Annotated in this window: 65 protein-coding genes and 2 tRNA genes; 37 read left to right on the top strand and 30 right to left on the bottom strand. The window is 53.0% G+C overall.

The window, feature by feature from the left end:
• Together VMW85_03175 and VMW85_03180 are read left to right on the top strand one after the other, a co-directional pair.
• A partial coding sequence (locus tag VMW85_03175; GenBank protein HUT27036.1) for a PKD domain-containing protein occupies positions 1-2,863 on the top strand: 2,863 nt, incomplete at its 5' end.
• Positions 2,864-2,969: 106 nt separating this feature from the next.
• Positions 2,970-3,638, top strand: coding sequence for a lipoate--protein ligase family protein (locus VMW85_03180; protein HUT27037.1), 669 nt, complete (start codon positions 2,970-2,972; stop codon positions 3,636-3,638).
• Here the strand turns inward: VMW85_03180 and VMW85_03185 are convergent, their stop codons facing one another.
• Genes VMW85_03185 through prf1 form a run of 3 tightly spaced genes read right to left on the bottom strand, consistent with a single transcriptional unit; the run spans position 3,639 to position 7,090 of the window.
• On the bottom strand, positions 3,639-4,130 hold the full coding sequence (locus VMW85_03185) for a GNAT family N-acetyltransferase (protein HUT27038.1): 492 nt from the start codon (positions 4,128-4,130) through the stop codon (positions 3,639-3,641). It lies immediately after the preceding gene.
• The gene (argS, locus tag VMW85_03190) at positions 4,130-5,842 is read right to left on the bottom strand and encodes an arginine--tRNA ligase (protein HUT27039.1); all 1,713 of its coding nucleotides are present in this window, start codon (positions 5,840-5,842) and stop codon (positions 4,130-4,132) included. Before argS ends, VMW85_03185 begins: the two co-directional genes overlap by 1 nt.
• A complete protein-coding gene (prf1, locus tag VMW85_03195) occupies positions 5,843-7,090 on the bottom strand; it encodes a peptide chain release factor aRF-1 (GenBank protein ID HUT27040.1) in 1,248 nt (415 codons plus the stop codon). It abuts the gene before it with no gap.
• Between the two features lie 63 nt (positions 7,091-7,153).
• On the opposite strand from prf1, the gene pyrH reads away from it, so the two are divergent.
• Both pyrH and VMW85_03205 read left to right on the top strand, forming a co-directional pair.
• Complete coding sequence (pyrH, locus tag VMW85_03200; protein ID HUT27041.1) at positions 7,154-7,837, top strand: UMP kinase; 684 nt, start codon at positions 7,154-7,156, stop codon at positions 7,835-7,837.
• Positions 7,764-8,612: a zinc ribbon domain-containing protein gene (locus VMW85_03205; GenBank protein ID HUT27042.1), complete on the top strand. Its 849-nt coding sequence runs from the start codon at positions 7,764-7,766 to the stop codon at positions 8,610-8,612. Before pyrH ends, VMW85_03205 begins: the two co-directional genes overlap by 74 nt.
• Here the strand turns inward: VMW85_03205 and VMW85_03210 are convergent.
• Entirely contained in the window at positions 8,603-9,439 is an 837-nt protein-coding gene (locus VMW85_03210; GenBank protein HUT27043.1) for a D-aminoacyl-tRNA deacylase, read from the bottom strand. The genes VMW85_03205 and VMW85_03210 overlap by 10 nt on opposite strands.
• A gap of 147 nt (positions 9,440-9,586) precedes the next feature.
• On the opposite strand from VMW85_03210, the gene VMW85_03215 reads away from it, so the two are divergent.
• Entirely contained in the window at positions 9,587-10,858 is a 1,272-nt protein-coding gene (locus VMW85_03215; GenBank protein HUT27044.1) for a hypothetical protein, read from the top strand.
• Here VMW85_03215 and VMW85_03220 read toward each other — a convergent pair.
• Genes VMW85_03220 through VMW85_03240 form a run of 5 tightly spaced genes read right to left on the bottom strand, consistent with a single transcriptional unit; the run spans position 10,836 to position 14,952 of the window.
• Positions 10,836-12,356: a phenylalanine--tRNA ligase subunit alpha gene (locus tag VMW85_03220; protein ID HUT27045.1), complete on the bottom strand. Its 1,521-nt coding sequence runs from the start codon at positions 12,354-12,356 to the stop codon at positions 10,836-10,838. The two genes, VMW85_03215 and VMW85_03220, sit on opposite strands and share 23 nt — an antisense overlap.
• 29 nt (positions 12,357-12,385) lie before the next feature.
• On the bottom strand, positions 12,386-12,772 hold the full coding sequence (tsaA, locus tag VMW85_03225; protein ID HUT27046.1) for a tRNA (N6-threonylcarbamoyladenosine(37)-N6)-methyltransferase TrmO: 387 nt from the start codon (positions 12,770-12,772) through the stop codon (positions 12,386-12,388).
• Between the two features lie 23 nt (positions 12,773-12,795).
• Positions 12,796-13,917: a tryptophan--tRNA ligase gene (locus VMW85_03230; protein ID HUT27047.1), complete on the bottom strand. Its 1,122-nt coding sequence runs from the start codon at positions 13,915-13,917 to the stop codon at positions 12,796-12,798.
• Positions 13,918-13,958: 41 nt separating this feature from the next.
• On the bottom strand, positions 13,959-14,642 hold the full coding sequence (locus VMW85_03235) for a DUF1638 domain-containing protein (GenBank protein HUT27048.1): 684 nt from the start codon (positions 14,640-14,642) through the stop codon (positions 13,959-13,961).
• The gene (locus tag VMW85_03240) at positions 14,632-14,952 is read right to left on the bottom strand and encodes a hypothetical protein (protein ID HUT27049.1); all 321 of its coding nucleotides are present in this window, start codon (positions 14,950-14,952) and stop codon (positions 14,632-14,634) included. The genes VMW85_03235 and VMW85_03240 overlap by 11 nt, the downstream gene beginning before the upstream one ends.
• 155 nt (positions 14,953-15,107) lie before the next feature.
• On the opposite strand from VMW85_03240, the gene VMW85_03245 reads away from it, so the two are divergent.
• The 8 genes from VMW85_03245 to VMW85_03280 all read left to right on the top strand — a co-directional run bounded on the left by VMW85_03245 (position 15,108) and on the right by VMW85_03280 (position 21,198).
• Positions 15,108-15,494, top strand: a complete 387-nt coding sequence (locus tag VMW85_03245) for a transcriptional repressor (protein HUT27050.1) — start codon at positions 15,108-15,110, stop codon at positions 15,492-15,494.
• A complete protein-coding gene (locus tag VMW85_03250; protein ID HUT27051.1) occupies positions 15,485-16,147 on the top strand; it encodes an energy-coupling factor ABC transporter permease in 663 nt (220 codons plus the stop codon). Before VMW85_03245 ends, VMW85_03250 begins: the two co-directional genes overlap by 10 nt.
• Positions 16,137-16,430 (top strand): energy-coupling factor ABC transporter substrate-binding protein, encoded by a 294-nt coding sequence (locus VMW85_03255; GenBank protein ID HUT27052.1) that lies wholly within the window; start codon positions 16,137-16,139, stop codon positions 16,428-16,430. The genes VMW85_03250 and VMW85_03255 overlap by 11 nt, the downstream gene beginning before the upstream one ends.
• A 1-nt stretch (position 16,431) precedes the next feature.
• Positions 16,432-17,217: a cobalt ECF transporter T component CbiQ gene (gene cbiQ, locus VMW85_03260; protein ID HUT27053.1), complete on the top strand. Its 786-nt coding sequence runs from the start codon at positions 16,432-16,434 to the stop codon at positions 17,215-17,217.
• A 4-nt stretch (positions 17,218-17,221) separates the two neighbouring features.
• The gene (locus tag VMW85_03265; protein ID HUT27054.1) at positions 17,222-18,364 is read left to right on the top strand and encodes an ABC transporter ATP-binding protein; all 1,143 of its coding nucleotides are present in this window, start codon (positions 17,222-17,224) and stop codon (positions 18,362-18,364) included.
• Between the two features lie 107 nt (positions 18,365-18,471).
• Positions 18,472-20,493 carry a hydantoinase/oxoprolinase family protein gene (locus VMW85_03270; protein HUT27055.1) on the top strand — a complete coding sequence of 674 codons (2,022 nt, stop codon included), beginning with the start codon at positions 18,472-18,474 and terminating at the stop codon, positions 20,491-20,493.
• Positions 20,477-20,824, top strand: coding sequence for a putative zinc-binding protein (locus tag VMW85_03275; protein ID HUT27056.1), 348 nt, complete (start codon positions 20,477-20,479; stop codon positions 20,822-20,824). The genes VMW85_03270 and VMW85_03275 overlap by 17 nt, the downstream gene beginning before the upstream one ends.
• Entirely contained in the window at positions 20,821-21,198 is a 378-nt protein-coding gene (locus VMW85_03280) for a hypothetical protein (GenBank protein HUT27057.1), read from the top strand. The genes VMW85_03275 and VMW85_03280 overlap by 4 nt, the downstream gene beginning before the upstream one ends.
• Here VMW85_03280 and VMW85_03285 read toward each other — a convergent pair whose 3' ends face one another.
• From VMW85_03285 to VMW85_03310, 6 genes are all read right to left on the bottom strand, one after another.
• A complete protein-coding gene (locus VMW85_03285) occupies positions 21,199-21,510 on the bottom strand; it encodes a hypothetical protein (GenBank protein ID HUT27058.1) in 312 nt (103 codons plus the stop codon).
• 2 nt (positions 21,511-21,512) lie between these two features.
• Positions 21,513-21,986 (bottom strand): hypothetical protein, encoded by a 474-nt coding sequence (locus tag VMW85_03290; GenBank protein HUT27059.1) that lies wholly within the window; start codon positions 21,984-21,986, stop codon positions 21,513-21,515.
• Positions 21,986-22,657 (bottom strand): GTP-binding protein, encoded by a 672-nt coding sequence (locus tag VMW85_03295; protein HUT27060.1) that lies wholly within the window; start codon positions 22,655-22,657, stop codon positions 21,986-21,988. The genes VMW85_03290 and VMW85_03295 overlap by 1 nt, the downstream gene beginning before the upstream one ends.
• Before the next feature lie 100 nt (positions 22,658-22,757).
• Positions 22,758-23,858, bottom strand: coding sequence for a uroporphyrinogen decarboxylase family protein (locus VMW85_03300; GenBank protein HUT27061.1), 1,101 nt, complete (start codon positions 23,856-23,858; stop codon positions 22,758-22,760).
• The gene (locus VMW85_03305; GenBank protein HUT27062.1) at positions 23,859-24,497 is read right to left on the bottom strand and encodes a cobalamin-dependent protein; all 639 of its coding nucleotides are present in this window, start codon (positions 24,495-24,497) and stop codon (positions 23,859-23,861) included.
• A gap of 338 nt (positions 24,498-24,835) precedes the next feature.
• On the bottom strand, positions 24,836-25,087 hold the full coding sequence (locus VMW85_03310) for a rhodanese-like domain-containing protein (protein HUT27063.1): 252 nt from the start codon (positions 25,085-25,087) through the stop codon (positions 24,836-24,838).
• Between the two features lie 148 nt (positions 25,088-25,235).
• Here VMW85_03310 and VMW85_03315 point away from each other — a divergent pair, with 148 nt between their 5' ends.
• Positions 25,236-26,684 (top strand): FAD-binding oxidoreductase, encoded by a 1,449-nt coding sequence (locus VMW85_03315; GenBank protein ID HUT27064.1) that lies wholly within the window; start codon positions 25,236-25,238, stop codon positions 26,682-26,684.
• Here the strand turns inward: VMW85_03315 and VMW85_03320 are convergent.
• Positions 26,674-27,333, bottom strand: a complete 660-nt coding sequence (locus tag VMW85_03320) for a hypothetical protein (protein ID HUT27065.1) — start codon at positions 27,331-27,333, stop codon at positions 26,674-26,676. The genes VMW85_03315 and VMW85_03320 overlap by 11 nt on opposite strands.
• A gap of 100 nt (positions 27,334-27,433) precedes the next feature.
• On the opposite strand from VMW85_03320, the gene VMW85_03325 reads away from it, so the two are divergent.
• The 3 genes from VMW85_03325 to VMW85_03335 all read left to right on the top strand — a co-directional run bounded on the left by VMW85_03325 (position 27,434) and on the right by VMW85_03335 (position 31,180).
• Positions 27,434-29,353 carry a phosphoadenosine phosphosulfate reductase family protein gene (locus VMW85_03325; protein ID HUT27066.1) on the top strand — a complete coding sequence of 640 codons (1,920 nt, stop codon included), beginning with the start codon at positions 27,434-27,436 and terminating at the stop codon, positions 29,351-29,353.
• Positions 29,354-29,378: 25 nt separating this feature from the next.
• Complete coding sequence (locus VMW85_03330; protein HUT27067.1) at positions 29,379-30,074, top strand: hypothetical protein; 696 nt, start codon at positions 29,379-29,381, stop codon at positions 30,072-30,074.
• Positions 30,075-30,253: 179 nt separating this feature from the next.
• Entirely contained in the window at positions 30,254-31,180 is a 927-nt protein-coding gene (locus tag VMW85_03335) for a transglutaminase domain-containing protein (GenBank protein ID HUT27068.1), read from the top strand.
• On the opposite strand, the gene VMW85_03340 is transcribed toward VMW85_03335, so the two are convergent.
• The 5 genes from VMW85_03340 to VMW85_03360 are packed head-to-tail and all read right to left on the bottom strand — an operon-like array spanning position 31,177 to position 34,365.
• Positions 31,177-31,584 (bottom strand): hypothetical protein, encoded by a 408-nt coding sequence (locus VMW85_03340; protein HUT27069.1) that lies wholly within the window; start codon positions 31,582-31,584, stop codon positions 31,177-31,179. The genes VMW85_03335 and VMW85_03340 overlap by 4 nt on opposite strands.
• Positions 31,584-32,054: a pyruvoyl-dependent arginine decarboxylase gene (locus tag VMW85_03345; GenBank protein HUT27070.1), complete on the bottom strand. Its 471-nt coding sequence runs from the start codon at positions 32,052-32,054 to the stop codon at positions 31,584-31,586. The genes VMW85_03340 and VMW85_03345 overlap by 1 nt, the downstream gene beginning before the upstream one ends.
• A gap of 41 nt (positions 32,055-32,095) precedes the next feature.
• A complete protein-coding gene (locus VMW85_03350; GenBank protein HUT27071.1) occupies positions 32,096-33,049 on the bottom strand; it encodes a DUF835 domain-containing protein in 954 nt (317 codons plus the stop codon).
• Position 33,050: 1 nt separating this feature from the next.
• The gene (locus VMW85_03355) at positions 33,051-33,557 is read right to left on the bottom strand and encodes a Rab family GTPase (protein ID HUT27072.1); all 507 of its coding nucleotides are present in this window, start codon (positions 33,555-33,557) and stop codon (positions 33,051-33,053) included.
• Positions 33,558-33,603: 46 nt separating this feature from the next.
• Positions 33,604-34,365: a PAC2 family protein gene (locus VMW85_03360; protein ID HUT27073.1), complete on the bottom strand. Its 762-nt coding sequence runs from the start codon at positions 34,363-34,365 to the stop codon at positions 33,604-33,606.
• Between the two features lie 143 nt (positions 34,366-34,508).
• Between VMW85_03360 and VMW85_03365 the strand changes: the two genes are divergently transcribed.
• Positions 34,509-35,738, top strand: a complete 1,230-nt coding sequence (locus VMW85_03365) for a pitrilysin family protein (protein HUT27074.1) — start codon at positions 34,509-34,511, stop codon at positions 35,736-35,738.
• Here the strand turns inward: VMW85_03365 and VMW85_03370 are convergent, their stop codons facing one another.
• Positions 35,739-36,203: a hydrogenase maturation protease gene (locus tag VMW85_03370; GenBank protein HUT27075.1), complete on the bottom strand. Its 465-nt coding sequence runs from the start codon at positions 36,201-36,203 to the stop codon at positions 35,739-35,741.
• 117 nt (positions 36,204-36,320) lie between these two features.
• Between VMW85_03370 and VMW85_03375 the strand changes: the two genes are divergently transcribed.
• The 8 genes from VMW85_03375 (at position 36,321) to VMW85_03410 (ending at position 41,399) form a co-directional block, all read left to right on the top strand.
• Positions 36,321-37,103, top strand: a complete 783-nt coding sequence (locus tag VMW85_03375; GenBank protein ID HUT27076.1) for a LysR family transcriptional regulator — start codon at positions 36,321-36,323, stop codon at positions 37,101-37,103.
• A gap of 86 nt (positions 37,104-37,189) precedes the next feature.
• Positions 37,190-37,699: a CoB--CoM heterodisulfide reductase subunit C gene (gene hdrC, locus VMW85_03380; protein HUT27077.1), complete on the top strand. Its 510-nt coding sequence runs from the start codon at positions 37,190-37,192 to the stop codon at positions 37,697-37,699.
• Positions 37,700-38,554: a CoB--CoM heterodisulfide reductase subunit B gene (hdrB, locus tag VMW85_03385; protein ID HUT27078.1), complete on the top strand. Its 855-nt coding sequence runs from the start codon at positions 37,700-37,702 to the stop codon at positions 38,552-38,554.
• Positions 38,555-38,563: 9 nt separating this feature from the next.
• Positions 38,564-38,848 carry a DUF749 family protein gene (locus VMW85_03390; GenBank protein ID HUT27079.1) on the top strand — a complete coding sequence of 95 codons (285 nt, stop codon included), beginning with the start codon at positions 38,564-38,566 and terminating at the stop codon, positions 38,846-38,848.
• A gap of 117 nt (positions 38,849-38,965) precedes the next feature.
• Positions 38,966-39,706 carry a 30S ribosomal protein S3ae gene (locus VMW85_03395; GenBank protein ID HUT27080.1) on the top strand — a complete coding sequence of 247 codons (741 nt, stop codon included), beginning with the start codon at positions 38,966-38,968 and terminating at the stop codon, positions 39,704-39,706.
• Between the two features lie 15 nt (positions 39,707-39,721).
• Positions 39,722-39,830 (top strand) — tRNA-Met (locus VMW85_03400).
• 66 nt (positions 39,831-39,896) lie between these two features.
• Entirely contained in the window at positions 39,897-41,078 is a 1,182-nt protein-coding gene (locus VMW85_03405) for an ArsA family ATPase (GenBank protein ID HUT27081.1), read from the top strand.
• A 12-nt stretch (positions 41,079-41,090) separates the two neighbouring features.
• Entirely contained in the window at positions 41,091-41,399 is a 309-nt protein-coding gene (locus tag VMW85_03410) for a hypothetical protein (GenBank protein HUT27082.1), read from the top strand.
• Position 41,400: 1 nt separating this feature from the next.
• On the opposite strand, the gene VMW85_03415 is transcribed toward VMW85_03410, so the two are convergent.
• Entirely contained in the window at positions 41,401-41,964 is a 564-nt protein-coding gene (locus VMW85_03415) for a CBS domain-containing protein (protein ID HUT27083.1), read from the bottom strand.
• Positions 41,965-42,090: 126 nt separating this feature from the next.
• On the opposite strand from VMW85_03415, the gene VMW85_03420 reads away from it, so the two are divergent.
• The 8 genes from VMW85_03420 (at position 42,091) to VMW85_03455 (ending at position 47,582) form a co-directional block, all read left to right on the top strand.
• Positions 42,091-42,684, top strand: coding sequence for a TIGR00296 family protein (locus VMW85_03420; GenBank protein ID HUT27084.1), 594 nt, complete (start codon positions 42,091-42,093; stop codon positions 42,682-42,684).
• Positions 42,685-42,688: 4 nt separating this feature from the next.
• The gene (gene pyrC, locus VMW85_03425) at positions 42,689-43,939 is read left to right on the top strand and encodes a dihydroorotase (GenBank protein ID HUT27085.1); all 1,251 of its coding nucleotides are present in this window, start codon (positions 42,689-42,691) and stop codon (positions 43,937-43,939) included.
• On the top strand, positions 43,932-45,062 hold the full coding sequence (locus tag VMW85_03430; protein ID HUT27086.1) for a YkgJ family cysteine cluster protein: 1,131 nt from the start codon (positions 43,932-43,934) through the stop codon (positions 45,060-45,062). Before pyrC ends, VMW85_03430 begins: the two co-directional genes overlap by 8 nt.
• An 80-nt stretch (positions 45,063-45,142) precedes the next feature.
• Positions 45,143-45,358, top strand: a complete 216-nt coding sequence (locus VMW85_03435; protein ID HUT27087.1) for an LSM domain-containing protein — start codon at positions 45,143-45,145, stop codon at positions 45,356-45,358.
• A 9-nt stretch (positions 45,359-45,367) separates the two neighbouring features.
• A complete protein-coding gene (locus tag VMW85_03440; GenBank protein ID HUT27088.1) occupies positions 45,368-45,535 on the top strand; it encodes a 50S ribosomal protein L37e in 168 nt (55 codons plus the stop codon).
• 16 nt (positions 45,536-45,551) lie between these two features.
• On the top strand, positions 45,552-46,961 hold the full coding sequence (gene purF / locus VMW85_03445) for an amidophosphoribosyltransferase (GenBank protein HUT27089.1): 1,410 nt from the start codon (positions 45,552-45,554) through the stop codon (positions 46,959-46,961).
• Between the two features lie 72 nt (positions 46,962-47,033).
• A complete protein-coding gene (locus VMW85_03450; GenBank protein HUT27090.1) occupies positions 47,034-47,417 on the top strand; it encodes a hypothetical protein in 384 nt (127 codons plus the stop codon).
• Between the two features lie 92 nt (positions 47,418-47,509).
• Positions 47,510-47,582: transfer RNA gene (locus VMW85_03455), tRNA-Ala, on the top strand.
• Between the two features lie 235 nt (positions 47,583-47,817).
• Here VMW85_03455 and VMW85_03460 read toward each other — a convergent pair.
• Both VMW85_03460 and VMW85_03465 read right to left on the bottom strand, forming a co-directional pair.
• The gene (locus VMW85_03460; GenBank protein HUT27091.1) at positions 47,818-48,075 is read right to left on the bottom strand and encodes a tautomerase family protein; all 258 of its coding nucleotides are present in this window, start codon (positions 48,073-48,075) and stop codon (positions 47,818-47,820) included.
• A gap of 220 nt (positions 48,076-48,295) precedes the next feature.
• Complete coding sequence (locus VMW85_03465; GenBank protein HUT27092.1) at positions 48,296-48,754, bottom strand: hypothetical protein; 459 nt, start codon at positions 48,752-48,754, stop codon at positions 48,296-48,298.
• 191 nt (positions 48,755-48,945) lie between these two features.
• Here VMW85_03465 and VMW85_03470 point away from each other — a divergent pair, with 191 nt between their 5' ends.
• On the top strand, positions 48,946-49,173 hold the full coding sequence (locus tag VMW85_03470; protein HUT27093.1) for a hypothetical protein: 228 nt from the start codon (positions 48,946-48,948) through the stop codon (positions 49,171-49,173).
• 158 nt (positions 49,174-49,331) lie between these two features.
• Here VMW85_03470 and VMW85_03475 read toward each other — a convergent pair whose 3' ends face one another.
• The 4 genes from VMW85_03475 to VMW85_03490 form a co-directional block, all read right to left on the bottom strand.
• On the bottom strand, positions 49,332-50,414 hold the full coding sequence (locus tag VMW85_03475) for a Fic family protein (protein HUT27094.1): 1,083 nt from the start codon (positions 50,412-50,414) through the stop codon (positions 49,332-49,334).
• Between the two features lie 585 nt (positions 50,415-50,999).
• Positions 51,000-51,914: a cysteine synthase family protein gene (locus tag VMW85_03480; protein ID HUT27095.1), complete on the bottom strand. Its 915-nt coding sequence runs from the start codon at positions 51,912-51,914 to the stop codon at positions 51,000-51,002.
• Positions 51,915-52,293: 379 nt separating this feature from the next.
• A complete protein-coding gene (locus VMW85_03485) occupies positions 52,294-52,665 on the bottom strand; it encodes a dual specificity protein phosphatase (protein ID HUT27096.1) in 372 nt (123 codons plus the stop codon).
• Between the two features lie 207 nt (positions 52,666-52,872).
• On the bottom strand, positions 52,873-53,196 hold the full coding sequence (locus VMW85_03490) for a Rieske 2Fe-2S domain-containing protein (protein ID HUT27097.1): 324 nt from the start codon (positions 53,194-53,196) through the stop codon (positions 52,873-52,875).
• Positions 53,197-53,259: 63 nt separating this feature from the next.
• On the opposite strand from VMW85_03490, the gene VMW85_03495 reads away from it, so the two are divergent.
• Positions 53,260-54,174 (top strand): amidohydrolase family protein, encoded by a 915-nt coding sequence (locus tag VMW85_03495; protein ID HUT27098.1) that lies wholly within the window; start codon positions 53,260-53,262, stop codon positions 54,172-54,174.
• Between the two features lie 70 nt (positions 54,175-54,244).
• Entirely contained in the window at positions 54,245-55,135 is an 891-nt protein-coding gene (locus VMW85_03500; GenBank protein HUT27099.1) for an amidohydrolase family protein, read from the top strand.
• On the opposite strand, the gene VMW85_03505 is transcribed toward VMW85_03500, so the two are convergent.
• Positions 55,136-55,702 carry a nitroreductase family protein gene (locus tag VMW85_03505; protein HUT27100.1) on the bottom strand — a complete coding sequence of 189 codons (567 nt, stop codon included), beginning with the start codon at positions 55,700-55,702 and terminating at the stop codon, positions 55,136-55,138.
• Between the last annotated feature and the right edge of the window lie 38 nt (positions 55,703-55,740).

Here is a 55,740-nt window from a genome sequence, read left to right on the forward strand (position 1 = left end):
CTGGAAGCTAGCGACCGGATTAATGGTCCTGATACTCTTGGCCTCACCCCTATTGGTGATGTTGGCCCCGGGCGTCAGCGCCGCTACCGGGAACAAATTATCGATCAACGTGTTTGATGATGACGGCCCAATAAATGGAGCCACCGCCTCCCTTACGGAAGTGCACAAGCAGGTCACCCCATACTCTGACAGCTCCGACAGCGCCGGTCTGCTCGAGTTCACCCCTGCTCCTGGATACTACAGGCTCAGGATATCCGCCACCGATCATTACGATTACATCTATAGCGAGATCATCCGCTTCGACGGGCTCACCAACGTGAACCTGGGCATAGCGAACATGGACTCCATGGCGACCGCCGATAAAACCGTGCAGTTCAACGTGACCGCCGCGGCGACCGCGGTCGTCGGAGCATCCGTCACCGTGAAGGAGACCAACACAGGGGTCACCCAGGTCGTTGCCTCCGGTAGCACAGATGTCTCTGGTCTGCTGAACGTGACCCTGCACTCCGGTACCTACACTGTCGTGGTCAAGAAAGCCTACTTCGTCACTGAGGTAGTAGCCTTGACCGTTGCAGGTAACATGGTGCAGAACGTGACCCTGGACGCATCAGTGTCCTACAGCGGGACCGTCACCGTGGCCGGTTCTCCAGCCACCAGTGTGATCGCTTATTTGGTGGACAATGACGACCCTCTATCCGCTCCGGACGTGAAGGTCATCACTGCCACCGTCAACTCCAACTACTTCCGCTTTGACGCCTACCCCGGGGACTTTACCCTACTGGTAGACGCCAGCGGAGCCCTGACGAAAATAACCGATGTCACCATCAGCGGCAACAGCATGGTATCGGTCGTCCTCAACGCGCAGAATCTGCAGAGCGTGGAGAACGCCTTCGCCTTCGCCGCCGACGATTGGAACTCAGCGGTAATGACCAAGACCATGAACGTTGACTATGACTACACCATACCCGGTCTGGACTACGCCTATCTACCCTCCGCAAGGATGCAGATCGACCTGGCCCTCGGTGACGGTGACGGCATGGTAAATGCCACTGAACTAGCAGCGTTCGAAGCCGAGATGACCACCTATGGCCCTGTGGATGTTACCACTGAGGGCATGATGACGGTGTCCGCCAAGGTATTCGTATCCGAGGACGCGGTCATCATTGACACAACCGATCTATCCGGCCCGATCAACAGTACCTCCAGCTTCCAAATGAAGATGGTGGCCAATTACGCTGCGACCGGCATAACCAATGCTCTGAGCAGCTACGAGGCCAAGATATTCACCAGCGCGAACACCGCCTCGATGGGATACAGCTACAAGCTGGCCTTCCCCAGCGGCACTGACAAGTACGAGATGGTGAAGAACGTCACCAGCCCGACCAGCATCAGTGTCTCCGGATATACTGAGGTCACCGCTCTGGCGGCCTCTATTTCCGGCTACGCCACTTTGACGGTCCAGAAGTCTGTGGCCCCGACGGCCAATGCCGCCGTGGTCACCGGCGTGGACGCATATAAGGTGATGAACGGGTCCGCACTGCTGCACTACGTCGTGGCCGCGAACGTCAATGTCACCTTCACCGCTACCGGCTCCAATGACCCCAACGGCAACCCGTTGAGCTACACCTGGAACTTCGGCGACGGCAACAGCACCACCGTGACCACCGTCACTGCGGTTCACGTCTACACCAACGCCGAGCAGTATGCCGTCAACCTGACCGTGACCGACAAGTCCGGCCTGAACGCCTACAAGGAGTTCACGGTCAAGGTCGATGGCGTCGCACCCGTGGTCATGACGACCGAGAACGGTACTGCGGTCGGCAACGCTCTGACCGTAGACCAGAACAAGGCCGTTAAGCTCACCAGTGTGGATTCCTACGATCGCTTGAACTCCTCCACCGAGGCCGGTCTTATAGCCAGCTACAAGTGGGCGTTCGGCGACGGCAACAGCACCACCGTATTGATGGGCGAGAACCAGACCGTCAGTCACATCTGGACCCAGTCTGGAACCTACAGCATGTATCTGAACGTGACCGACGTGACCAACCACACCTCCAGCAAGATGGTCACCGTCACCGTGAACGACTCTGTAGCTCCTACCGTCAAGTTCTCCGTGAAGCTGAACGACACCGTGGTCACCAGTGCCAAGGAGAACCAGACCCTGGTCTTCGATTCCTCGGCATCCTCTGACCACAGCGGGATAGCCAGCTATCTGTGGGACTTCGGCGACGGAACCACCAGCAACCTGTCAACCCCGAGTCACTCCTTCAGCAGCATCAAGACCTTCGCGGTCAAGTTGACGCTGATCGACAACGCCGGGAACCAGGCCAACACGACCTTCAACCTGAAGATCGAGTCTTCAGCCCGCCCGGACCTCCGGGTAGGCTCTGTGACCTTCGATCCCACGACCTTCACCGAGGGTGAGGCTGGCTTCATATACATCAACGTAACCAACGTTGGTACCGCCAGGGCCGAGGGATTGTTCGCCGAGCTGTGGAAGATCAACCTGGACGGCAGCAGGACCGGGCTCAGCGATATCGGTGTGCTTCTGGTGAATGACACCGAGGTCACCTATCTCGAGCCAGGCGAAAGCGGTGTCATCCGCATGCAGGTCAGCCTCGGGTCAAAGGGTGACTACACCCTGCAGGTGAACGTCACTGCCAACAACGAGGTCGCCTCCAAGTTGAGCGACAACTCCGCCACTGTCTCCCTGACGGTCAACGAGGCCGGATGGAAGGCGTGGTTGTTGTATGGTGGGATATTCGCCGTGGTCATCGTGGTCATTGTTCTCTTCTTCTTCCGGAAGAAGCTGCCCATGATGCCCGGTAAGAAGCCTACTACCCCGCCGGCCAAGAAGAAATAAGCCGCAAACCCTTTAACCATCTTCTTTCTTTTTTTATTCAATGCTCAGGCTCATTGACTCCGGCACCTGTCATCCACTTTATTCTGTCGCATTGGAGGAAGCTATAATGGAATCGTGTGCCAAGGGGCTCATGCCTCCCACGCTGCACTTTTATGTAAGAGATCGACCGACCGTCTCCCTGGGCTACTTCGAAAGGGTGGCAGAGACAGTGGACATGGACGTGCTTTTACAGGAGGACATCTTTTTGGTCAGACGAATGTCTGGGGGGAGCACCATATTCACCGATCAGGGACAGTTGATATTCTCCCTTACGGTTGATCAGAGTTCGCTTCCTCGCCCGGACCAGGCCTATGCCCTCGCCTGCTCCGTTCTAGTGTCCGCCTTGAAAAGTTTAGGCGTAGAGGCGGAGCACAAACCACCAAATGACGTCCTTATTCAAGGAAGGAAGGTATCGGGCAGTGCCCAGACCCGAAAGCATGGCATGCTCCTGATACACGGCACGATGCTGGTGGATACGGATTTGGGCCTCATGCTCAAGGTCCTTCGTCCCCACGGGGATAAGGGGTCAAAGACCCGCTACGAGGTGACCTGTCTGTCCAAGGAGATGGGACGACCTGTGGGGATGGATGAGGTCAAGCAAGCCCTTATACAGGCCTTTGCAAACGGTATCGATCAAAGGATCGTCCCGATCCCGGTCAACGAGCGTGAGAACGGGCGGGTCAAGGATCTGATCGAAGAAAAATATGGAAAGGAGGAGTTCATCCTCCAGTTCTAACTACTGGAAGTTTTCCAGGTCCAGGAAGGCGAACTTCCTGCCGTCCATGAAAAAGCCCACCTTCTTGTGCAGCATCACGGCGTTCTTGCTGTCAGGCATAATAACGCTCTGAACGGCCTTCGCGCCTTTCTTTTTGGAGTCCAACGCCGCTTTCCGCAGCAGTTTCAGCCCGACCCCCTTGCGCCGGTGGTCCGGGTGTACGCCCACGTTCTCGATCCAAAGCACCTTCTCTATGTTGTTGACGTATTGGATCATCTGTGAGAAGAGGAATCCGATCACTTGCCCCTTCTCCATGGCCACGTAGCTCATGCCGCTTTCCCTGTAGAACTCGAAAGAATCTTTGGCCGAGGCACCCAGTTGTTCCATCAGTTCTGATGGTAGATCATCCCAACTCTTCTGCAAGGAGCTCTCCATGTAATCCCTGATACAGAACAGTTCTAAGGTCCTCACGTGCGACCTGTCCTCTTCCTTGATCTTCCTTATCTCTGCCATTACATCTCCTCCGGAGCAGCTATCCCCATGGTGATCAGGGCATTATGCAAAGCCCAGCGCGTTGCCTCTACCAAGCAGAGCCGGGCATCCTGATGTTCGGACCTCAACACCTGCACCGCCCCGTAGAACTGGTTAAGGGCCGAGGCTAGCTCATGACCATAGGTCGGGAGCATATTGATGCGTCGCTTCTCCCCTGCCTGCATGACCACTTCCGGGAACTGTGCCAGTGTCCATATGAGCTTACGCTCGAATGGGTCCGATAGTACCGAAAGGTCGGCCTGTTTATTATATTCTCCTATCTTCCTTAGAATGCTGCAGCAACGGGCATGGGCGTACTGCACGAAGGGAGCACTGTTGCCCTCAAAGTTCAACGCCTCCTCCCATTTGAATATGAGCTGCTTCTCTGCCTGAACTCGGATTATGTTGAAGCGGACCGCGCTCACACCGATGTCCTTGGCGATCTGCTTCTTCTTATCGTCGTCCAGGTCCGGGCGCCTGCTGCATACTTCATTATAGGCACGCTCCACCGCCTCGTCCAGCAGGTCATCCAGGTAGACCACCAGACCTTTCCTGGTGGACATTCGCCCCTCTGGAAGGGAGACGAAGGAATAGTATATGCATTCCGGTGCTCGCTCCGAGCCAAGTATCTGCAATGCCGAGGCAAGCTGTTTCTGGCCCAGCTTCTGATCCTCACCGAGTATGTTCAGCAACTGATCCGCTCGGTTGAACTTGTCCAAATGGTATGCCAAGTCTCTGGTGGTGTACAGTGTTGTCCCGTCCTTGCGGGTGAAGAAGAAGCGTGTATCGCGTCCATGCACCCCGAAGTCCTCCAGATTGAGGTAGTCGGCACCATCCTCGACCATGGCGTAATCCGAGGCCTTCAACCTCTCCACCACATCCCGGGCGCTACCATCTAGGATGTACTGTGATTCGTAAGTGTAATGGTCCAGAGTGACGTTGACGCTGCTCAGGCTCTCCCGGATGCCGTCAAGCATCTGGTCCACGGTTCGCCGTACGTTCATGATGGTATCTGGATCACCAGCCTCAAAGCGCTGGGTCATCTGTGATATCTCCGTCGCCACCTCGGACGACGATTCCATGAGCTTGTTTGCGACCTGGTAATAGCCCACTAACTTGTAGTCCATCTTCTCCCGGTCAGCCGGTGGCACGTCCTTCTCTGTGAGATGCGCCAAGGCCCATGTCAGCAACACCACCTGCTTCCCCACATCGTTCACGTAGTACTCGGTGGTGACATGATGTCCGCACATGCGGAGGCATCTCGCCAAGGTGTCTCCGATCAGGGGATTGCGCGCCCTGCCGACGTGAATGGGGCCAGTTGGATTCACTGAGGTGTGCTCCAGCAATATCTGTCCAGGACGAGGATCGCTCCGTCCGAAATTCTCTCGATGGTCCAACGCTTCATGGATCACTAAATGGCCAAGCAATGACTCGTTCACCCGGAAGTTCAGGTATCCTCGGTCCTCCCACACCTTGCCGATGTGTTCGTCTGGCGATAATGATGCGCAGAGATCCTTGGCAATGACCTGGGGCGCCTTGCGCAATGACTTGGCGAACTGGAAGCACGGTAGGGCGAGATCGGCCATCTCAGGGTCCGGTCGTTCCAACGTGAAATCCTCGGTGAACCCCAACGATGCCAGTTCTTTAGACAGACGTTCCTTGATACACGATTCGAAATGACCTAGGGCATCCATTTAAGCACCTATGCTAAATCTTAGGAGTCCGACGATGCCACCGAATGCCTTCAAGAGCATATCCCCTTCTTCGGATTCGGGGGAGATCAGTTCCACCTTGGTGCCCATAAGGCCCGCATTGTCGAACATGTCATCGACCAGATCAATATCCTTGACCACATTGCCCACGCCATCGCACTTGGGACAGGGCACGCTGCTACCTTCCGGGCTCTTATCGAAGCTCTTCTCCACAGTACCGCAGGCGGGGCATTCGATGGTGATGCGTCTCTTTCTCAGTCCCTCGGACAATAACAGTGTGTCCACCGCCCCGATCATTATGGCGTTGCGCACATGGTCCTCACCATAGACCGCCAGGCTATCATCGGTCTTGCGGACTTCTTCCAGAAACTTATGGAAGAAACGCTTCTCCCGCATGAGATCAAGGTCGTAAAGCTTGTCCTTGGCCTTGTCTACCAGCTCTTTCAAGCCGTATTCGTCAGTGTAACCGATATCGAACGAATCGATCACTTTTTTAGCGAGCTCATGGTGCAGATACCCTTCCTTGACGAAGAACTCCTTACTGGGGCCAGGTCCTCCGACCAGGATCCCCTCCAGTCCCTCAAGGTTCAGCATGGAGTCGGCCATGATGTCGGCGACCTTCTTGTAATACTCATTGGCCGCGATCTCGATGAGCCTTTCGAAACGCTGGGCCGACTGACCTCCCATCCGATGCTTGCTGGGTACCAAGGAGGGTAGGTTGCGGATGACGGTGATGGTCCTCCCCCTCAGCAAGCCCACAGTGGCTTCGCTACGGTCTATCACCACAAGGCCGTACACCTTCTTTTCCAGAAGCATGTCCTTCAGTGGTTCTAGATGAAAGTCGGAATCACATCGGTAGAGGAAGGTGGTGATCGGTTCTGGCGGTTCAAGCACGTACTGGACCATCTTTGTTTGATCACCCGAGGCGGAGATCTCCCCTACGAAGAAAATAACGCCGTTGGCCGGGGGATGCTTGAAGTATTTCAGTCTAGCCAATATGGATTGGATAGCTCCCTGCACGTTCTTGCGCGTGCTCGCCGACTTAATGTTGGATGACTGAGAGAACTCCTCGCGGAGATAAGCTGCAACGTCAAAGATCTGTTTGCCGGGCGGCACATAGACTGAAATGAGCTCTGTACCCCGTCCTTTCAGGTCCATGATCTCTTCCAGAGCCCTCTTGAAATCGTATTTTTGTCGATCCGAGAGGATCTCGCCCGTTATTCCTTCCATTAACTGAAACCTATCCTTTTTTTAGGTGAAAACGATTCCTGACTTATATCTGTTGGTATACTAATGGACAAGGTAGTGGTCTCCCTCGGCGGCTCCGTGATCGTGCCAGATGATAAGGACGACGTCTTTTTGAAGCGCTTAGCGAAGATGGTGAGCGATCTATGCGATAACTATCAAATTTACCTGGTCTGCGGAGGCGGCAAGGTCGCTCGATACTACATCCGCCTAGGACGCTCCCTTGATCTTTCCGAGGATCAACTGGACGATATGGGTATAATGACCACTCGTTTGAACGCCAAGTTGGTGTCCTTCGCATTGGGAGAGATGGCGGTCATCAAGATCCCCGAGGACATCATCGAAGCCCATAATCTGGAACGCAAAGGAAAGGTCGTGGTCATGGGAGGCACCGTCCCCGGACACACCACAGACGCTGTCTCATCAATGCTGGCTAAGGAGGTGGGAGCGGTACGGATCATTAACGGGACCTCGGTCGACGCCGCATACACCGCCGATCCAAAGAAGGACCCCAATGCTGAACGCCTCTCGTCGATAACCCATCAACATCTGTACGAACTGGTCAATATGGGGCTGCACGGTGCCGGCCCATCCAACGTCTTTGATAAGCTGGGCGCGCAGATCGCCCGGGACAATCACATTGATATCTATATTGTCAATGGACGCGATATGGAAGAGATGCGATCGGCCATCGAGGGAAAGTCCATCAAAGGGACGGTGGTTTCAGATTAGCATCTTTGGAAAGAAGCAGCCGGACAAGAAGAAACAGCAGGCCAAAAAAAAGAAGCAGCCGGTTTCTAAAAAAGAGTTGGTCAAGGCGGCAGATATCTCTCCCAAGAAGGTCCAGTCGAAACCATCTTCAAAGCTTACCCAGGTGCAGCATGACGCCCTATTTACCGGAGGCGCCTTCACCATATTAGGTGGTCTTTTGATCGCATTGTCCGCCATGCTTCCATGGATCGATATGCAGGGCAGCCCCGTGTTCATGCTGGATCTACTGGATATCGATATCCTTTACATCACCGCTCTATGCGTCCCGGTCCTGGGAGCACTGTTAATGGTTTTTTCCATCATCTCCTTGATCTACTTCTACCGGCCATCCAAAGGGAGGAGCAAGGTCCTCTTGATGCAAGTGATGGCGGCCGTCGCCGTATCCTTGTTGATAATCCTTGTGATATTGCTATTGCAGAAGGAATACCAAGGACAGGATGTAAAATACGGTACCGGGGCTTTCCTGAACGTCATCGGGGCTATATTGGTCATGTCAGGATCTGTGATCAGCACGACGGTATCCCAAAAAACGGTAAAGCCAGCATCAGGATTCCAGGGGCTGACCCAACGCAGCATGCGTCCCATCGGTCAAAAGGAGTGGAAACCACCGGAGACATCCGTCAAGCTGCCTCGATGTCCATCCTGCAATGAGGAGATGCAGCCCGGGTGGAAGGCTTGCCCATCGTGCGGTTATGCCCTGATTTCCGAGAACGGGAACGAGTGGGATCAACTTTGAACGTCCTCCAGATTCTCGCTCTCCAGCACTCTGAAGCCCGCTCCCTCGATCAGGTCCTTGATGCGACGAGCCTCCGGTCGAGAGAACGATTTCTTGTGCACATAGGCGATGTCAGTTCCGCTGGCCTTCATTGCCAAGGCGATAGAGGACAAGATGTGTTCGTCACCCCCTGCTTCCAGGACGTGCTTTGCCACCATGTGCCCGAAGTTCAACTTCTTCGTTAGTGTGACCTCGGTGAACCTGGGGGCGTAATGCCCTCCGCCGACCCCGATGACAACAGGGCCATCGATCGCCCGCCAGTTCAAAATAGCTTCCGCCAGAGCCGTGGCGGCGCCCAGATGCCCCCATTTGCTCTCATCGCTGCCTATCTCGACATAGGTAGTAGGGACCTCGAGATATGGTCCGTGGTGGGTGACCTCATAGGATATCTGGAAAGGGAGTTCCTTTCCCCTGATGGCCAGTTCTCGGAGTATTCCGCTGAGGAACGCCGGGGACGACGGCACCAGGGTCCTCTCCCTCCCCCCATGGTCCGCCTTTCCGAAGTTGCCTATGGGGTGCATGGTCAATGTAGGCGTTCCCGAAGCGGCGCGATGCTTTGATAGGAAGACCACCTCGTTCACGGTCACCCCGGTCGCTTCATTCACCAGCCGATCGACATGATCCAGATCAAGGTGCAGGGTATCGCTTGTCACTAGGTACAGATCATTCAGCAGATAGCAGGGCCGTCCTTGGAACCGACCCTCCTCCTTCCAATCAGCGATCTCCAGCAAACGGTCGCGCAGATTAACGCTGGCAACATCGGGCGTTGAGCACACTAGAAGTCGCATGACCGGCCAATTCCCTCGGAGCATATTACCGTTATGGAAGTTAATCCCATCATTTCAGGGTGTTCAGCGTATTTTTATGATTATCAATTATGCTACATGTAACCGCATTGGGTATAAGGCGACCGGTCATTGAACGATTGGATTGAAATGGCGACGCCAATCACGGTCGGGGAAAGGATAGTGCTTCATCTAGCTCAATATTCTAAGAATCAGAACGATTTCGATGTACCGTTCGAGGTGAGTCAAGATGGCATCGGTGAGGCCTTACGGATATCCAGGGCGCACGCCGCCATAGAGCTGAAGAAGCTGAAGGAGGCGGAAACCGTGGCGGAGAGAATATCCCACATCAAGGCCGGAACGGTCAAGCGCAAGGTGTACTTCCTCACCCAATCAGGTGAGGATAGGGCTAGGAACCTCAAGGATTTCGCCACTCGCCAGGGAATAGAGATCATGCCCTTGCTAGATCTCAAGAAATGCAAGGGGGAAGAGCTCTGGACCCAGCTCAATCCTGAACTGAAAGCATTAATGGCTAAATCGGTGGTCTTTCGCAAACCGTTCAAACGCTCGGCCTTACCGGCGGCCAATATAAGCCTGCTGCCCGAGAATAAGGAGGGTATGGTGGACATCCCGGCGTCACTGCGAAGTTCCATACCAGCTTTGTTGGATAAGACATCATTACGGGCGGCGCACAGTTTTGCTGCCGATTATTGGTTATCGGAGGAAGATTTCATAGAGCGATTGCATCACCTTCTGGAGGCGAGCCGGTGCATGGAGGCGCAAATGCTACTGGCAAACAGGGGATGGCAAATGGCCCGCTCTGCTGGACCGGAGCTGCTGGAATCGCTCAAAAGTATGGACGATATCCTACCCAGATACGCTCGTGAGGTACGCCGCATAAGGGGTGAATCGGCCAGAAGGAACCAGGACCTGACCTACGGCCATATGGTGGCTGAGGAAATGTTCCTGACCGGTGATCCAGAGGAGATCCATAACGCCTTGGTGTTAAAAGGCAGATTGCTTTTGGCCGAAGGAAAGGCTCAGGAGGCATTGGAGATCCTGAAGCAGGCCGGAGAACAAACACCGTCACCATTGGTTGATTGCGATATCGCTATCTGCCTGGGGAAACTAGGACAGAATGGTGAGGCCCTACGTCTGCTGGAATCGGTGAATCGGCGAGGAGGGGTCAACGATCCCGACCTGCTGGAGGAGGTATACACCCGCAAGGGCGAGGCACTGGTTTTCCTCGATCGCAAGGAGGAAGCATTGGCCAACTACAGCAAGGCACTAGGTCTTGCAAGGTCCGGCGACAAGCGGAACATCTACAAGGCCATGGCGGCCTGCTATGACGCTTTGGAAATGAGGGAAAAGGCCCGGGAGTACTCTAAAAAGGCCTCCATTAAAAGATCGGGCTCTGTCTGAGGAGGTCCAGGTCGGTCACGTACAGCTCCCGGATGTCCTTGAGGTTCCATTTCAACATAGCTAGTCTTTCGAATCCCAAACCCCATGCCAGTACGGGATGTTTTATCCCCAGGGGACCGGTGACCTCTGGTCTGAAAACGCCCGCACCTCCCAGTTCCATCCAGGAGCCATTGAAGTAAATGTCCACCTCCAATGACGGCTCGGTATATGGAAACGGTCCTGGCCGCACTCTGACCTTGTCGAAGCCCATGCGGTGGTAGAATTCCTTGAGCATGCTGACCAGCATATCGAAGCTGGCACCTTCTTCCATGATGATGCCTTCGATCTGCACGAACTCCGGCAGATGGGTCATATCAATGCTCTCATTACGGAATATGCGAGATATGGAGAAGACCTTCAACGGGGGATCGGGGTTCTTGGAAAGGTAGCGGATCGTGTTGACGGTGGTGTGCGTTCTGAGCAGGGCCCTTTCGGCCTCCTCTCTGGACCAGGCGTAACGCCATCCCATTGATCCAGTATCGCCGCCATTCTCGTGCACCGCCTTGACCTTCCGTACAATCTCCTCGTCCTCCAAAGGAAGTCGGCAGGGGTTCTTCAGGTAGAAGGTGTCCTGCAGGTCGCGGGCCGGATGGTCCTGGGGGGTGAATAGCGCGTCCATGTTCCAGAACGCCGGCTGAACGTACTCGTCATCGATCTCGGTGAATCCCATCTGAATGAATATACGGCGCACCTCATCGGCCACTCTGGTAAGGGGATGCTTCTTGGCTGGATATTGGCTAGGGGCGAACGTCCTGATATCATAGTGGCGGAAATCCACATCCTTCCATTTTCCGGTCTGAAGCAGCTCAGGGGTGAGCTGGGCAACTTCCTCGGTCAGCTGTACTCCCAATGACAATATCTCGGTACCGAGCTTGCTTAGACGCAGAGTGCGGGACACTAACAGCTTCTCCTGTAGTACGCCCTTGCGCGCCTTGAGGAGGTCCAGCGCCTTCGGGTCCACCTCTCCTTCATCGAGATCCCTGACGCCCAACTGCCGAAGCAGTGATTCGTCCAACATCTCTTTGTCCTGAAAGCCCTCCCCTTCTGGGGTAAGGTGCAACATCGGCTCCGGACCCGATTTATCCAATCTGGCGAGCTTTTTCTTCATAAGCCAGCCGATGGCCATGGAAGATTCGACCTTCCCCATGACGGATTCGAGCTCCTTTACTCCCATGCTCCCTTTATTTTGAGAGATGGCGATCAATGCCCTCCTTTCAGGCACGCCCTTCTCCACCAAGGAGCGGTCCTTCAGGCAATAGGTCTTGCGGGCGCTCTCCTCGATCTCCAGGGCGCCCTTTGATTGCAACCAGGAGGCGGCGTTCATGACCTCCACCAGCTGCTGGAACCCTCCCTCCTCGAAGACCTTGTCCGGTGGTGCCCTGCCATTAAGTCTCTGCAGGGTCACCAGCACGTTCTTCTCGGAATAGCTGAGACCTTCCAACACATCGGTGGCCTTCATGTTCTGGGGGATTTTGTCCTCGATATAAGTCATTTATGTACTCGGTGCACGAACTGTCGCTTCACGGTTTTCCGGCATTCAGCAGGGTCCCAGGAAAATCCCTTGCTCATCACTCCTTTAATGTCCAGGATGGGGCTGTCCAGGAAAGCGTCCAGTCCTTCGACCTTAAGGCGATCCCCCTTACGCTCCAGCAATCGTACCCGCGTGAGGCCTATATGGTTAGGGCGGCGCGGACTGCGGGTACCGAAGACCCCGGTCAGAGGAATTTCCGCATCCCCGCGAGGATGCACGTGCAGATCGAACCCCTGGCTATGGTCGAAGACGAAGAGCACGTCCAGTTTCTTCAACAGTTCTATGCGGTACAGCCCTTCGACATACTCCGGTAGGACCTCTATCACTGAGATATCGTCCTCCACTGAAACGACCTTCCCTATCGGCGTCAACAGGTAGGGGGGAGCATGAACTCGTGGAGACGCTCCTTGGCCTCCTCCCTCTTCCTCTGATGTTCCTCCAGGAACTCGTTTATCCGCTGGGTCAGCAGTTGCTTGCACTCTCCGCAAAGTATCTCTCCCTTCCGGCATCTTTCCGACAGATCGTCCAAAGCTCTGTCGTCCTTTTCAAAGAGGAAGTACTGGTACTTGAAGACCGAACAGACCTCCGGTCGGCCGCCAAGCTTGCGTTGCTCATCCACTGAGGTTTGTCCCCCAGTGAAGGCGTTGCCTATCTTCTTCTTCACCTCCTTGGGCTTGTCCGTGGTGAATATGGTGGTCAGTGGCTGTGAGGAGGACATCTTGTCGTTACCGGTCAGACCGGGGAACATCTTATTGTGAATGAGGGCCGGCTTATGATATCCCAGCAGCGGAGCCACGTCCCTGGCCACTCTGAAATGAGCATCTTGGTCTATGCCACAAGGAATGAGGCAAGGGGTGTTCTTTCCGTACAGGGCATCCTCGATGAAGCAGGGCGCCGCCTGCATGCTGGTGTAGAATATGCTGCCGATGTTGTTACTGTTGTCGAAACCGAACACCGCCTTGGCAGTGGAGAATGTGACACGTTTCGCCACCTTCAAAGCCAACGGGTATAGCAACTTGATCTGCTCGGTGTCAATGACTATCTTGGTCTTTTCCGGGTCGAAACCAAGGGCGATGAAGTCCAAGGCGTTATCATAGGCCGCCCGGCGCGTATCTTCCAAACTCAGATTCTCATTAAAGAGGTACTTCTCATCGTCGGTCATCTGGAAGTACAAATTGACATGGAAGAGGTCCTGCAGATACTTGGTGAACATCCAGGGCATGAGGTGGCCAAGGTGAGTGCCCCCGGAAGGACCGCGGCCGGTGTAAAGGAAGAACTTCTGCCCCTTGTCGTATAGGTCCAGCAACCATCCCAGGTCCCTTTGTGAATAGACCACGCCGCGGCGCAGCATGGGGTGCAGTTCGCCGTAACCAGACAAACGGTCCAGCATTTCGCGGTCGATCTTCTTGGTCCCGAAACGGGTGATGAGCTGATCGTAGTCGATCTCCCCCGTGACCTCCCAGGGTGTGACCTTGAAATCGTCGTTCATCTTCGTTCAGCCCGCTGGAACGGCATACTGGTTCAAAAGGATTATTGAAGCTTAACCGCTGGACCATTACCTCTAGCCAGATGCAGTGCCCTGGCCAGGAACCTTTCCAGGTTGGCTGTTCCGCAGGGCCGGTTCTCGTGCCTCAGCCCCAGGTCCTCGGCGAACTGGCGGGATAATGCTTCGTAATGCTCCGCATCGCCCACATCCGTATCGACGTATACACACCTCTCGTAGTTCTCGAAGAGCATGTCTAGAAAGTACTTCGGCTCGTATCCCTGGTCTATGAGCATATCTAGATGTAGCTCCTTGATCGCTCCCTCCACCCCTCTCAAGGCCCACCCAGGCGTATTGAACCAGGTGCCTCCGCACAAACGCTTCTGGTGCTCGTACTCCACTGGCCCCAGGATGGCGGCGATACAATCATCTCCCTCCAACATGACCGTTGGCACCTTCAAAAGACCAGTTATTCCGGACAGTGATTGACAGACAGCATATCCCAAGAACACGGCGTCGACCTGACCTTGCAGAGCGTTGACCTTTTCCTGGACCTTGACCCTCAGATCATCGGCGTTTATGTGCAGGGCGAACTCTAGGTATTCTCTGTGGACCACCTCGTCCCAACCCTCTGTCAGCTTCTCAAGTTCAGGTTTAAGGATCTCGCAGGCAATGATGGCCAAACGCCCCTTCTTGGCTGGAATGCTCTCGGTCATGGTATCATCCGTCATTCACATGTATGGGAAGGGCGAACAGGCGCCGGAGATATGCCAATGCGGTCCCCCAATCGTCGCAATCGATGATGGAATCGGATATGGGATTATCATCGTCCAACGTCCACATGTGCTCCGGAGCTGGAGAGTCGAATCGAATTAGCATGATGCGATAGCCCCCCTTCCTCTTCGAATCGTTCTTGGGACTAGACACTACAGAAGCCCCATAGTTATTTGGAAATCGATAGATGTTATGGAACCGATCGCCCTCCATGCACCCGCAGGGACAATTTGCGTTAAGATCGATCACGTATTCATCGAACTCCAAGAAGCTCCCTCGTTCGTTACTTAAGCCTTTCCCACATGTTCCGACCAAAGGGCGCATCGGGACGGGCTTGACCAAATAACGCGCATCAAGCTGATATCTTTTCCGTGATAAAGCGAATCATTTAATAATCCGATTTAGTAGTAATGATTACTATTATGAACTCATATCCGACCAGATGGACAAGGCAGATGAAGGTCACCGTGGACATTGTTTATGATAGCGAGGGACCGCTCATGGCGGACCAGATCTATGAACTGGCCCGAGAGAAACTTCCCCGCATCAGCCTGGGCACGGTATATCGAAACCTCAACCGATTGGTGGCCATAGGATTGATATCCGAGACCAATGTCGGATCGATGCAATGCTTCTTTGCCCATCCCTATTCCAACACCCATCTGGAATGTCGGATCTGTGGCCGTTTACAAAGTGTGCCGTACGACCTATCCTTGACCCAAATTGCCAAGGATACCGGGCTGACATTGGACGGATATGAACTGCGTCTCAAGGGCGTATGCCAGGAGTGTGCCGATAAATGCACATAATGGAAGGGTACCTGGACCCATGGTGGTGTCTTTTTTGGACCATGCTATCCGCTCCTTTCCTGGTTTATGGTTTCTATACGATCCGCCGTCTCATCAGGGAGGACCCAGCGCAGAAAACGTTGTTAGCTTTGTCCGGGGCCTTCATATTCGTGCTTTCATCCTTCAAGCTACCGTCGGTCACTGGCTCCTCCTCTCATCCTACCGGAACTGGGTTTTCCACCATGTTCTTCGGCGTTGGTGTGACCTCGGTCATGTCCTTCATCGTACTGATCTTCCAGGCTTTGCTTCTGGCGCACGGGGGGATCACCACCATGGGGGCGAACGTGTTCTCCATGGGCGTGGCCGGCCCGTTCGTGGCTTACATGGCCTTCAAAACAATGAGCAAGGCTGGAATTCGCACTCCTATCACTGTTTTCATCACCGTGTTCTTGGCCGGTATCATGACCTACGTGACCACCGCCGTACAGCTGGCTTTGGCCTACGGCACATTCTCCGAGTCATTGGTCAGTTTTCTTTCGGTCTTCGCCGTAACCCAGATCCCCCTAGGGATCGTTGAGGGCATACTATTCACAATCTTCGTGGATTATCTGCAGAGAGCGAGACCTGACCTGACGGACAGGGTGTTCCCCAGGAGGGTGACCGATGAATCATAGGCACTATTACATTCTGGGTTTTACCGTCATGGCCGTGATCCTGGTGTCGGCGGTGCTTCTCAATCCCAATTCGGATTTCTCGGGCACTGACGATAGTGGTGGGGATATCATCTCCGATACGGATCCGGACTATCAGCCCTGGTTCAACAGTCTATGGGAACCCTCTGGGGAGCTGGCGACGCTTCTATTCACTTTGCAGGCAGCCATCGGCGCCCTTGTGATCGGTTATTTCCTGGGGAGCAACAAGGCCCGTAAAGGAATAGGCCGTTCACAGGAGAAGTGAAATGTTCGAACTGGACGAGCTTGCTTATCGTTCTTCCGCCTTGAAATGGTCGCCGACCGGTAAGTTCCTATTTGTTCTGACGTTGCTCATCTCCTCATTGCTGGCCAAGTCCATGCTCGTTCCGATGATGGTCTTGGTGGTGGGGGTGCTGTTGCTTGGATACTCCATGCGCTTCCGGTTCCCAAAGATCATCGGTATCATAATTCTGGAAACTTTGGGGATGATCGTTCTAGGCGGAGTGGTCATCGCTGCGGTGACCCCCGGGCTAACCATCTGGAGCGTCGACCTGGGTCTATTCGTTCTTTCCTTCTCGGATACCGGGGTCAGTACCGCATCCCTAGTGACGCTGCGGGCCTTGGCCGGCATAAGCGTCATGCTCTTTTTCGCTACATCCACTCCCATCCCGCACTTCGCAGATATGCTGGTGCGTTTCAGGGTACCGAAGGAGTTCACCGAACTGATGGTACTGGTCTATCGCTACTCCTTTATGCTGTTAGATGAGGCGGGTAGGATGCACCTCGCGGCCCAATGCCGACTGGGCTTTCTCGGACGTCTGAACAGCGTGAAGACATATGCCAAGATGATGACCGGTATGTTCATTCGGTCCATCGAAACCGCCGAGAGGTCCAATCAGGGCATGCAGTGCCGCAACTATCAGGGCAGCATAGGGATGCTTAGGGAGCCGAAAGGTATGAGCTACGCCTGGGTCGCCATCTGTGTGATGAGCTTCCTCCTCCTACTGCAATTGAACGATGTCTGTGTCCGATCTGGCATTCTTATGGGGTGAAAGATTGGACGGCCCACTTCTGGAATGTCAGAACATATGCTTCGAATATCCCGGGCGGGGGATGGCCCTTCGGGACATCAGCCTGACGATCGAAGAGGGAAGGAAGACGGCCATACTGGGACCCAACGGTGCCGGTAAATCCACATTGTTCCTGCACTTCAATGGGGTTTTCAAACCCAAGAGCGGTCAAATGTTGTACCAGGGATCACCGCTGGTATATCGTAACAAGGAACTGAGCCAGCTACGCAAGGAGGTGGCGGTGATACTGCAGAATCCGGACGATCAGATATTTTCCGCCACCGTCGAGGAGGATGTGGCCTTTGGTCCATTGAACCTGGGACTCCCTCGGGATGAGGTCGAGGCCAGAGTGGACGAGGCCCTGTCATTGGTAGACCTAACGCACAATAGGGAACGACCCTCCCAGCAATTGTCCTTTGGCCAGAGGAAGCGACTAGCTCTGGCAGGCGCTTTGGCCATGAGGCCCAAGGTCCTCATCATGGACGAGCCCACCGCCGGTCTGGACCCCCACATGGTCCAGGAGGTATTGGAATTGACCGAGGAGTTGCATATGAAAGGGATAACGCTCATCATGTCGACCCATGAGATGGAGGTGGCCTATTCCTGGGCGGACGATTTCAAAGTGGTCCACCAAGGTCGTCTCCTTTACTCCGGACCAGCGGAGGAGCTTTTCGCCAACCGAACCTTGCTGGAGCTTTTAGGCTTTCAGGCCCCGTCGGTCTACCGAATGAACGAGGAGATGCACCGTTCCGGCCTGATGGAACGGGAACCGGTGCCCAGGGATATGACGGAAATGAGGCTGAAGATGTGCCGCATGAACCGGAGACAGGTAGGTGATCTACATATTCGTGAAGTGGACCAGGAACACGTGCCGGCGGTACGGGATGTTCACGAAATGCTATCCAATGGCAAGGCCGTGGGGTACTACGGTTCCAAGGCAAAGCACCTACTGGCCATGACCCTGCCCACCGACGTTCGGCTCCCCGGGCTCACCGCATGTTTGGATAAGATGATCGACGGCAGGGAAGCGGTCCTTTTCGCGGAAAAAGATCTGATTCCGGCGATTATGCATCATATTAATAATTTAGCCCACCGGTATCATGTCAAAATCACTGTTGTACAGGAATAATTGAACATGTGCCAGTGTCCTATCTAAGATGAAGATATTAACGATTGTATTATAAACGCTCGAGGAATTTCGAATGTATATCGTTTAAATTGTCTGAAGGGATGAAAATGGACCTAGGACTGGGAATTGATACCGGAGGCACGTACACTGACACAGCATTGGTCGACCTGGTCGATGGCAGAGTGATAGCCAAGGCCAAGGCATTGACCACCAGGAACGATCTGAGCATCGGCATTTCCGGCTCGATAAAGAACCTAGGCCCAATACCGGTCAAAGACATCCGACTGGTCTCTTTATCCTCCACATTGGCAACGAATTCTGTAGTGGAGGGCAAGGGTTGCCGGGTGGCTCTGATAATCGCCGGAGAGGAGTATAAACAAAGCATCCCTATAGAGCACGTCGTCCAGGTTCAGGGAGGGCACACCATTCGTGGGAAGGCCAACTGCGATATCGACCTGGTCGCAGCCATGGATTTTGTGAAGGGCATAGCAAACCAGGTGGACGCCATCGCGATCTCCACCTTTTTCAGCGTACGAAATCCTGAGCACGAGATCGCTTTAAAGGACATGATATCCAGCAACTGGGGCATCCCGGTGGTCTGCGGTCATGAGCTTTCCACTCAGCTGGGCTTCCATGAGAGGACTCTGACAGCGGTCCTGAACGCCAAGTTGATACCGATAATGACCGACCTCATCCAATCGGTCATTAAGGTGCTGAAAGAGAACTCCATATCAGCCCCTTTGATGATCGTCAAAGGCGATGGATCGCTAATGAGTGAAAAACTGGGAAAGGAGCGCCCGGTGGAGACCATATTATCCGGTCCGGCAGCCAGCCTGATCGGGGCGAAGAATCTGACCGGTGAGGAAGAGGCGGTGGTGGTCGACATAGGAGGGACGACCACCGACATTGGCGTGCTGCGCGGGGGGAAACCCCGTTTGGATCCCGAAGGGGCAATAATAGGAGGGTGGCGCACCCGTGTCAAGGCCGCGGACATATCCACGTCCGGTATCGGTGGAGACAGCCGGGTGGTCGTGGTCAACGGCCACATATTACTGGGGGCGCTTAGGGTCATGCCGCTATGCATAGCATCCGTTCAATACCCTCGAATACTCGAGAGCCTGAAGAAGGTCAAGGGGCTCAAGCCAACCCCCCAGGCCACTCACATCGCCCTGGAGAACATACTGCAGGCCGATGAGTTCTTCATATTCTCCCGCTCGGTCAAGGGATACGATCTCTCCCAGAACGAGGAGTTCCTGGTGGAGAGCATCAAGGATGAGCCGAAGACCTTGATGGAGTTATCCGAAGCCACTGGTGTGCATCCCTACAGTTTTAATGTTCGCAAGCTTGAGGAACTGGGCATCATCACTCGCATTGGCTTTACCCCCACAGACGCCCTGCACGCCTCCGGGGAGTATGTCGAATACGATGCGGAAGCGTCGACCCTGGCCGCTGATTATCGGGCCGAACTATGTGGCGTGGACATCAAGGAGTTCTGCGCAACGGTAAAAGAGGCGGTCATCCAAAAGATAACCAAGGAGATAATCTTCCGCCTGGTCTACGAGGACTGCGGTAAGATGGCCCATTGCGATGTCTGCAACGTACTATTTGATAAGATGACCACCCAGCGTCCAGGCATCGATTTCTCTGCTGACATCAGAGTGCACAAGAAGATAATAGGCATCGGGGCGCCCATCGCCGCCTATCTCCCGTCCGTGGCGCAGAGATTGCACACCGAACTGCTCATGCCTGTGAACTCGGACGTGGGGAACGCCGTCGGGGCCATCACCAGCAGTATAATGGAGTCGGTAGAGGTGCTGATCAAGCCCAAGCCTGGGCTGGGAGTGATGGAGGACCCACCCTGCACCATGCACTCCATGGATGAGATGAGGGAGTTCGAGACGATCAGCGAGGCCACCAACTATGCCAGGTCCTGGGGGGAGAGCAAGGTACGACAGAGGTCCGTAATGGCCGGGGCCGACGAGATCGAGGTCATAGTGGAGAACGAACGGATAATGGGTCAGATCGGAAAATCATGGGGTGAAGGCTTGCTTTTGGAGATCCACATGAAAGTAACGGCAGTGGGCAAACCCCGCATGTACTTCGAGGTGGAGCATGAGCGAACAGATTGATGTGGCCATATGCAGCGGGTACAGTCCTGGTGCTAGGGTGCTGAGGGCGGCGGTGAGGGAGCTGACCAGGGAAGAAAATATTAGGGTGGTGACAGTCGCTCCCGCCCTGGCTGAATTGCCGAAAGCTATGGAAGAGATGCGATCGCTTCAATTCCGTAAGGTACTGTTGGTGGACGGTTGCGAGGGAGGGTGCGGTCTTCTGGTGTTAAATCGATTTGAAGTGCTGCCCTCTTCCATTATCATGATCGACAAGCATTTCAACGTCACTCGCAAAGGCATCGATGAAACGAAAGAACGCATCCGCCAGACGCTGAAGGAGATGCGAGGATGAGAAAAGGAGTGGTCGTATGCGGAGCCAACGGGGAAAGAGGGTACCTGCTGGAGAAAGTGACCGAGGCGTTCGCCAAAGACAACATGAGCAAGGTCATTCAGTTCTCGGTCTGCACTGTCGGACTTAGTCCAATAATGTTGGAGATGGGCGGGGTGGACATGTCTTCACTGGTGACGGTCAACGGCTGCCGCAACCGTTGCTGCGACCGGATGATGGAAAAGAACGGGTTGGGGATCGGAAGTTCCATTACGATCGACGATCACGTGGCACGGGGGTTATCTCCATGCCAGTTCACAACGTCCTTTGATTTCCCGGAGCCATCGGAAGAGGAAGTGAAGGCCGTGGTCAAGGCCATGGAAGAAGCGATCCGCTGATCACCGGCTCTTCTTCCAACCCTGTTCCTGGTAGTAGCTGCTGACAACCGATGAGATATGATCCGAGATCTCTCGTTCCCTCATCTTTCCATTAACATGCGGCGTTTCCCGTATGTAGAACTCATGATCGCACTTGCCACAACGCACCTTGGGACAGGAGTTCATTACCTCTGGGCAGCCGCGGCAGGCGAAGGTACGTGCGTAGGTTATGGAGAATTCAAATCCACAGTTAGGGCATTTGAACTTGCGAATGGAATCCACGCTGTTCCGGGAGATGCCCTTCGCTTTCATAGATTGATAGTAGGTTTCCATGGTCAACCTCCGTGGTGCTCCACGCTCTTTTCCGTCTCATAATAGTCCTTGATCACATGGAAGGTAATCTCTCGAGACTTGGACAGACCATCCAGGACGCCCATGGTCAGCTCGCGGACCTCGGGGTCCCAAATTCCATGCACTATGACATGCACGATCACATCCGCGTTCTCGACGATATCGCTCTTCAGTTGTCTGGTGATGTTCACCTGCATCTTCTGGTGTATCAGGGAGAATCCTACGTTGGAACCCTCATCCACCATCATGAACGCTTTAACATGCCCGATCAGGTCCGCTCCGTGATGAAGGCAGGCATCGGTCACCTGGATGAGCAACTCCTCCACAAAGGAGATGGCCTTGTTCGCCGGCGCACCTTTCCCGAAATTCATTTGCATGTGAAGGGAGAACTTACCCAGCTCATCCACGGCACGATGCATTTCCAAATGCAGGTCGTCATCTTCATCAAGTTCGGTCATCAGGCGCCCCCTCCATAATTCTTCTTCAGCAATTCCTTCTCACACGATTCATCATAACGGGGGGAGGTCCTGGTCTCTATCAAAGTGGCCACTTCCTTGACACCCTGGTTGTTGCGACCGGATCCGAACATGATCTCAGCGTTGGGGTTGATGGCTTTGGCTAACTGCACCGATAGGTCGATCTTTTCCTTGGTGGCACTGTCCACTTTATTGATGAAGATCACGTCGGCCTCACGGATCTGGGTCTCGACCAGGCGGCGCACCGCATGCATGAGCTCCTCGATCCTCAGCGAGTCGACCAGGGTGATGACCGGGGCGTGGACGATGACGTCGTCCATCTCCTCCTCGGAGTACTCGGCCGCCCGTTTAAGCCCCCAGGGTATGGCCACTCCCGACGGCTCGACGATGACGATGTCCGGTTTGAACGTGTTGTAGAGGATCGCGATGGTGTTGGCGAAGTTACCAGCTATCTGACAGCATATGCATCCGCCGGAGATCTCCTTGGCCTTCAGTCCGTACATCTCGATGAACTTAGCATCGACGTTTATCTCTCCCACGTCATTGACAATGATGGCGATTTTATGGCCACGGTCCACCAGGATCTTGGCCAATTCAATGAGGAACGTGGTCTTTCCACTTCCAAGAAAACCTGCAACCTGAGCGATCTTCATGAGTTCACCAGTATCTCCGGAAATCAGATTCCAACTATGAATATGTTGTTAAAATATTTGGAAAAGAAAAAGGAAAAAATTTAGATGATGGCCGAAGCCATCAGTTGCTGGTTACCTGACCATACTGTTTGACGGTGTCCACGACCTCCTTGATGTTCTCAAGGCGGGTGGTGACAGACGGCGGTACCTCGCATCCGGAGGCGACGCAGTACCTGGATTTCAGGCCACGGGCGCACAGGGCGGTCTTGACCTCCTGCACCAGGTTCATGGTGGTCTTCTGCATCTTCTCTTGGCTCCACCTGACGAAACCTTGGGGGTCGATCTGACCGGCCACTAGGCAGTTGTCAGCGTAACCCTTCTCGATGGTCTCCTTCGGTGACGGAGAACCGGGTATCAGCGGGTAGTATGCCATGGAATAGATGGCCGGCTTCATCTTATTGATCTGAGTGTCCAGATGGGGCAGGTCTGCGCAATTGTGGACGCAGAAGGCCATTCCCTCCTTGGCGGTCATCTCATTGAGCGAGCCCGCGTACTTTTGCTGGCCCTCGAACTCATCATATTCCTTGTCACCCAGGCAAGAGTAGCTGCCCCAGAGATAATCCCACACCAGTCCAGCTGGTTTGGCCTTTGCCATTCCCTGGATCATCAGCTTGTCGTACTCGGTGATGGTGGCCAGGGCCTTGTGGACAGCGCTCGGGTTGTTGTACATGTCCATGAAGACCTTCTCCGCGCTCGCCGCCTGGGTCAGGACCAGTAATGGTCCTTCCAAGAAACCTGCGGTTATGGTCTCGTTCTTCAACGCGTCGACGAAGAGCTTGGTGCCTTCGATCAGAACGCTGGACCTTCCCTTGGTGACGTCGGGGACAACAAGTTTCTCGTAGTCCTCGGGTCCCTTGATCACCGGGTCGTCCACGAACGGTGTGTTCTGCTCGTCCATCCTCACGCCCGATCCAAGGTCTCCGGCCATCACCGACAGGTCCATCAGACCTATGGTGAAATCGAAGTCGAAGTACTTCTGCCCGGTGATGAATCCCTGAGCGAACTTCTTGGGGTCCGAGCACCAGTCCCTGTATAGCATCTTTCCGTCCCCGACCGTCCTGCGGCAGACACCGCAGGCGATGGGATACACAGGCAGCCTGTCCACCGGTTGGTTGGTCAGCGCCGCCACGCACCGTTCCTGATGATTCATTGTGTCAGCCATTTACATCGCCCCTTTGACCTTCTTTACAGCTTCCTGAGCATTGATGGCATGCATGTCTGCACCGATATCGTCGGCGAACGGTTGGGAAGTGGGTGCGCCACCAATGATGATCTTTACGTTCATGCGGTCCCCGCTCTCGATCAATCCGTCGACGACCGACTTCATGCCGTCCATGGTCGGGGTCATCAAGGTGCTCATAGCCAGTATGCTAGCTCCATCCTTCTTTACCGAGTTGACGAAGTTCTCGATCGGCACATCCCTGCCGTAATCATGCATGTCTAGCCCGGCCGCGGTCAACATGGTCTTCACGATGTTCTTACCGATGTCGTGCACGTCACCCTCGACGACCCCAATGACTCCAACCACCCTTTTGGCGGTTCCATCCTTTGGAATATGGGGTAGCAAAATGTCCAATCCGCCGTACAATGACGCCGCAGCCAGTAGTACTTGGGGTAGGAAGAATTCGTGCTTGGCGTACTTGTCACCAACTATGGTCATCCCCTTGACCAATCCATTATCTATGGCGTCCAAGGCCTTAACTCCGCTGTCCAATGCCTCCTTGGCGAATTTTATCGAATCAGCCTTGTTACCAGTGATAACCGCGTTCTCCAATGCTGCCAGAATTTCCTGTCCTTGCATTTGTTACACACCTCTCCAATACCATTCAGTTTTGGTAAAAATCAAAACGTCGTTGGTGTTATAAACTATTGTTATGGATGGATTATCCATCCAGGTATATTAACACGTAATACAAATTAGCCAGCATATTTCAAAAGTGGTCTGGGTGGTTATTTGTTTCATAAAATAAGATGTAGGTAACAATCATTAAATACTATATTCGAAAACAAAATCTAATAGATGTTTTTCGTACCCATATCCGATTCGATCAGTAAATTTTGAGCGGATATGTGAAACGATGTTCTCATAAAAAGATCACATTAGCTCAGACGCCTAGATCATTTTTCTTGAATGGGCCTTCAAGGACTCGATGCCCCCTTCCAGGACAACGATATCATGAAAACCCATTCTAATAAGCTGGTCATAGGCCGATCGCTCCGCTTGCCGATCTTGCAGTATATGAGCAGAGGAGTATCGCGGTCCAGCTGATCGAGCTTGTTTCGGATGTCGACCACTGGCACGTTCTTGGCCCCATCGATCCTCTCGGCATTAAATTCATCAGGATCGCGTACGTCCAATAGCAAATATTCCCCGGTCTCGACCTTTTCCAACAATATTATGAACAGGTCGGCCGGAACAATGACGATCTTACCGTCCGACCGTTGCCGTATGGAGTAATACTTTGACGGAAGAGTAGATGAAGTTGATCATTCCGTCGAGTAACGATTATCTAGACCCCGCTACGTATCATGGCTCGATATGACGATTGAGCAGGGGCTGGTCAAGGGGATCGAATCCATCGTTGGGAAGGAGAACTGCTCGACGAGGGCGGCGGACCTCTATACCTACGGTTTTGATTCTTCCATCCACCACCACAACCCGGACATCGTGGTGCGTCCTAAGAGCACGTCCGAGGTCTCGGAACTGATCAAGATCGCCGCAAGGGAGGGTATTCCAGTGGTCCCCCGTGGAGGAGGGACCGGCCTTTGCGGAGCGGCGGTGCCCATCATGGGTGGCATGGTCATGGACCTCACCCGCATGAACGAGATCAAGAAGGTACGGGTGAACGATCTCTATTGCGTGGCGCAGGCCGGCGTGGTCTACGATAGATTGAACGAGGCGCTGGCACCATACAAGTTCTTCTTCCCCCCGACCCCAGGCAGCGGGGAGGCCTGCACCATCGGCGGCATGGTGGCCACGAACGCTTCGGGCATGAGGGCGGTGAAGTACGGGGCGACCAGGGATTACGTTCTCGGCTTGGAGGTCGTCCTTGCCGACGGTTCGGTCATACACGTGGGTACCAACACCATCAAGAACTCCTCCGGTTACCAATTGGAGAGGCTGTTCGTCGGAAGTGAAGGCACTCTGGGGGTGATCACCGAGGTCACTCTGAGAGTGGCCCCGAAACCGAAGAAGGCGGCCATGGTGCTGGCGGCCTTCGATCGTTTGGAGGACGCCGGAACCTGTGTCTCCAACCTCATATCCCTGCCATTGATACCTTCGGCCACCGAGCTGATGGACGATATCTGCATAAGGGCGGTCAATAAGGCAGTGAAGGCCGGACTCCCAGACGTCCAGGCGATCTGCATGATCGAAGTGGATGGAGAGCCGGAGACGGTTGCCAAGGAGCTCAAGATCGTGGAGGAAGTGGCCCGCAGTAGCGGCGCCATCACGGTGCACACATCGGACGATAAAAAACAGATGGCCCAATGGACCAGCGCCCGCAAGTCGGTCATGTCCGCGCTGAGCCGCTTGGGCGATGAATTGGTATCCGTTTCCTTGGCCGATGACATGGCCGTGCCCATCTCCCGCATACCGGAGGCGGTCGTGGCCTTTCACCGCATCGCCGAGGAGAACCAGGTCATCGTGGGGACGTATGGGCATGCCGCCGATGGCAACCTGCACACCAAGATGCTCTTGAACCCCTGTTCCGAGGACGATTGGATCAGGGGCGAGAAGGCCGTCGGGCAGATATTCGACACGGTGATCGCCCTGGGCGGAACGGTCACTGGTGAGCACGGCGTGGGAATGTCCAAGGCCCCCTATATGATGAAGGAGAGGCCGGACGCCTGGGGGACCATGCTGCTACTGAAGAAGGCCATGGACCCTCAGAACATCCTCAATCCAGGGAAGATTATGCAGTGGGAGGGTGGGATCATCCGTGATCTCCGTTATCCTTGCCGGGACCTGTGCGACCTCAACCGATGAAGCCCCCCCAGGATGCCAATAATAGGGAGCCCGCCAAGCCGATCGTTACGACCCATACCATCGGGTTCCAGTTCAGTACCTTCTTACCATCTAACGGTCCGAACGGTAGGAGGTTGAAGACCGCCAGGAACAGGGACAGCAAGCCGATGAGCTTGAACGCATAGCTCCATGGGTCCATGTCCGGGAAAACGAGCCACAACAGAATGAACACCGAGCCGAAGACCACGTTGGTGACAGGTCCAGCCACAGAGATCAATCCGTTCTGCTTCTTGGTTATCCTGCCTTGAATGTAAACCGCCCCTGGAGCGGCGAAAAGGAAGCCCATGAACGAAAATACCAATGCCATGAGCAATCCTGTGGGATACATGCGGTATTCGGCCCAGGCACCGTATCTTTGAGCCACGAACTTGTGAGCCAGTTCGTGCAATAGAAAACCGGTCACCGAGACAACGGCTGAAACCCCTATGGCGAACAAATAGATCTGCGGGGTGTAGCCTCCAATATCGCCTAGCACTCCTCCCAGGAGCGCAATGGTAAAGGCTGCGGTCAAGACCGCTACGCTGATCAGGATCTGAGTGATCTCCACCCGGCCGAAATGTATCCGGCCGAAGTTTTGGGGGATGATAAGGTTCCCGTATTCGTCGTACATCTCGGCCCGTTCACTGTACGCACTCGTAAATAAACGTTATCCGTCGACACCGTACCGAGCAGGAAGGTTGAAGTATGTAGGCGAAGGATAGGTTGGGGAAATGAAACGGTACCAGCACGGAAAAGTACGGTTCAAATGGTGCGACTCTTGCGGCACACTGATATTGGACGAGCTATGTGGCATATGCGGCCGTCCAGGGCGTGACTTCGAGGTCTCGGCCCCAGGGGACATCCGTCCCTGTTTCGGAAAAGGGGTAGACACAGTGGCCGCCCTGTTCATCAAGCACTTCGGGACCTCCGGGATGCTGCGTACCAGGAACGTCTTCCTCAACAAGATAGCTGGTGAGGACCGCGCGGACGAGATCGTGTTGGACGGCCGGGTCATAGCCGTCATGCGTTTCGAGCTGATCAAGAACGACTTCTCCCTGGAACTGAAGGCCGAGGGCGCGGCTCTGCTGGCCAAAGCAGCGCGTAAGGGCCTGGTCAGAGCTCATCGGCCACCGGGACATCTGAAGGGAAAGAAGCTGAACGGTGCGGACATCATCGATAAGCTCGGGGAATTCCAGGCGGGCGACCCGGTCGTGGTGGTCATGGGCAACACCGTGGCCGCCGGGGAGGCCCGGGTCAATTCCGATATGATCAAGGAGGGGGAGAAGGTCATCCACCTGAAGGGTGTGGGCAAAGGGGATATACCGTTCCCATTGATCCCCGCCTCCTGGGAAGATTTCGTCAGGGCCAACCAAAATCACTTCAAGGCTTTGGAATCAAGTGCCGTGAGCGACCTTCGTTCTTTCGCCAACAACAGCAAATTACCTCTTACTCTTTCATTCTCCGGGGGGAAGGACTCATTGGCATGCTATGGCCTGGCCAAAAAGGCGCTGGGCCGGTTCGACATGATCTTCGTGGACACTGGACTGGAGTTCCCGGAGACCGTCGATTATGTGCGCAACTTCGCCCACGAACGCGGTGAACGCTTGAAAGTGGCCAAGGCCGGAAAGGCCTTCTGGGAGCAGGTTGGCGCCTTCGGCCCTCCGGCCAAGGACTTCCGTTGGTGCTGCAAGGTTTGCAAGCTTGGCCCACTGACCTCCCTGATCGAGAATAACTACAGTCAGGGAACGGTAACGGTGGAGGGCAATCGTGCCATAGAATCCTTTGCCAGGGCGGACATTGGTTTCGTCGAGCGCAACCCCTTCGTGCCTAACCAAGTGGTACTGAACCCCATCCGGTATTGGCTGGCGGCGGAAGTATGGGGTTACATCTGGATGGAGGACCTTGAGTATAATCCTCTTTACGAGAACGATTTCGAACGTATCGGCTGCTACCTTTGCGCATCCTGCCTTGGCAGCGAGTGGAAGACCACTGGAGAGCTACATCCCGACCTTCATTCGGAATGGGAGAAGTCCCTCAACCAGTGGGGCAAACAGGTAGGCGTTTCGGAGGATTTCGTGCGCTACGGCTTCTGGCGCTGGAAATCACTGCCGCCGAAGATGAGGTTGGTCGCCGAGGAACTGCAGATGAAGGTGCCGCAGATGAGGAGCGATATCATGGAACTTAAGGTATCCAAGGGGGCCAGTCCCTGCGTGGCCGGGGGCTTCTCCATGGAAGGGGTTCTGACCATCCCGCACAAAAAAGACTTCTCCCAGGTGGTGGAGGTCCTAAAGACCATTGGTAAGGTGAAGTACTCTCCGGAGTTCGAGGTTGCCATGGTCAAGACCAAGGATGCCACCCTGAAGATATTCGGCGGAGGGCATATTTCGGCCATAGGTCCCACCAAAGAGGAGGCCAGATATCTATTCCGCGCCGGGGTGGAGGCGTTCCTTCGAGGACAACTGTGCACTTCATGCCGCATATGCGAGCGCAATTGTAAGTTCGGAGCGATCACCGCCGACGGTCAGTTGAAGGTGGACGAATACAAATGCCGCCAGTGTGGAAAATGTTCCGATGGCTGCGTGGTAGCACATTACTACGACAAGCTGGTACTGGCCGGGGCTGGTCGGTCGGCATACGCAGGCGTTAAATAAAAAGAGGACCGTGGGGCGCATTTGAATGGATTGGCAGATGTTGGTGGCTGCGGCATTGGGAGTAGGACCGGCCCTGGCCCTGATGTTCTGGACCCTTCGGGATTTCACATACCCCAAGGTTGAGCGTCCGTTCTTCGATGACCGCAAACTGTTCCTCATGTTGGCGGTAGGCATGGTCTTCGGCGTGCTCATCTACGTCGTTCAATCCTACTTCGATCTAGGTTTCCTGCTCTTCGCCCTTCTGTTCGCCGTTCTGGAAGAACTAATCAAATTCGTCTTTCTGAACATACCGCGCTTCCAGAGAAAGCTGGACACGTCATTCTACGGTTATTCCCTGGGTCTGGGCATCGGCAGCACCATGGCCTTCGGGGCGGTGTTCATCACCCTGCAACAGTCCGACAGCCTGGGACTGGACGGCTGGCTCATAGCGTTCATTCTAGCTATCCAGTTGGTGCTGTTACATTCGTCCACTGGTGCCATGATCGGCGTGGGTGTCGCCCGTGGAGAGGTGTGGGGCTATTTCGCCCAGGCCGGATTGTTACATATCGGTGTGAACCTGCTGATGGCGGTACCTCTGAACTATGGTAGCGGACTGTTAGGCTGGGCGGGGCTAATTCTGGCCACTCTGCTGGTGGTATACTACTACCGTCAAGTGCACCGCAACCTACTTCCAGCAATGGTCAAGGACGGCATGGCACGGATAAAAGGGGCGAAAGGTTGATTTATTCTACGAGGGAATAAACCGTCGTGTCTGAATCCCACAGAAAAACGGGCAAAGCACTGCTGGTCTTGGCAGTGGTTCTCATCGTGATATTTCTGTTATTACTTCCTCCGACTCAAGACCTTTTTCGAAAGTATCTGCTGGATCCGTTCTCTCCTCATTATCCTGAGGAGGTAGAGATGGAATTACGCCGTACCATGATTTTGGACGCCAATGGCGGACATATCACCCAATACCGTTTCGATCTGCCTCGTCCGACGAGTATCAGCGATAACGGCACCTATACGCAGCAGGTGACATCGCTCAATATATCACCCCAATACGACGAGCTATGGGACAACGGCACTTATCATACCATGGTCTGGGAGGGGGATGACCTCTATGGTCAGATCAACATCGTGGTGACCCAATCAGTGAGACAGACGCTGCAGAAATGGGACCTTGATGAGGGCACCGTCCTGGACAAGGAAGAAATACCACAGGACCTGCAGGACCGATACCTGCACGAGGAATGGCAGATAATTTACAATGATCCGATCATCAGCCAGCTTAGCCATCAGATAGTTGGGGACGAGACCAACGTGTACGTCATCGCCCGCTCCATCTATGACTGGATGGTGGAGAACGTGGAATACCCCAACCAGATCATATCCGGGGAGCCGAAGTCATCGTTGCAGACGAACGAGGACAGGAGAGGTGACTGCGATGACCAATCGATATTGTTCTGCGCCCTGGCAAGGTCGGCCGGAGTGCCGGCATGGTTGCAGCTTGGCGCCCTATACGATCGTTCCACAGGCGAGATGGGCGGACACGGCTGGGTGCAAATGTTCATGCCCACGGAGGATGGCGGGGTCAACGTGACCATCGACATAGTCAACAAGGACTTCCTTGTCTGGATGCCGAACCTGTTCTGCGAGTTCACAGACAACGGTGAGCCGGATGGGCTACGGGATTACTATCATCTCATCAGCGTCTTCTATGATCCGAGCACCTACGGCCCAGACGAGATGCCGGAGTTCACAGAGAGCTGGGAAGTACTGAGCTACCAGGAGAGCGATGAAAAGGTAACGCTGTCCGTGGAGATAATGGCCAAGGTGGAGATCTAAGCCCGTCGATAACGACCGGGGGAGGATTCGTAGACCAGACCGAGCGAGAGCATTCTGCGTAGCAGCTCATCGGGGCTCATGACCATCCTTCCAGCAAGCTTCTCTTCCAGTTCGGCGAGGTCGAACTCTTCCAGCTCCCTGATCAATATCTCGATCTGGACGGGGGAGAAAACGGTCCTCTTTGTTTTCTGTTCGATCTCACCATCAAAAGACTTCAGTTCCCGCCCTTTTCGATTGAGCTCTCCGACCGCTTGAGCGGTGAGGGAGGCGGAAGAGGAACTGAAATGGACCTTCATGCGGCGCACCTGTATCTGGCGACCGCAATGGGGGCAGGACGAGGAACGATGTTCCAGGTCGACCGCGAAACCCTTGCGACAACGGGGACAGATCACCGCACCGAACATCAGAACTCGACGAAGACCAATGCTCCCAAGCAAGTTCCATAATGGTCCATGGGAATGGAGAGCTCCTCGATGGCATAGTTGATCTTCATCAGCTCTACTCCACGCAGGGCCTGCATCTCGCTCATCTTCCACTCCAGCACTTCCCTGAGCGCCTTCTTGGTGCCGTGCATGTGCCCTTCGGCCACATAGCCGCCCTTACCGTCCTTGCGGAAGGCGTAGGCGATCCCGGCAGAGATCATCTCACCCTCGCCGCCTCTCATCTGTGCCAGCACACAGTGGGTGATGGCGCCCATGGGCAACTCCCGGACCGCGACCTTCTTGGCCCCGATAGGGAGAACGGACGATACTGAGACAAGGTTCTGTTCTCCTATCTTGGCCTGCATTAGCGCCTGGTCAAAGGCGTTGAGGTCGGAGACCTTGCTCATGGCGACTCCCTGGGTGACGAAAAACTTTTTCGGGACTAGGTTCATAATTCTGATGTTAAATTATCCCTTGATTTAAGCGTTTTCCCTCAATCGATCTCGAGAACGCGCAATTCTCTCTCCAGCATCTTAACGTCCTGAGGGTTCAGCGCCTCAGAGACCACCGGAACGATGAGCATAGAACCGGTCGTGGAAACGTTGTCGTTGAGCAGCTGTAATAGTTTTAGCACTTTCAGAAAAGTGTTCTGGCTGATAAGATATTCAAGGCCGGATAGCAGAACGACAGCCTTGCTGTTCGCTTCGAAGAAGTTCTTGATCTCGCTATAGATCATGGGAATGTCGGTCGGCTCGCGTGCGTAACGCCTTCCCCTCTCGTACGATAACCACAGCAACGCCCCTTCGGTGATCCCATAGACCTTCTGCACCTTTTCCGGGAATTCCCGGGCAAGCACCATGCCGATGCATCCCTCTGCGACCTGGTCCTTGTACATCTGGTAGGCCGAGTCCAAAGTGGCCGACTCCACCAGGTACGAGGTCCCCGGTTCCAGCAGATATTTGCGTTGTCTATCCTCTTCCCTAATGATGATATCCCTTTTCTCGGTGGGATAGGTGGGTGAGGGCGTGAGCACATGTACGCACTTGGTCGCCCCGTCAGAAATGCAGGACGCTTCGTAAGCGTCATAACGCCGGCGCATCAGTGAGGAGATTATCCCGGAGATGTAACCCTTGGTGAAATCGCAGTGGTCTCCGTTGTCCGCCTCCACCGATTCATTGAATGTGATGACTATCTCTGTCTCGTTGATCATCTCTATGATTAGACGGCTGAGCCCGGTCTCGGTCCACACCTGCTCTATGATGGCCTTGGCCTCCACGATATCGGTGCATTCCAACCCCAGGGTTCGAACCAGTCCGACACCAGCGCGGAATCCATACCGTTCCATGGTCCGGGCGGAATCCGCCCCGTTGATAAGTTCCAGTTCCTCTCTCAGGTCCTTGAGGGCGGAACCAGGCATGACGAAGAACGGCCGCATGTCCTTTCCCATCTTAGCCCTCCATGGCCTTTTGTCCAAGCGCCTGGAACGCCTCTTGCACGCCCTCCCCGGTCAGGGCGCTGGTCAATAACATCGGGGTCCTGATCTCAGTGGCGAAGTGCTGCAGGTCAAGAGGGTCGATCTTCATCTCCAGATCGCACTTGTTGCCGACGACGATGATAGGAATGTCTCCGGCCACCTCTTGCAGGTCATCGACCCAATGGCGCAGATGCTCCAAGGTCTCCGGTCTGGTCATGTCGCAGACCAGGAAAGCACCGTTCGCTCCGGCATAATAGGTGGTATGCAACGCCTTTTGGGTCTTCTGCCCCAATACGTCCCAGATCATCAGGGTGAGGTTAACGTCCTCCAGGTCTAGCACCTTTTTGCTGACCTTGGCCCCGAACGTCTGAATATATTGGTCGTCGAAGATATCCAGCACGTACCGTCTTATTAAACTGGTCTTGCCAACCTCCCCGTCTCCCAGAAGGCAGATCTTTTTTACAAATTGGCGTTTCGCCATTCTATCCACAGTATGAGGCCAGCGTCTATATATTCGTATCCTGCGCTCAACTATAGATCTGTGAATACTCGGTTGGCTTCTTGGGCTGCTGCACAGATTCCATGGCCTTTTGCATGTCGCTCTCGATCTGCTCCGCCTCTTTCACCAATGGTTCAGGGTCCAACTTGATCTCGGGCAGCATATCGCCGACCACATCGAGCAGGTTGGCAGCCCCCCTGGCGTCCGGCACGTCGGTCCTGGCCGAACCCAGGAGACAGATGACGTCCATCTGATATCTCTCGCCCTCGGAGAGCAGAAGTCCGGAAATGCCAGTGACCATCCCCTCTTTCAATTCCTTGATCTTGTAGGTCTCCAGCATATCTCTGGTAAGCTTTGTCGTCCCCACTCCCAGGACCTTGATCTCCCCTTCATCGGGGATGTTGATACCTTCCAATGTCAAGATGGTCGCAATGTTCTTTTTCTTGCACCATCCTAGAATAAGGTCCGAAAGCTCCTTAATTAGATCCGGCCGGGGCATGAACTCGCATGTAATGACCACCAGCTTCTCGCACTTCTCGCCCTTGTTCTCGCAATCCCGGTGTCCCGCATAGATGCGTACTGGGGGGGATGGTACTCCATCGTGAATGATGGTGAAGGGCGGGAAATCCTTGGAAATGATGGTCGCCCGGCGCTCAAGCTTCATGGTACGCACGATGAAGTTCGAGGCGATCGAGCTGACCAACCCTACGCTAGGGAAGCCTACTATGGCCATCCCATCTTTCAGGTCGACCTCACCGTATTCGTGGATGAACATCTTACCTTCGTCCATTGGCGTCACTGGCTTTTTATTGGGTGCGGGCTACTTAATACTTGGCGATTTCAGTTTAAAGAAAAACATTATCTCTATCAATTCTATCCTGATTCGTGGTCAAAAATGGGCCGATCCTAAATCATACCTCTGCAGGGATCCCTGTGATCGTCGAGGCCATCCCGCATTCCCGGACCGCCGCACTATCGGTCAACTTCCGTGTTGGGTCCCGTGATGAGAATCGGGACCGGTGCGGCATAGCACACTTCCTAGAGCACATCATGTTCAAAGGGACAAGGGAAAGGAACGCCAAGCAGTTCTCGGAAATGGTAGAGGGCGCGGGCGGTGAGATGAACGCCTACACCACCAAGGAAACGACCTCCTACCACGTGTTCTCATTGGACGAGACCTTTGAGGTCATGAAGGGATTGATGGCAGACATGATGATCGCCCCCCTCATCGATGAAGAGCACGTTGAGCTGGAGCGTGGCGTTGTGTTGCAGGAGATCAATATGCTGGAGGACGACCCTGAAGATTACTCCCGTGTGCTGCTCGACCGATCCATGTGGAAAGGCCATCCTATGGCCAACACCGAGACCGGGTGCCCCGAAAACGTATCAGGGCTGCAAGCGAGGGACGTCCGTGACTTCTTCGAAGAGCACTATCGCCCACCCAACATATGCGTGGTGGCCTGCGGGAACGTGGTGATCGACGATGTGGTCTCCTGGGTGGAAGATACCTTCGATGCCCTGCCCAAGGCGATGGTTAGCAATGGACGTACTCCTCCCACCCCGAAGGCATGCACCAAGGTCTTCCCCAGAGAGGGGGACCAGGCCTATGTGGAACTGGGGTTCCCGGGTCTTTCTGGAAAGCATCATGATCGCAAGGCCCTTTCACTGGCAAGCATCATTCTGGGCGGAGGTACATCCTCCCGCCTTTATCAGACGGTGAGGGAGGACCAAGGTCTGGTATATCACATCAGCATGTTCCCCCAGGCATACACCGATTGCGGCATAGTCGACACGTTCTTTTCCGCCTCCCTGGATAAGTTGGACCTGGTGAACTCCACCATCTGCGCCGAGCTGATCCGCTTCAAGAACGAGGGACCGTCAGAAGAGGAGATGAACCGGGCCAAGCGTTGGATAAAAGGAATGCTGGTGCGTAAATTGGAAGGTACGGACAGCCGCCTCTACTGGCAGGGGGAGCATTTCATGATGAACGGTGAACTGGCCCAGGTGGACCGTTCACTGGCCGAGTACGAGCAGGTGACCAAAGAGGATGTTGTCCGGGTGAGCAACGAGATATTCCAAAGGAAAAAGATGTGCGTTGCCCTGCTTGCGCCAGAGAAGGAAGGTGGCAAGGCCGCCATGCGGATGCAGGCTTTGGATTTCTGATCACGCGCTGAGGACCTTGAGCACCGCATCCACGGCCTTGGGCACAGCGTCCTGAACCTCTTCCGTCATGATATCAGTGACCGTCCAAACGTCGTTGACCTCGATGGCCACGAACTGTATGTCCTTGGGCATACGATCGGGGGCCAATCTCCTTCCCAGTTCGATGGCCATGTGCATATTGACCTCATGGGGGCTGCTGCCATGGACAGCGTTCTTGAAATCTTCCGGCTGCAGCAACATTATCGTACCAGCTGGATACTGCTCGGTTACGATGGCATCCACAACTACGACCTGCTGATAGTCCATCATTATCTCGATAAAATCAAGGCCGCTGACCGACTGCTGCTCGAAATCCAGATCTGGCAGGTCCATGGCCATCAAAGCTTCTACGACCTTGAACCCTACTCCATCATCGCATATGATAGGGCTACCGATCCCCAGCACTAAACGAGTAGCTTTCATCATTTGCCGCGGAGGAAGGGCACCTATTATGAACTTTTGCCCATTCTCTCGCCGAACGACGGATTAATCTAATCTCCGAAGCATTATCGTACCGTGACCCTGGTTCGAGCGTCATTGACAGTGCAGGTTGACGGCAAGCCTCTCACCTACAAGCAGGCCGAGGCCGTGTTGACACTGTTCTTGAAAGGGACGCAGAGGGCCGCCGCCAGGTATCTGGGCATCTCAGCGCCGGTCCTCAACCGTCACCTGCGGCAGGTGGAGGTCAAGATCGGGTGCCCGATCATGGAATGTGGACCGCGCGGTACGATACTGAACGAACTTGGGGAGAAAATAGCCCGGGAACAGCTTGCCCTGCAGGGAAAGCGCAAAGAGCGTGAGCATCTGACGGTGGCCTGCACTCCCCTATCGGAGGAACTACTGCTCCAAGCGCTCAACGCCGCCGATCCCGAGGGTGAGGCCGAACTGGTGATATCCGAGGACCGTCACAACCTGACCGAGTTCCAGGCCGGAATGCTGGACCTCGTTGTGCTGGACGACCCATTGTACGCTTACGAGATGGAGGATGGGAACTGGGAGGAGCTGGGGAACGACCGTTTGGTGCATGTTCGTCGCGGGGAAGAGTACGCTCGTTACCGCTTCGGGCCTCAGAGGCTGGGCTACCGCTACCTGGACTCGGCGAACGTGAATTACCGCGTGGTCAGAACGTTTTCATCCCTGGCCGCTCTCACTCGCAGCAAATATAGCTACTTCGTCAGCGAAAGCCTGATGATCAGGAAGGGGCAGCGCGTAAGTAGCGCTACCGACCCATCCCTGCTGTCATACGCTATTCTCTGTCTCTACCGCCCCGGAGTTCCCAAGGTCGAGGAACTGCTCCGAGCGATGCGTCCTGAGGCTCGAAAGTAGTGTAACCCATTAAGCTAACACTCGTTGCTTTTTTCATTCACTTTTATATACGATATCTCCGCTCCCCTGGGATAGAGGAAACATCCATGTCAAATGTGAAGATCCCAGACCCGGCCTTCGCCCAGAGCATCATCGATGCCGGCGGCAAGACCTTGGACCTGTGCTACCAGTGCGGCACCTGCACTGGCAGCTGCCCCTCCGGACGCACCACCGCGTTCCGTACCAGACAGCTGATCAGGAAAGCCCAGCTCGGATTGAAGGACGACATCCTGCCGAGCGAGGACCTGTGGATGTGCACCACATGCTATTCATGTGTGGAGCGCTGCCCCCGCGATGTTGAAATCGTGGACATAATCATCCTGTTGAGGAACATGGCCGTGGCCAAAGGATACATGGCCGAGGACCATAAGAAGGTCGGACGCTCCCTGTTGAAGACCGGAGCAACCGTCCCTATGCCCGACAACATCAAGCAGCTGAGGGTTAGCATGGGCCTATCCGCCGAACCGCCTACCACTGTCGGAGACGCCAAGGCAATGGCCGATTTCCGCAAGATAATGGAGAAGACTGGATTCGATAAGCTCATCGGAGGTCAATAAATGACTAATGACAAGTTCGCACTGTTCCTGGGCTGCGTCGCCCCCCTTAGATACCCTGGTATTGAGAAGGCCACCCGTGAGGTGTTCAAGAACCTCGGTTACAACCTGAAGGAAATGACCGGCGCCGGATGCTGCCCCGCCCCTGGTGTCATACGTTCCTTTAACCAGGCCACCTGGCTGGCTCTTGCCGCCCGCAACCTGGCCATCGCTGAGCAGCAAGGCTGCGATATCCTGACCATCTGCAACGGTTGCTATGGTTCGCTGTTCGACGCCAACCACATGTTGCACGAGGACCCAGAACTACTGAAGAAGGTCAACGAGATCCTCAAGGAAGTGGGAATGCACTACGAAGGCAAGGTGCAGGTGCGCCACTTCGCCGAGGTCCTGTTCAATGACCTGGGCATTGAGAAGGTCAAGCAGAAGATGGTCAACCCATTGAGCATGAACGTGGCCGCCCACTACGGATGCCACTTCACGCGCCCCTCCAAGCTGAAGCACATCGATGACCCGGAGAGGCCGCGCCTTCTGGACGAGCTCATCGAGTGGACCGGGGCCAAGAGCGTTCCTTACGCCGACAAGAACATGTGCTGCGGCGCTGGCGGTGGTGTTAGAAGCAGGGATGCCAAGTTCGCCCTGAGCTTCACCGAGACCAAGCTCAAGAACATGAAGGCGGCCAAAGCTGACTTCATCATCGACGTGTGCCCGTTCTGCCACCTGCAGTTCGACCGCAGTCAGAAGGACCTTCCTGGATACGACATCCCGGTCATCCACCTGGCACAGCTGTACGGTCTGGCCATGGGTCTTCCCAAGTCCTCCCTAGGACTCGAGGCCCATGAGGTCAAGGTCAACCTGTGAGGTTTTGACTTGGACCAAGCTCACCTAGTGGGAGTATACACTCCAGAGGAGATCCCCGACGAGCTAGAAGGCTTCGTCAAGTATCAGGCGGCCCACGATGGGCATCAGATGAAGAAAGGGGAAAGGATCGCGGTGCTCAACGTGGTGGGCACCTCCTCCTACGTACCTATCTTCCTCAGCGACCTGTGCTGCTATGAAGACCTGGAGGTAAAGCTGTCGCAACAAGGCGTTCAGGCCGATCAGGTGAGCAAGGTATCCCTGCAGCGGGTCCTGCAGGAGTTGGCTCCTCAATAAACCCCTTCATTCCTTTTTCCTTTGGTCCAGTGATAGGTAGTGATTCTTTTGAACAATAGAAAACTTATTAATAGGGTTACCCGTTTCCGAGACCATCTCACGATTGGAGGCTATTAATTGGCTGCTACAAAAAAAGCGTCTACGAAGGCCGCCTCAAGGAAGGTCAAGGACCGGTGGAAGGCCAAGGAGTGGTATAAGATATACGCTCCCCGCATGTTCAACCAGGCCCAGCTGGGCGAAACCCCCAGTGCTGATTCGACCAATCTGATCGGCAGGACCACCGAGGCAACCGTTCACGATATAAACGGCGACTTCTCCAAGATGCATGTCAAGCTTAAGTTCAAAGTTATGGACGTCACTGGTTTCGATGTACACACAGTGTTCATCGGTCAAGACCTGACCAGTGATTACATACGTCGGTTGACCCGCAGAAAGCGGACCAAGACCGATCATGTAATCGACGTTCGAACTAAGGATGGATACCTGATCAGGGTGAAGCCCATGAGCATCACCGAAAAGCGTATCCAGTCCTCTCAGGAGACCGCCCTCAGGGCGATCATGGACGAGGAGATGCGGAAGATGGGCGAAGAAAAGACCATCTCCGAGATTGTCAAGGCCATAATCGACGGTGAAATGGCCCGCAGGCTGGGAACGGTCTGTAAGGTCATTGTGCCCATCAAGAGGGTCGAGATACGCAAGACCGAGGTATTGGAGATGGGTTCAGAGCCCCAAGACCAGCCGGTCTTCGCCCCTGAGCCTATCCCCGAGCCCGTCCCTGAACCTATCCCCGAGCCCGACCTTGTGGAAGTGCCTGTGGAAGTGCCTGTGGAAGAGGTCGTAGCCGAGCCAGGGCAGTAAACCATTTCCCCGAATGCCGGGGTGGCTCAGCCTGGTGGAGCGTCGGACTCATAGGGATTAGGAGCAAATCAAGACCCTCTCCAGGGAAATCCGAAGGTCAGGGGTTCGAACCCCCTCCCCGGCACTCCCTCTTATTTTTTATTTCATCTCCATCGCTTAGAATGCAATTATTCAAGTATGACCGACTTTCTTGCTTACTTTCGGTGAGAGACTGAGAGTATTGATTTATACTGGCAAGGGTGGCGTTGGCAAAACTTCGGTCTCTGCGGCTACCGCCCTGCGTTGTGCTAAGCTGGGGCATCGAACCATAGTCATCAGCACAGATTCGGCTCATTCGCTGGCCGATTCATTGGATATGCCGCTCACTGGTGATATTAAGAACATCTTGCCTAACCTGGATGCCATCGAGGTCGATGTCATACACGAGATGGAGACTCGTTGGAAGGAGATCGGGCAGTACCTCTCGGACTTCATGGAGTCGCAAGGTATGGACCCCATCTCGGCCAAGGAGATGACCGTGTGGCCTGGTATGGAGCTGATGTCCGCCCTGTTCTACATCGAGGAGTTCAAGATCAGCGGGAAGTACGATGTGGTGGTCATGGATACGGCGCCTACGGCCGAGACGCTGCGCCTATTAAGCTTCCCCGACACCGCCGATTGGTACTTTGACAAGATGTATAAGATGTTCAAGAACACGGTGAAGCTCGCCCGTGCCACCGTGGGTAAGATCATGAGCACCCCGATGCCATCAAATGCCTTCTTGGAAGACCTGGACCATATCAGGGACCGCATGAAGGAGGTACGCATAATACTGCAGGACTCCCGGATGACATCGGTGCGGCTGGTCGTCAATCCGGAAAAGATGGTGATCAACGAAACCAAGCGTGCCTACACCTACCTTTCTCTCTATAACCTGACCGTGGAATGCCTGGTCATCAACCGGTTGCTGCCGGAAGGAATGCGGGACCATTACCCGCAGGCCAAGTACGAAGAGCAGTCACATTACATGGAGCTCATTGAGGAATCGTTCTCTCCATTGAAAATGCTGAAGGCATACCAATCCACCACCGAGGTTGTGGGGCAAAGGTCCCTGGAAGTGCTGGCGGAACAGTTGTTCGGGGACATTGATCCCGCCATCGTCTTCACTACCGAGAAGGCCATGGAGATATTCTCCAAGAACGGGGTGGACATGATGGCCTTAAAATTGCCCTTCTCCAGTAAGGACGAGGTAGAGTTATATAAAACGAATGATGTCCTAATTGTCAAGGTTGGCTGGTATAAGCGTTCGGTCGCTTTGCCTTACTCCTTGGTACATAAAGAAGCGCACAAGGCGGAGTTCAAGGACGGCCGGCTGCTCATCAGCTTCAAGTGAGGAATATACGATATGACTACCAAGAACGATCCATCCGAGAGCGAGCCACAGGCAAGGTCCCGCCAATCCAAGAACATGGGCACTGGACCTCTGAAACAGGACACCGTTGTTCATCTTATGAAGTCCGGAACGGAGTTCCTAATGGCCATGGACACCCTGATGCCACGCAACGCCATGCCTCCAGAGGTCAAGGAGCATTACAACAACATCAAGAAGGAGACCCTGTTACTGTTCCGTTCCTTCATCGATACCCAGCTGAAAGATATGGAGGGGAAGGCAGATGCTCCCGCCCCTCGCCTGAGAAAGATCGACCTGGACTGAATCAGGGCTGTTCTTCCCTACAGTCATGGCATAACAGGATGCCGTTCTCCAGCTGAAGGTTGATGGAATAGGACTCGCAGTCCTCACAATACCCAGACATGCTGCCCGGTTCTTTGATCTCCACTCCTTTTCTGACACCTAGTTTGGCCCATTCTCTTGTAAGTGCGATCAGGGAGGGTGAAAGGCGGAGCATGTCCTTTTCGGTCAGCATGCCTATGAGCTTGCCCTTGACCACCACAGGCAGTCGGCGCAAGTGCAGGTCAGACATACGCTTGGCGGCCACCGCAACGCTGGAATTCGGGGACACGGTGATGACCGGGGAGGACATGATCGTCTCGACCTTGATATTGGAAGGCGACTCACCCTCCGCCACCACCTTGTATAAGATATCCCGTTCGGTCAAAATACCGATCGGCTCCCCTTCCTCCAATATCACTAAGCTACCCACGCCCTCATGGAGCATTAGGAACGCGGCATCTTTCACGGTCATGTCAGGCCGCCCAGTGCTGGGGCTGCTGGACATGATCTCCTGAACCAGTATATCCCTTACCTCCTCGGCCTGCATAATATGTACTTGGAGATACGGTGCTAAATATCTTTCCTGAAACTGGCCCTGGTACGAGGGGCAAAACGAGGCGCATTATCAATAGTTATAAGTGAAAGGTGAATTCCTTCATAGTCTCAGATCGGTATGAAGGACCAAGAGGGCATTCTCGCAGTAAAACTAGCCCGGCGAGGGGTTGATGCTGAGACCAGGGACCTGGACATAGACACCTTTGACGTCCCGGACAGTTTCCGCCAGAAGAGCGGGGCATTTGTCACACTGAAGACCTTCCCGGGAGAGGACCTGAGAGGGTGTATCGGTTATCCCGAACCCAATTATCCTATGGCCGAGGCCATTCTGAGAGCGGCTCAAGGGGCCTGTCATGATCCACGATTCCCCATTCTTAGAATTGAAGAACTGGACGATATCGTAGTAGAGGTCAGTGTGCTGACGCCCCCTGAGGAGTTGAAGATCGAGCCCAGGAAGGACATGCCTGAAAACATCGTCATTGGGCGGGACGGTTTGATCGTGGAGAGGGGGCTCAATCGAGGATTGCTACTACCCCAGGTCCCGATCGAGTGGAAATGGGATGCCAACACATTTCTGGAGCAGGCTTGCATCAAGGCCGGGCTGACCCCGGACATGTGGCTTGACCGACGGACCAAGATACTGGTCTTCCATGCCGAGGTCTTCCACGAGGAGTCGCCATACGGTCAAATACTCCGGTCTCGTACCCAGTGATTGCATGGACGTAGTTGAGGGCAGGATCTTCTATCAGGGAAGGCTGCAAAAGGCCTGCGTGGGGTATGAGGACGGCCGCATCGTTAGTGTTAAAAAGGCTCTTGAAGGCGAGGAGCATTACGATTTCGGGGACCGGCTCATCCTGCCTGGGGCAGTGGACCCACATGTGCACTTCAGGGAGCCAGGACTTACCAATAAGGAGGACTTTCTCTCAGGCTCCCTTTCCGCTCTGTTCGGAGGGGTCACTTGTGTTTTGGAAATGCCAAACACTGTACCGCCGGTAGTTGACGCGGGATCGCTCAGGGATAAAAGAGAGCGGATCATCGAACGATCATGGGTTGACTATGGACTGTTCGCCTGTCTATCCCCCGGTAAGGATCTCGAGGGACTTTCCGATTGTCATGCGTTCAAGATGTTCATGGGCTCATCCACCCAAAGCGTACTGATGCGCGAGGAAATGGATTTGGCCAAGGCGCTGGTATCCGCCGGCAGTACTGATAAGGTCGTCAGCGTGCACGCAGAAGAGGACGACATGCTCCTGCAAAAGGACGAAAGGTCCCTCCGCGACCACGAAGAATGCAGGCCCAGGGGGGCGGAGATCAGGGCGATAGAGCGTCTGTTGACCTACCAGGACCAGGCTCGCATCAATGTCTGCCATGTCAGCTGCCCCGAATCATTGGCTCTACTGAAAGGTAGCCGAATGACCTTCGAGGTCACACCTCATCACATGTTATTAGATTCCAGTATGGACCTGGGAGCTTGGGGCAAGGTCAATCCTCCGCTTAGACGGAGGGGAGACCGTGAAGCGTTGTTCACTGCTTTCTGTAAGGGGGAGGTCCCTATGCTAGCAACCGATCACGCCCCCCACGCACCTGAAGAGAAGGAACGAGGCTTCGGAGAAGCGCCCTCTGGTATTCCGGGCGTAGAGACCGGGTTCAGTATGATGTTGGCATTGGTCAAGAGAGGTCATATGTCCTTGGACACTTTGCTCAAGACCGCTTCGATGAACCCAGCCAAGACGTTCGGTCTGAACAAAGGAGAGATAGCCGAGGGACGGGACGCCGACCTCGTCGTGATCGATCCTAGAGATATAAGGAAAATAAGCGCAAGGGAGCTGCATAGTAAATGCGGCTGGACCCCTTTCGAAGGAAAGGAAGCGATATTCCCCCAGGCGGTGTTCCTGCGGGGAAGGATGATGCTGAGGGACGGTACGATCATGAACGAAAGGCTTGGAAGGGAGGTGTCCCATGTTTAAGGTACCATATTCGTTGGACCTGAGCGAACTGGAAGGACGCCGTTTCATATGTCAGGACCCCTGTAAGTTGTGCTGCCTATGCCAGCCAGAATGCTTGGGGGACGAGGTCGATTATTTCAAGAAGAACCACCCCGACCGCTTGGTGATGAAGAAGGAGCCTCACCGACATTACGCCCTTGCACTGAAAAAGGGACAGGGGTCCTGTTCCTTTCTGGAGCAGGGGAAATGTCAGGTGTACGCGCATCGCCCTCATTTCTGCCGCCAGTTCCCCTTCCATATACATGTTGGAAGCCGTGTCCAGGTGGAATTGGACCTTAGTTGCCGCGGTGTTTGGCTTGATCAGGGTGAGGAGGCCATCAGCGAAGGCATTCTGATCGTCCAGCAGAACGACGAGGCCATCCGAAAGGCCCTACGGGAGGCCACGCCAGTCTACCGTGAATTCAATCACAATTGCACCGACGCGGGTCTGGACATCGATGTGCCCAAGGTACGCTCCCAGATCAACGCTCGCCTGGACGAACTGACCGATCTGCGTTTTATCGCTTCTCTGCTAGAGGGGAGCGTAGAGGAAGAGGAGCTTTCCATATCCGATCTCAAGGCCAAGCCATTGCTCGAAGGCAGCACCATGAAAGAACTAACCAATTCTGCCCTGGAGATGGTAACGGGGTCTCTGGCGGCGGACGAGCTCTTCCAGGCACCGGTCTACTGCGCCCGGGATGGCAGTTGGAATCTGTTCCGGATCGAAGGGCAGACCGTGGAAAGGCATCTGATGGATGTCGAAGGAGATGTACGCAAAGTAGGAGAGATGCCCATAAATGAGATCAAGCTCCGTCAACCCGAGGGCAAAGACCGCCTTGTACTGCGTGATTATCTCAAGGTACTCAATAATCGGGATAGTTTCATGGGATATGCGTTCTATCTGATGGACGAATACGATTATGAGGATCCCTGGCCCAACGTATATGCTGGGGTGCTATCCACCTCCGTATTGGACCTGCTGTGGCGTTCGGCCCTGATAGCCGCCTTCTTCCCCGGGTCCAAGGACGGGGAGTGGATGCGGGAAGGCATAATCTTTTACGACATGGACCGACTGGACGCTCCCACCTTGGGGGCATTCATATAACTGGATGTTCGGAACGAATGTTGGAAACGCAAAAACTTCATATACTGAACGCTCATTCGACCCACTAGGTGATTTGAGCGATGCAGAAACCTCTGAATGTCCTCAACTCGGCGATCAACAACCAAGTCATCGTCACGTTGAAGGGCAACCGGGAATACCGCGGGGTCCTTGACGGATACGATCCCCACATGAACCTGGTACTGAAGAACACCGAGGAGCTCATCAACAACGAGGTTGTACGCAAGCTCAGTGTCGCTATTGTCCGCGGAGACAACGTAATTTACATTTCACCCTGAGGTATTCTTATGACGAAAGGCACGGCAGCACATGGTAAGATGGGAGACCGTAAGACGCACGTCCCCTGCCGCAGGTGCGGAAAGAGGGCTTACAACATTAGGGCATCATTCTGCGCCTCCTGTGGATATGGCAAGACCGCTACCATGAGAACTTATAATTGGGCGAAGACTCATTAATTTTCGAGGTAGTCCTTTGGAGGATGACCGGCCGAAACATTTCTGTGGCGTAGTGGGCATGGCCCTGGATGGCGATGCCGTACCCATTCTCAAGAAAGCATTAAGGGTCATCCAACATCGGGGGCAAGAGGCCGCTGGCATCGCTGTTTATAACGGCCGTTCCATTTCTTATCACCGTGGCATGGGCTTAGTGCACGAGGTACTGACCGGTCGTGCTTACAGCGCTCTGTCAGGCACAAGTGGCATAGGCCATGTGCGATACTCGACGACAGGTTCATCATGCGCCGAGAATTCCCAGCCGATCGTCGTCACCACCATGGCTGGAGATCTAGCACTGGCGCACAATGGGGATCTGGTCAACGCCAACTCCATACGCAACCATCTGCAGGCGGCGGGATGGGCCTTCTTGACGTCTACGGACTCAGAGATCATCATACGCATGATGGCCACAGAGCTGTCGGTCAATCCAGACCCCATCCGGGCCATAAAGACGGTGATGAGGTCTTTGGAGGGGTCGTACTCTATCACATTGATGCTGGGTAACAGGGTGTTCGGCTTCCGAGACCCCCTTGGGTTCCGCCCCCTCTGTGTGGGCAAAATACCAGGTGGCTACGCAATAGCATCTGAAAGTTCCATCTTTGAGATCACTAACGGGGAGTTCATCAGGGACATCCTCCCGGGGGAGATAGTGGAGATCAGCCCCACATCAATAACGTCCACTCGGACCCCCGCATCACCCCATACTGCCCATTGCATGTTCGAGTGGGTCTATTTCGCCCGCCCTGACGCGGTCATGGAAGGCAGGGAGGTATACCAGGTGCGTCTGAATATCGGACATATCCTGGCCAAGGAGAAACCGGCAATGGCCGACGTGGTCGTACCGGTACCGGATTCCGGGCGCGCTCACGCCCTTGGATACGCTGAGGCCTCCGGCATACCCTACGCTGAGGGGTTCATGAAGAACCGATACATCGAGAGGACCTTCATAATGCCCGACCAATCACAGAGGGACGAGGGCGTTCTGCTCAAGCTGAACCCTATACGCTCCACCATGGAAGGCAAGAAGGTGGTCATCGTGGATGACTCCATCGTTCGTGGGACGACCATGAGGAGGATCGTGCAGATGACCCGCCGCGCTGGTGCCAAAGAGGTTCATGTGCGCATTGGTTGCCCTCCGGTCATCGCCCCCTGCTTCTATGGTATCGATATGAAGACCAGGGAGCAGTTCGCCGCCCTCAACCGTACCTCTGAGCAGATAGCCGAGCTCATCACCGCCGATTCGGTCGGTTATCTCAGCCAGGAAGGACTGGTCAGGGCTCTTGGGATACCAGAGTCGGAACTGTGCATGGCGTGTATCAACGGTCAGTACCCAACGAAGATCGCTGGTGAAGAAATGCGTTTCCAGAAGACCCTGGAATTTTGCTAAGGTGTCCTATCATAAAATCAAAACATCTTTATTATATGGAAATATTATTAATGGTGGAATTAATTTAATCCCATGAAAGGGATGAAGCGCCCTCTGGGCGTTACTATAATCGGCATCTTGCTGTTATTATTAGGGCTATTCTGGATATTGGGTGGCACGGCATTGGTGACCCTTACCGGACTGGAGACGGTGGAACTAGCGGTTGGAACGGTCTCCTTGTTGGTCGGACTGTTGTACATCGTCCTGGCCTTCGGTTTCTTCAAGGGCTGGGGCTGGGTTTGGATGTTGACCATGGTCGTGCAAATATTAGGTATTCTATGGAGCATCGCCCAATGGGTCATCAACGGGGCGGATATGGGCCAGGTGTTAGGCCTGCTTATCGGAATGATCATACCGATCATCATCGTGCTCTACATGAACAGCAGGGATGTCAAATTGTTCTTTGGAAGGGCTTGAAACCCCCTTCCCTGCTTTTTTTCCTTTAATGTAGCCAGGGCCAGGTCCATAAGGAAAGGTTATATAATGAAAATCGCTTTGCCATTTCCCACGGGCAGGTAGATCAGCTGGAAGATCGCTACCTTGGCATGGTAGAGGCCGGGGGTTCAAATCCCCCCCTGTCCATTCATTTCACTGTCTTTTTCAAAATTGCCCCATTTTTGGGGCAATGTGTTTTGGAAGGTAAAATATCGAGCCATATCATCTGACATATCTATCAGATCCAAGCCAAGATTCATTAAGAGATTTCTCTTGATAAGATTTCCACTTTAGGAAATTTTAATACTCTAGCCAGTCAAAATTCTGGTCACTTTTCCCCCAGCCAACCTTAGAAAGAAAAAAGAAAAAGGGAATGAGAGATCTAGTGTTGTTTAATCGCTATATGGACTATACCTTGTTTCACTCCTTGAAGCAATTCTGGAGTTATTCCCACTCCATTATTACCGAAGTCCCCCCACTCGGATTCCCTTATGATACAATATACAAATGGAAGCACGTTCTCCTTTGGATTTGGTCGAGCTTCAATTTCTGCGACAACTTCAGAAACACGCTTCATCATTTCCGCTTTCTGTTCTTTGCTCATAACTCCCTTGATAGTATCAATTGTCACCACCGGCATCTCGTTTTCACCTCCCCTCATAAAGAGACATGTACTTTTCGAGATAAGATTCACAATTAAGCAAACCCTTAGGATTTCTAGAAGATACCAACTCTAAATAAATTGTTATAAAGAAAAAGAGAAAAAGATTTGATCATTCTATTATAACCTCTGCCAAGATTCGTTAACCGGTTTTTCCTGATCCTTTTTCCACTTTAGGAAATTTTGATACTCTAGCCAGTCAGAAAAGTGGGGGGTGTAATCCCCCCTGACCATTCATTTCACTGGCTTTTTCAATATTGCCCCATTTTTGGGGCAAAGTGTTCTGTAAGGCGAAATAACGAGACATATCGTCTTTCATTTCTATCGGATCCAAGCCCAGATACTTCATTGTCGCTCTGGTGTCCGAATATTCCAGGATGGTAGCGATCCTTTCAGTTTTAACACATGCAAAGTGCATTCCCCTTCCATACGTTCTTCTTAGATCGTGATTAGAGATATAGGATCCTGCTTTTTTCTCTAACTTGAATAAATGCTTGTCAATAGCGCCCTTCTTGTAAGCGTGTAGTGTTCTTTTTAACTCGTTAGCATAAATCAGTAGGTTATCGATGATTATGCATCCTGGGTTCTTCTGACGCCCTCTGTCGACCTCTTTAGCCCTTGAATCGGGGATATACTCTCCGATTATATCCCCGGTCAATTGATGGCAGGTTTAAGTACGGTATTTACACCCCTTCTACCTCTTAAGCTATCTCTGTTTTGGTTTTGAAATTAATATATAATAATAAGAAAATAATATTAACACGGAATACCGAAGAACGTGACAATTTCAGAAAGAAAGGGACACTTAGTTATATCAGCAGGAATTCTTCGATTATATCGAGTGTTTTAATGAACGAAAAAAGTAAGAAACAAAAAGAAGAAAAAAAGGCGAAGAAAGTTGCGAAGGAATATCAACGCGAACTTAAAAAATTAGCCGAAGAGGCCGAAGAAATCCAGGAAGCATTAAAGAACACTAGCTGTTCAGAATGCCATACAAAATGCATTCTCAAAGATGATCCAATGAAACCGTACTGTCCCAAGTGCGATAAATACGTCACGAAGTTTTACACGAAATAGGGGAGGGGGCGGGTCCTCACCCCTACCTTATAAAGAAGTAATTCAACAAACCAATTTATTAGAGAAAGCAACAATTATTTTTCTAATATCCAGATAAGGAGTTATTTTAGTTACTTTTATTAGCACATCTGGAATATTTGATTTCCCAGTTCGAACTTTTAACTATCAATTTTATGTTTAGCAAAATACGATTCTAAAGGATCTTTAAATTTGTACTCCAGTGATTTCGTGTATCCTCTTTTCTCAAAAATATCATCCTCGCACAATTCATTCAAATGAGCCCGAACCGTTTGTTCTCCTCTACCATCAATCCATGAATATGCATCCGATGCCTTGAACCAACCATTTGTGTTTTTTCCTTTTATTATCAATCTCTTGCTTAATTCATTCAATCCTGAACTCATCAAATCTTTTGTTTTTAAATATTCAACAGCATCTGAATAACTGTTCAAAATGCAATCGGACATGTAATCAATTAACTCACTGTATGATTTGCTGTAATCTGTATAAGCCAGAAGTTGATAGTACGATTCCTTGTCTTTTAGAACGTTTTCATCTACTTTACAGAGATATGAATTTGGTAATCCATTTTGTTGGAGATATAAATGAAATAAAGATCGCCCTGTCCTTCCATTACCATCCGAAAAAGGATGTATGCTCTCGAACTCATGGAACATAATGGTGGCGGAAACCACTGGATGATATGCGGTTGAGTAGTTATTAATCCAGTCGATTAAATAATCCATTTGGCCCTTAATGGCATCTGGTGGTGTTGCATAGAAAACCGCAGTTCCATCATTTTCTTGGATTACACCCTCACTAACTCTATAAGAACCGGTCAATCCCGAGTAATTTGTGTTAGATAACAGTTGTCTATGCAATGCTTGAATTTTATTCTCGTCCCAAGGTAGACGATAGTTAGCTGAACCAGACAAAACACCCAGGTGATTAATGATCTCTTGAGTTGGCCCGTTTGGTGCTTCTGTTCTTGTTGTTTCTGTCATCGTATCTCTAGTAATTCGTTTTACCTCATCCTCTGTTAATGGATTACCTTCTAATTTTGTCGACCAATGGACATTCGATGAATATGAATTAAAAATTATTTCACTGAGATCTTCTGCTTTTAAAACAAATCTACTCAATTCAAAATCATATTGCTGAATTTGCATTATTCTCTGTTTGAATTCGCTTGGCACTTTGACATCCGGTTTGAAAGGAGTTAGTGGTCTCCTTGTTATCACGCCCGGAATCGAATAGATGTGAGGATATAATGATTTGATTATCATAATGAATTAATTAAGTCAATATCGATTATATTAATTATAGCCAATTTTTCGACGATTAAAATGATTCATTATTACTGTTATACATTGTTTATAGGTATATTGGTAATTTAGAAAAAAATGATTTATTTATAAATGAATATCATCAAAAAGAATAATTCTACCACAAAACAACCACTGCATATAGTAAATAATTGGCACATTATTTACCAACATTCGACCATTATAACAGATGATCTGGAATTAATAAGTTGAAAAGTTTTGTCGTCTCCTCACAACCTCTGCCAAGATTCGTTAAGTGGTTTATCTTGGAACTTTATCCGATTTTAGAAATTATGGTACTCTAGCTAGTCATCGGATTGGACAGTAATTCCCCTCCGTCCACTCTAATTAAAACCATTTTGTTCGATGCATACTTCCTACAAAACCTCTTGAATATCGCATCTTACTGATGCCAGTTCTTCCTTGCGTTTTCCTTACATCACATGTGATAACGAACCCTTCGGTACGTTGTACCAGTATCACAATTATTTTATGGACAGTCTATAATGTGAATAGGTTAGTGCTCAGGTATTTTTCGCCCCGATCGGGAAAAATGGTCACAATAACGCCGGACTCTATTTGTTTGGCGATCTCGATGGCAGCGTACATCGCGGCACCGCTGCTCATACCGACGAAGATCCCCTCCTGTTTAACGATCTGACGGGTCATTTCATAGGCTATTTCTGTCTCGACCATGATGGTAATGTCGATCTGGCTAGGGTCGTATATCGCCGGGACAATGGCCTCTTCCATATTCTTTAACCCTTGGATGTAGTGTCCTTTTACAGGATGGGCGCTGACTATCTTTATTTTTGAATTATGTTCCTTTAACGCTCTGCCCACACCCATTATCGTTCCGGAAGTGCCTAAGGCCGATACAAAATAGTCTACATTGCCCCCAGTTTGCTTCCAGATCTCATCCCCGGTCGTCTTGTAATGCGCGATCTTGTTGTATTGGTTGGAAAATTGGTCTGGCATGAAATACTTTTCAGGATGTTCCTTGACCAGTTCCCTTGCTTTTCTAATGGCCCCATCCGTGCCGTATTTCCCCTCACTTAAAGTGACGGTTCCGCCGAACGCCTTGATCATCTGTCGCCTCTCCACCGAGACGCTATCGCTCATAACGATCTCTACATCGTAACCTTTGATCGCACCGATCATCGCCAAGGCCACACCGGTGTTTCCCGAGGTTGGTTCGATGATAGTTTTACCTTTGGTCAGCTCGCCTTCATCTTCGGCCTGCTGAATCATGCTCAAGGCGATCCTGTCTTTAATACTGCCAGTAGGATTGAATCCCTCTAACTTGGCATATATCGTCGTGTTCTTGTTCGGATTCAACTTGTTAATCTTGACCAAAGGGGTGTTGCCGATTGACTGGAGGATATTCTCTTTTAAATCAGTCGATGGCTGCTTCATGTGATATTCTCAAGGTAAAAGGGAAGAACATTTATTATAACTATATCACAGTCAAAAATAGAACAGTGATATCTCATTGGCCATTCATTTCACTGTTTTTTCAAAAATGTGAAATCTACGATATGACGTTCCTGGGTCGTAACTATGGGACATTCCCTGGTATGATTAAGATGGTCGTGTCCTAGGTGTATCAAGTTTGTCTTGGAGTTTATTTGCTCTGGATGATTGAAATTTCTTCCATTGGCGATTCAGCACGCGATCTCTTATGATGAGGATTCTTCTTCGAATAGGGTGCGGCGATCTCTAAGACCGAAATTCCTCCTCTGAAAGGAGGAACAGGGTCATTCAGAACCTTGCCGACGGGCCGGGGCCTACCTGTCTATTTTGGTCCCAGCATCTCTACCCAGTCCCAATGGAAAACGGTCTGGGGTCTCTTCTCCTTAACGAATTTATAGGCATCTTCGTAAGACATGTCGTACTTCTTGCTGACATAGACCATGGCCAAGAACGGAGTCCTATCGACCCCCTCTGAACAATGAACCAATACCTTGGCGTTGAGTTCTGTGAGCGCTACGAGCATATCTCCCGCTTTCAGGACCTTGTTCACGAGCGGTTTTTTATTAGAGCCATAGACAATGTTAAAAAGGGTGCGGGCGTCGATTATCAGATCGATATCCACCTCTTTCAGCTCTGATATCATAAAAGCAGACCTCCATCCACCCACCGCAACGAAATCGTCTATCCAGTTCATTTATATCGCCCTCTGGGGTAATTGGTGATGTTCTCAAATCACCGATCTATGTTATTTTAATAGGAATGGAAGCCTTAATAAATTCGGTTGTAGCCGCAAGCCAATTCGCCCGATTCCATAATGTCAGGTCATCGGCCCAGGTAAGAGATTCGCGAACGCGCCATCAACGCTTTTATGGATCCTCAAATCGTTTTTTGATGGGCGCGTTCAGATATCTATGGATATGTCATCCCCACTGATCGACAATGGATAGGTTTTAAGAGGCTTTGCCTTGCCAATGAGGGGTATCTTTACCTGTGATACGACAGCTCCCGTTCTCAGGTCAAATCTGGAACCATGTTTGGGGCATTTCACAACAAATCCGTCCAACGTACCCTTCCACAACTGTCCAGCCATGTGCGAACAGGTTCCATCCATGGCATAGAACTTGCCATCCACGTTGGCGATCAGATAATAATTGCCTTTGATCTCTATGCCCATCATCGTGCCCGAAGATATCTCCTGGGTCTTAGCCACCTTGATATCGCTCATCGTTCTCCATTTAACATTCGTCCTTGAGGTTTTATCATTTCCGCCGCAGGCAAATATATTCTATTGACTACTCAGTTCAGAAAGATGATGATAATCGACAGCCACGTCCACATATGGTTAAGGGACCATCTCCCAGATGTTATGGTCCGTATGTACCTGGAACCCCTGGCCGCCCTCAAGGAGTTAATGGACTGGGAGGTCGATACAGATCTGGCTTGGCCTGAATACACGGTGGACGCCGAAAAGATACTAGAGACCATGGACGCCGGACCGGTGGATATGGCAGTTGCCCTACCGATAGACTTCAATTTGGTGGAACCGGCGCGAATCGACATCTTCGAGTACAACACCTGGGCGTTCGAGACCTGCGCCCCTTACCCGGACAGGCTCATCCCATTCATCGGGGTGGACCCTCAGAGAGGTGAGGCGGCATTGAAGATGTTGGACCATTTCACATCGAAGTACAACGCGCGTGGGGTGAAGCTCTACCCATCTACGGGATGGTTCCCCAACGAGGAACGTATCAACGCTTTCTATGACAGGGTCGACGACCTCGGTCTGACCATCATAACCCATTCTGGAGCGGCCTGGGGCTCACTGGAGGAAAAGTTCACCGAACCTAAGTATTGGTCAACGGTGCTGGAAAGATATCCAGATATCAAGATAATCCTAGCTCACCTTGGAGGAAAGTGGCGACCCCAGACGTTCGAGCTATGTCAGAAATATCCCAATTGTTACACCGATTGCTCAGCTCTGCAAGGCTGGCTTCCCTCCAATCCCGAAACCGCACTATCTCGGTTGAAGGAGGTGGGTGAAAAGGTGCCGGACAAGGCGTGCTTCGGTTCGGACTTCCCACTGTTCGAGCTCAGCTACGCCACCTCCTCGTGGGTACATTTTGTAAAAACCCAACCCTGGGCGGATGAGAACATCAAGGCCAAGCTGCTGGGGGAGAACATGCAAAAGGTCCTGGGAATATGATGCAGAGTACTACAGGACATGTGTTCCCCTCAGCAAAGATATAGTATCTGCTCCTCGTTTCTAAGGTACTATGATCATCGACGGTCATGTTCACCTATGGCTTAGGCCAATGTATCCAGATGTTATCATCAATGCCTATCTTGAGCCATGGTTGGAACTCGCTGAGTTCATGGACATGACCCGTGACAAGGAGGAGAACTTCCCCACCTCCGAGGTGAGACCTGAAACCTTGGTGGAGTATATGGGCCGGGGTAAGGTGGACCGATCGGTCATCCTCCCCCTGGACTTCGGTACCGTAGAGGAGCCAAAGGTTGGCGTGGAGGCGTATAACGATTGGGTCTTCAAATGCGCGGAGGATTATCCCGACAAGCTCATCCCCTTCATGGGCATCGATCCGACCCGCGGGGAGCAAGCCCTCAAACTGATGCGCAAGTACCATTCCAAGTACGAGCCCAGGGGCATCAAGATATATCCACCGAACGGGTTCTATCCCTACGAAGAGAGGCTGGATCCTTTCTGGAAAGAGGTCAAGGACATGGGCCTCACGGTGGTCACCCATGCCGGTGCCAGCTGGGGTCCTTTGGACGAGGAGAAGAGCCGGCCGATACATTTCCGGAAGGTCCTGGAACGATATCCTGAGATAAATGTCATCATCGCCCATCTGGGAGGTAAGTACCGCGCAGACACTTACGAACTGGCGGCGGAGTTCGATAACCTGTATACGGACTGTTCCGCGCTACAGGGATGGCTTCCCAGCGAGCCTGGTGTGGTCATCGATCGAATGAAGGAGGCGTTCTCTCACATGGGTGATCGAGTGATCTTCGGAAGCGATTGGCCATTGTTCGACCTTTCCTATCCTTACGAGTCCTGGTGCTGTTTCGCGAAGGAACAACCTTTCTGCTCCGAGGACCGAAGGGAGAAATTGTTGGGCGGCACTATGCAAAAGCTGCTCGGTCTATGATCAAGACCAGTGGTTCCCCCATCGACCGTTGAAAAAGTTCTCTCCCACTGGTTTTCTGGCCGGTCTCTCCTTTTCTGAGATCAATTGCTTCTCCGAGAGCATGGAAACATCTGTTCCTGGGTATCCACAGTTGACCAGGGTGATAAGTACGTGGTCTTCTGGGATGCCCAGTTTCTCTTTTATTGCTAAGGCGTCGAATCCGGCTATCGGGTGAGCGATCAATCCCAGCTCGGTGGCGCGCAGCAGCATCTCTCCCACCGCTATACCAGTGCTGAAAAGAAAGTAATCTCGCCTGTCGTTCAGTTTGCAATCGTCGTCCAATCGAGCGCAGATGGCGAAGATGAGCGGGGCCTTCAAAGCCCAGGAGTTACCCTTTGATAATGAGCTTTTAATGGCTTCCAGGGACACGGGGTCATAGGCCACGATCACTCGCCAAGGTTGATTGTTATTGCATGAGGGGGAAAGTCGGATGGCCTCCATCAGCTCTGCGATCACATCAACATCAACAGTTCGAACGTCCAAGGCTCTTGTGGCTCTCCTTCTCTGAACCGATTCCTTGACGTTCATCGACATAGTTGAAAAATGAGCGTTCTTCGTTATTATCA

This window comes from Methanomassiliicoccales archaeon (genome assembly GCA_035527755.1).
Lineage (GTDB): Archaea > Thermoplasmatota > Thermoplasmata > Methanomassiliicoccales > UBA472 > UBA472.

What these genes read in the sequence shown, in the direction of transcription:
- VMW85_03275 (HUT27056.1), top strand. Translation starts at nt 20,477, where the DNA reads ATGAGCGAACAGATTGATGTGGCCATATGCAGCGGGTACAGTCCTGGT.
- VMW85_03345 (HUT27070.1), bottom strand. Translation starts at nt 32,054, where the DNA reads ATGAACCTAGTCCCGAAAAAGTTTTTCGTCACCCAGGGAGTCGCCATG.
- VMW85_03280 (HUT27057.1), top strand. Translation starts at nt 20,821, where the DNA reads ATGAGAAAAGGAGTGGTCGTATGCGGAGCCAACGGGGAAAGAGGGTAC.
- VMW85_03485 (HUT27096.1), bottom strand. Translation starts at nt 52,665, where the DNA reads ATGAACTGGATAGACGATTTCGTTGCGGTGGGTGGATGGAGGTCTGCT.
- VMW85_03440 (HUT27088.1), top strand. Translation starts at nt 45,368, where the DNA reads ATGACGAAAGGCACGGCAGCACATGGTAAGATGGGAGACCGTAAGACG.
- VMW85_03360 (HUT27073.1), bottom strand. Translation starts at nt 34,365, where the DNA reads ATGGACGAAGGTAAGATGTTCATCCACGAATACGGTGAGGTCGACCTG.
- VMW85_03210 (HUT27043.1), bottom strand. Translation starts at nt 9,439, where the DNA reads ATGCGACTTCTAGTGTGCTCAACGCCCGATGTTGCCAGCGTTAATCTG.
- VMW85_03220 (HUT27045.1), bottom strand. Translation starts at nt 12,356, where the DNA reads ATGAAGGCCACCGATGTGTTGGAAGGTCTCAGCTATTCCGAGAAGAAC.
- VMW85_03505 (HUT27100.1), bottom strand. Translation starts at nt 55,702, where the DNA reads ATGAACGTCAAGGAATCGGTTCAGAGAAGGAGAGCCACAAGAGCCTTG.
- VMW85_03460 (HUT27091.1), bottom strand. Translation starts at nt 48,075, where the DNA reads ATGCCGGTGGTGACAATTGATACTATCAAGGGAGTTATGAGCAAAGAA.
- VMW85_03180 (HUT27037.1), top strand. Translation starts at nt 2,970, where the DNA reads ATGGAATCGTGTGCCAAGGGGCTCATGCCTCCCACGCTGCACTTTTAT.
- prf1 (HUT27040.1), bottom strand. Translation starts at nt 7,090, where the DNA reads ATGGAAGGAATAACGGGCGAGATCCTCTCGGATCGACAAAAATACGAT.
- VMW85_03315 (HUT27064.1), top strand. Translation starts at nt 25,236, where the DNA reads ATGACGATTGAGCAGGGGCTGGTCAAGGGGATCGAATCCATCGTTGGG.
- VMW85_03490 (HUT27097.1), bottom strand. Translation starts at nt 53,196, where the DNA reads ATGAGCGATATCAAGGTGGCTAAGACCCAGGAGATATCTTCGGGCACG.
- cbiQ (HUT27053.1), top strand. Translation starts at nt 16,432, where the DNA reads ATGTTCGAACTGGACGAGCTTGCTTATCGTTCTTCCGCCTTGAAATGG.
- VMW85_03230 (HUT27047.1), bottom strand. Translation starts at nt 13,917, where the DNA reads ATGAACGACGATTTCAAGGTCACACCCTGGGAGGTCACGGGGGAGATC.
- VMW85_03295 (HUT27060.1), bottom strand. Translation starts at nt 22,657, where the DNA reads ATGAAGATCGCTCAGGTTGCAGGTTTTCTTGGAAGTGGAAAGACCACG.
- VMW85_03420 (HUT27084.1), top strand. Translation starts at nt 42,091, where the DNA reads ATGAAGGACCAAGAGGGCATTCTCGCAGTAAAACTAGCCCGGCGAGGG.
- VMW85_03415 (HUT27083.1), bottom strand. Translation starts at nt 41,964, where the DNA reads ATGCAGGCCGAGGAGGTAAGGGATATACTGGTTCAGGAGATCATGTCC.
- VMW85_03410 (HUT27082.1), top strand. Translation starts at nt 41,091, where the DNA reads ATGACTACCAAGAACGATCCATCCGAGAGCGAGCCACAGGCAAGGTCC.
- pyrH (HUT27041.1), top strand. Translation starts at nt 7,154, where the DNA reads ATGGACAAGGTAGTGGTCTCCCTCGGCGGCTCCGTGATCGTGCCAGAT.
- VMW85_03430 (HUT27086.1), top strand. Translation starts at nt 43,932, where the DNA reads ATGTTTAAGGTACCATATTCGTTGGACCTGAGCGAACTGGAAGGACGC.
- VMW85_03245 (HUT27050.1), top strand. Translation starts at nt 15,108, where the DNA reads ATGAACTCATATCCGACCAGATGGACAAGGCAGATGAAGGTCACCGTG.
- VMW85_03290 (HUT27059.1), bottom strand. Translation starts at nt 21,986, where the DNA reads ATGACCGAACTTGATGAAGATGACGACCTGCATTTGGAAATGCATCGT.
- VMW85_03320 (HUT27065.1), bottom strand. Translation starts at nt 27,333, where the DNA reads ATGTACGACGAATACGGGAACCTTATCATCCCCCAAAACTTCGGCCGG.
- hdrC (HUT27077.1), top strand. Translation starts at nt 37,190, where the DNA reads ATGTCAAATGTGAAGATCCCAGACCCGGCCTTCGCCCAGAGCATCATC.
- VMW85_03215 (HUT27044.1), top strand. Translation starts at nt 9,587, where the DNA reads ATGGCGACGCCAATCACGGTCGGGGAAAGGATAGTGCTTCATCTAGCT.
- VMW85_03370 (HUT27075.1), bottom strand. Translation starts at nt 36,203, where the DNA reads ATGATGAAAGCTACTCGTTTAGTGCTGGGGATCGGTAGCCCTATCATA.
- VMW85_03235 (HUT27048.1), bottom strand. Translation starts at nt 14,642, where the DNA reads ATGACGGATGATACCATGACCGAGAGCATTCCAGCCAAGAAGGGGCGT.
- VMW85_03335 (HUT27068.1), top strand. Translation starts at nt 30,254, where the DNA reads ATGGAATTACGCCGTACCATGATTTTGGACGCCAATGGCGGACATATC.
- VMW85_03500 (HUT27099.1), top strand. Translation starts at nt 54,245, where the DNA reads ATGATCATCGACGGTCATGTTCACCTATGGCTTAGGCCAATGTATCCA.
- VMW85_03185 (HUT27038.1), bottom strand. Translation starts at nt 4,130, where the DNA reads ATGGCAGAGATAAGGAAGATCAAGGAAGAGGACAGGTCGCACGTGAGG.
- VMW85_03285 (HUT27058.1), bottom strand. Translation starts at nt 21,510, where the DNA reads ATGGAAACCTACTATCAATCTATGAAAGCGAAGGGCATCTCCCGGAAC.
- hdrB (HUT27078.1), top strand. Translation starts at nt 37,700, where the DNA reads ATGACTAATGACAAGTTCGCACTGTTCCTGGGCTGCGTCGCCCCCCTT.
- VMW85_03270 (HUT27055.1), top strand. Translation starts at nt 18,472, where the DNA reads ATGGACCTAGGACTGGGAATTGATACCGGAGGCACGTACACTGACACA.
- VMW85_03250 (HUT27051.1), top strand. Translation starts at nt 15,485, where the DNA reads ATGCACATAATGGAAGGGTACCTGGACCCATGGTGGTGTCTTTTTTGG.
- VMW85_03255 (HUT27052.1), top strand. Translation starts at nt 16,137, where the DNA reads ATGAATCATAGGCACTATTACATTCTGGGTTTTACCGTCATGGCCGTG.
- VMW85_03450 (HUT27090.1), top strand. Translation starts at nt 47,034, where the DNA reads ATGAAAGGGATGAAGCGCCCTCTGGGCGTTACTATAATCGGCATCTTG.
- VMW85_03305 (HUT27062.1), bottom strand. Translation starts at nt 24,497, where the DNA reads ATGCAAGGACAGGAAATTCTGGCAGCATTGGAGAACGCGGTTATCACT.
- VMW85_03205 (HUT27042.1), top strand. Translation starts at nt 7,764, where the DNA reads ATGGACGCGATATGGAAGAGATGCGATCGGCCATCGAGGGAAAGTCCA.
- VMW85_03435 (HUT27087.1), top strand. Translation starts at nt 45,143, where the DNA reads ATGCAGAAACCTCTGAATGTCCTCAACTCGGCGATCAACAACCAAGTC.
- argS (HUT27039.1), bottom strand. Translation starts at nt 5,842, where the DNA reads ATGGATGCCCTAGGTCATTTCGAATCGTGTATCAAGGAACGTCTGTCT.
- pyrC (HUT27085.1), top strand. Translation starts at nt 42,689, where the DNA reads ATGGACGTAGTTGAGGGCAGGATCTTCTATCAGGGAAGGCTGCAAAAG.
- VMW85_03325 (HUT27066.1), top strand. Translation starts at nt 27,434, where the DNA reads ATGAAACGGTACCAGCACGGAAAAGTACGGTTCAAATGGTGCGACTCT.
- VMW85_03355 (HUT27072.1), bottom strand. Translation starts at nt 33,557, where the DNA reads ATGGCGAAACGCCAATTTGTAAAAAAGATCTGCCTTCTGGGAGACGGG.
- VMW85_03350 (HUT27071.1), bottom strand. Translation starts at nt 33,049, where the DNA reads ATGGGAAAGGACATGCGGCCGTTCTTCGTCATGCCTGGTTCCGCCCTC.
- VMW85_03300 (HUT27061.1), bottom strand. Translation starts at nt 23,858, where the DNA reads ATGGCTGACACAATGAATCATCAGGAACGGTGCGTGGCGGCGCTGACC.
- VMW85_03340 (HUT27069.1), bottom strand. Translation starts at nt 31,584, where the DNA reads ATGTTCGGTGCGGTGATCTGTCCCCGTTGTCGCAAGGGTTTCGCGGTC.
- VMW85_03480 (HUT27095.1), bottom strand. Translation starts at nt 51,914, where the DNA reads ATGAAGCAGCCATCGACTGATTTAAAAGAGAATATCCTCCAGTCAATC.
- VMW85_03470 (HUT27093.1), top strand. Translation starts at nt 48,946, where the DNA reads ATGAACGAAAAAAGTAAGAAACAAAAAGAAGAAAAAAAGGCGAAGAAA.
- VMW85_03330 (HUT27067.1), top strand. Translation starts at nt 29,379, where the DNA reads ATGGATTGGCAGATGTTGGTGGCTGCGGCATTGGGAGTAGGACCGGCC.